Annotated in this window: 52 protein-coding genes (2 of these 52 running past the window's edge); 21 read left to right on the top strand and 31 right to left on the bottom strand. The window is 74.6% G+C overall.

Going from position 1 to position 55,113, the window contains the following annotated elements:
* The 3 genes from ACNJ93_RS01590 to ACNJ93_RS01580 form a co-directional block, all read right to left on the bottom strand.
* A protein-coding gene (locus ACNJ93_RS01590; RefSeq protein ID WP_418955481.1) for an NAD(P)/FAD-dependent oxidoreductase crosses the window boundary here: on the bottom strand, window positions 1-371 show its 5' portion. It extends 838 nt beyond the left edge of the window; 371 of the gene's 1,209 nt are visible here — the first part of the coding sequence; its start codon is at window positions 369-371; its stop codon lies beyond the left edge, outside the window.
* 74 nt (window positions 372-445) lie between these two features.
* The gene (locus tag ACNJ93_RS01585) at window positions 446-1,243 is read right to left on the bottom strand and encodes an ABC transporter permease (protein WP_418955480.1); all 798 of its coding nucleotides are present in this window, start codon (window positions 1,241-1,243) and stop codon (window positions 446-448) included.
* Window positions 1,244-1,391: 148 nt separating this feature from the next.
* Window positions 1,392-1,658 carry a hypothetical protein gene (locus ACNJ93_RS01580; RefSeq protein ID WP_418955479.1) on the bottom strand — a complete coding sequence of 89 codons (267 nt, stop codon included), beginning with the start codon at window positions 1,656-1,658 and terminating at the stop codon, window positions 1,392-1,394.
* 40 nt (window positions 1,659-1,698) lie between these two features.
* Here ACNJ93_RS01580 and ACNJ93_RS01575 point away from each other — a divergent pair, with 40 nt between their 5' ends.
* The gene (locus ACNJ93_RS01575) at window positions 1,699-1,968 is read left to right on the top strand and encodes a hypothetical protein (protein WP_418955478.1); all 270 of its coding nucleotides are present in this window, start codon (window positions 1,699-1,701) and stop codon (window positions 1,966-1,968) included.
* Window positions 1,969-2,019: 51 nt separating this feature from the next.
* Here ACNJ93_RS01575 and ACNJ93_RS01570 read toward each other — a convergent pair whose 3' ends face one another.
* Window positions 2,020-2,574 (bottom strand): hypothetical protein, encoded by a 555-nt coding sequence (locus ACNJ93_RS01570; protein WP_418955477.1) that lies wholly within the window; start codon window positions 2,572-2,574, stop codon window positions 2,020-2,022.
* A gap of 115 nt (window positions 2,575-2,689) precedes the next feature.
* On the opposite strand from ACNJ93_RS01570, the gene ACNJ93_RS01565 reads away from it, so the two are divergent.
* The gene (locus tag ACNJ93_RS01565; protein ID WP_418955476.1) at window positions 2,690-3,424 is read left to right on the top strand and encodes a translation initiation factor IF-2; all 735 of its coding nucleotides are present in this window, start codon (window positions 2,690-2,692) and stop codon (window positions 3,422-3,424) included.
* A 102-nt stretch (window positions 3,425-3,526) separates the two neighbouring features.
* Here the strand turns inward: ACNJ93_RS01565 and ACNJ93_RS01560 are convergent, their stop codons facing one another.
* Both ACNJ93_RS01560 and ACNJ93_RS01555 read right to left on the bottom strand, forming a co-directional pair.
* On the bottom strand, window positions 3,527-3,934 hold the full coding sequence (locus ACNJ93_RS01560; protein WP_418955475.1) for a hypothetical protein: 408 nt from the start codon (window positions 3,932-3,934) through the stop codon (window positions 3,527-3,529).
* Between the two features lie 81 nt (window positions 3,935-4,015).
* Window positions 4,016-5,008 (bottom strand): helix-turn-helix transcriptional regulator, encoded by a 993-nt coding sequence (locus ACNJ93_RS01555; protein WP_418955474.1) that lies wholly within the window; start codon window positions 5,006-5,008, stop codon window positions 4,016-4,018.
* Between the two features lie 63 nt (window positions 5,009-5,071).
* Here ACNJ93_RS01555 and ACNJ93_RS01550 point away from each other — a divergent pair, with 63 nt between their 5' ends.
* Window positions 5,072-5,467, top strand: a complete 396-nt coding sequence (locus ACNJ93_RS01550; RefSeq protein ID WP_418955473.1) for a VOC family protein — start codon at window positions 5,072-5,074, stop codon at window positions 5,465-5,467.
* Between the two features lie 59 nt (window positions 5,468-5,526).
* Here ACNJ93_RS01550 and ACNJ93_RS01545 read toward each other — a convergent pair whose 3' ends face one another.
* On the bottom strand, window positions 5,527-6,957 hold the full coding sequence (locus ACNJ93_RS01545; protein WP_418955472.1) for a flotillin family protein: 1,431 nt from the start codon (window positions 6,955-6,957) through the stop codon (window positions 5,527-5,529).
* Between the two features lie 62 nt (window positions 6,958-7,019).
* Entirely contained in the window at window positions 7,020-7,526 is a 507-nt protein-coding gene (locus ACNJ93_RS01540) for a hypothetical protein (RefSeq protein WP_418955471.1), read from the bottom strand.
* A gap of 252 nt (window positions 7,527-7,778) precedes the next feature.
* On the opposite strand from ACNJ93_RS01540, the gene ACNJ93_RS01535 reads away from it, so the two are divergent.
* The 5 genes from ACNJ93_RS01535 to ACNJ93_RS01515 all read left to right on the top strand — a co-directional run bounded on the left by ACNJ93_RS01535 (window position 7,779) and on the right by ACNJ93_RS01515 (window position 13,534).
* Entirely contained in the window at window positions 7,779-8,834 is a 1,056-nt protein-coding gene (locus ACNJ93_RS01535; RefSeq protein ID WP_418955470.1) for a PucR family transcriptional regulator, read from the top strand.
* A gap of 173 nt (window positions 8,835-9,007) precedes the next feature.
* The gene (locus ACNJ93_RS01530) at window positions 9,008-9,970 is read left to right on the top strand and encodes a DUF2382 domain-containing protein (protein WP_418955469.1); all 963 of its coding nucleotides are present in this window, start codon (window positions 9,008-9,010) and stop codon (window positions 9,968-9,970) included.
* A 217-nt stretch (window positions 9,971-10,187) separates the two neighbouring features.
* Window positions 10,188-10,859, top strand: a complete 672-nt coding sequence (locus ACNJ93_RS01525) for a helix-turn-helix transcriptional regulator (RefSeq protein ID WP_418955468.1) — start codon at window positions 10,188-10,190, stop codon at window positions 10,857-10,859.
* Between the two features lie 98 nt (window positions 10,860-10,957).
* Window positions 10,958-12,436, top strand: coding sequence for a glutamate--cysteine ligase (locus ACNJ93_RS01520; RefSeq protein ID WP_418955467.1), 1,479 nt, complete (start codon window positions 10,958-10,960; stop codon window positions 12,434-12,436).
* A gap of 3 nt (window positions 12,437-12,439) precedes the next feature.
* Window positions 12,440-13,534, top strand: a complete 1,095-nt coding sequence (locus ACNJ93_RS01515; RefSeq protein WP_418955466.1) for a chemotaxis protein — start codon at window positions 12,440-12,442, stop codon at window positions 13,532-13,534.
* Here the strand turns inward: ACNJ93_RS01515 and ACNJ93_RS01510 are convergent.
* The 6 genes from ACNJ93_RS01510 to ACNJ93_RS01485 form a co-directional block, all read right to left on the bottom strand.
* Window positions 13,528-14,067 (bottom strand): NUDIX hydrolase, encoded by a 540-nt coding sequence (locus ACNJ93_RS01510; RefSeq protein ID WP_418955465.1) that lies wholly within the window; start codon window positions 14,065-14,067, stop codon window positions 13,528-13,530. The two genes, ACNJ93_RS01515 and ACNJ93_RS01510, sit on opposite strands and share 7 nt — an antisense overlap.
* Window positions 14,064-14,603 carry an NUDIX hydrolase gene (locus ACNJ93_RS01505; RefSeq protein ID WP_418955464.1) on the bottom strand — a complete coding sequence of 180 codons (540 nt, stop codon included), beginning with the start codon at window positions 14,601-14,603 and terminating at the stop codon, window positions 14,064-14,066. Before ACNJ93_RS01505 ends, ACNJ93_RS01510 begins: the two co-directional genes overlap by 4 nt.
* 110 nt (window positions 14,604-14,713) lie before the next feature.
* Complete coding sequence (locus ACNJ93_RS01500) at window positions 14,714-15,340, bottom strand: dihydrofolate reductase family protein (RefSeq protein ID WP_418955463.1); 627 nt, start codon at window positions 15,338-15,340, stop codon at window positions 14,714-14,716.
* A 91-nt stretch (window positions 15,341-15,431) separates the two neighbouring features.
* Window positions 15,432-16,007: a GNAT family N-acetyltransferase gene (locus ACNJ93_RS01495; RefSeq protein WP_418955462.1), complete on the bottom strand. Its 576-nt coding sequence runs from the start codon at window positions 16,005-16,007 to the stop codon at window positions 15,432-15,434.
* A 63-nt stretch (window positions 16,008-16,070) separates the two neighbouring features.
* Window positions 16,071-16,739: a response regulator gene (locus ACNJ93_RS01490; protein WP_418955461.1), complete on the bottom strand. Its 669-nt coding sequence runs from the start codon at window positions 16,737-16,739 to the stop codon at window positions 16,071-16,073.
* Complete coding sequence (locus tag ACNJ93_RS01485) at window positions 16,736-17,863, bottom strand: sensor histidine kinase (RefSeq protein WP_418955460.1); 1,128 nt, start codon at window positions 17,861-17,863, stop codon at window positions 16,736-16,738. The genes ACNJ93_RS01490 and ACNJ93_RS01485 overlap by 4 nt, the downstream gene beginning before the upstream one ends.
* Before the next feature lie 196 nt (window positions 17,864-18,059).
* On the opposite strand from ACNJ93_RS01485, the gene ACNJ93_RS01480 reads away from it, so the two are divergent.
* Entirely contained in the window at window positions 18,060-18,392 is a 333-nt protein-coding gene (locus ACNJ93_RS01480) for a DUF6223 family protein (protein ID WP_418955459.1), read from the top strand.
* Window positions 18,393-18,398: 6 nt separating this feature from the next.
* Here ACNJ93_RS01480 and ACNJ93_RS01475 read toward each other — a convergent pair whose 3' ends face one another.
* Window positions 18,399-19,415, bottom strand: a complete 1,017-nt coding sequence (locus ACNJ93_RS01475; protein WP_418955458.1) for a helix-turn-helix transcriptional regulator — start codon at window positions 19,413-19,415, stop codon at window positions 18,399-18,401.
* Window positions 19,416-19,561: 146 nt separating this feature from the next.
* Between ACNJ93_RS01475 and ACNJ93_RS01470 the strand changes: the two genes are divergently transcribed.
* Both ACNJ93_RS01470 and ACNJ93_RS01465 read left to right on the top strand, forming a co-directional pair.
* Window positions 19,562-20,974 (top strand): aminopeptidase P family protein, encoded by a 1,413-nt coding sequence (locus ACNJ93_RS01470; RefSeq protein WP_418955457.1) that lies wholly within the window; start codon window positions 19,562-19,564, stop codon window positions 20,972-20,974.
* 302 nt (window positions 20,975-21,276) lie between these two features.
* Window positions 21,277-22,323: a M4 family metallopeptidase gene (locus ACNJ93_RS01465; protein WP_418955456.1), complete on the top strand. Its 1,047-nt coding sequence runs from the start codon at window positions 21,277-21,279 to the stop codon at window positions 22,321-22,323.
* A gap of 124 nt (window positions 22,324-22,447) precedes the next feature.
* On the opposite strand, the gene ACNJ93_RS01460 is transcribed toward ACNJ93_RS01465, so the two are convergent.
* The 6 genes from ACNJ93_RS01460 to ACNJ93_RS01435 form a co-directional block, all read right to left on the bottom strand.
* Complete coding sequence (locus ACNJ93_RS01460; RefSeq protein ID WP_418955455.1) at window positions 22,448-22,936, bottom strand: nucleotide triphosphate diphosphatase NUDT15; 489 nt, start codon at window positions 22,934-22,936, stop codon at window positions 22,448-22,450.
* A gap of 162 nt (window positions 22,937-23,098) precedes the next feature.
* Window positions 23,099-24,037 (bottom strand): universal stress protein, encoded by a 939-nt coding sequence (locus ACNJ93_RS01455; RefSeq protein ID WP_418955454.1) that lies wholly within the window; start codon window positions 24,035-24,037, stop codon window positions 23,099-23,101.
* 58 nt (window positions 24,038-24,095) lie between these two features.
* Window positions 24,096-25,298: a PucR family transcriptional regulator gene (locus ACNJ93_RS01450; RefSeq protein WP_418955453.1), complete on the bottom strand. Its 1,203-nt coding sequence runs from the start codon at window positions 25,296-25,298 to the stop codon at window positions 24,096-24,098.
* Between the two features lie 153 nt (window positions 25,299-25,451).
* On the bottom strand, window positions 25,452-26,030 hold the full coding sequence (locus ACNJ93_RS01445) for an exonuclease domain-containing protein (protein ID WP_418955452.1): 579 nt from the start codon (window positions 26,028-26,030) through the stop codon (window positions 25,452-25,454).
* 67 nt (window positions 26,031-26,097) lie between these two features.
* Entirely contained in the window at window positions 26,098-26,763 is a 666-nt protein-coding gene (locus ACNJ93_RS01440; RefSeq protein ID WP_418955451.1) for a GntR family transcriptional regulator, read from the bottom strand.
* Window positions 26,764-26,804: 41 nt separating this feature from the next.
* Entirely contained in the window at window positions 26,805-28,028 is a 1,224-nt protein-coding gene (locus ACNJ93_RS01435; protein WP_418955450.1) for a CaiB/BaiF CoA transferase family protein, read from the bottom strand.
* 160 nt (window positions 28,029-28,188) lie between these two features.
* Here ACNJ93_RS01435 and ACNJ93_RS01430 point away from each other — a divergent pair, with 160 nt between their 5' ends.
* Window positions 28,189-29,364 carry an acyl-CoA dehydrogenase family protein gene (locus ACNJ93_RS01430; protein WP_418955449.1) on the top strand — a complete coding sequence of 392 codons (1,176 nt, stop codon included), beginning with the start codon at window positions 28,189-28,191 and terminating at the stop codon, window positions 29,362-29,364.
* Window positions 29,365-29,383: 19 nt separating this feature from the next.
* On the opposite strand, the gene ACNJ93_RS01425 is transcribed toward ACNJ93_RS01430, so the two are convergent.
* Both ACNJ93_RS01425 and ACNJ93_RS01420 read right to left on the bottom strand, forming a co-directional pair.
* Window positions 29,384-29,890 (bottom strand): FBP domain-containing protein, encoded by a 507-nt coding sequence (locus tag ACNJ93_RS01425; protein ID WP_418955448.1) that lies wholly within the window; start codon window positions 29,888-29,890, stop codon window positions 29,384-29,386.
* Between the two features lie 117 nt (window positions 29,891-30,007).
* Window positions 30,008-31,387 carry a DUF6777 domain-containing protein gene (locus ACNJ93_RS01420; protein WP_418955447.1) on the bottom strand — a complete coding sequence of 460 codons (1,380 nt, stop codon included), beginning with the start codon at window positions 31,385-31,387 and terminating at the stop codon, window positions 30,008-30,010.
* Window positions 31,388-31,541: 154 nt separating this feature from the next.
* Between ACNJ93_RS01420 and ACNJ93_RS01415 the strand changes: the two genes are divergently transcribed.
* Window positions 31,542-32,897 carry a streptophobe family protein gene (locus ACNJ93_RS01415; protein WP_418955446.1) on the top strand — a complete coding sequence of 452 codons (1,356 nt, stop codon included), beginning with the start codon at window positions 31,542-31,544 and terminating at the stop codon, window positions 32,895-32,897.
* Between the two features lie 41 nt (window positions 32,898-32,938).
* Here ACNJ93_RS01415 and ACNJ93_RS01410 read toward each other — a convergent pair whose 3' ends face one another.
* From ACNJ93_RS01410 to ACNJ93_RS01400, 3 genes are read right to left on the bottom strand one after another with little or no spacing between them, the layout of a single operon-like run.
* Window positions 32,939-33,961, bottom strand: coding sequence for a serine/threonine-protein kinase (locus ACNJ93_RS01410; RefSeq protein ID WP_418955445.1), 1,023 nt, complete (start codon window positions 33,959-33,961; stop codon window positions 32,939-32,941).
* The gene (locus tag ACNJ93_RS01405; RefSeq protein WP_418955444.1) at window positions 33,961-35,214 is read right to left on the bottom strand and encodes a hypothetical protein; all 1,254 of its coding nucleotides are present in this window, start codon (window positions 35,212-35,214) and stop codon (window positions 33,961-33,963) included. The genes ACNJ93_RS01410 and ACNJ93_RS01405 overlap by 1 nt, the downstream gene beginning before the upstream one ends.
* Before the next feature lie 7 nt (window positions 35,215-35,221).
* Window positions 35,222-37,747 (bottom strand): FHA domain-containing protein, encoded by a 2,526-nt coding sequence (locus tag ACNJ93_RS01400; protein WP_418955443.1) that lies wholly within the window; start codon window positions 37,745-37,747, stop codon window positions 35,222-35,224.
* A gap of 123 nt (window positions 37,748-37,870) precedes the next feature.
* On the opposite strand from ACNJ93_RS01400, the gene ACNJ93_RS01395 reads away from it, so the two are divergent.
* On the top strand, window positions 37,871-38,506 hold the full coding sequence (locus ACNJ93_RS01395; RefSeq protein WP_418955442.1) for a TetR/AcrR family transcriptional regulator: 636 nt from the start codon (window positions 37,871-37,873) through the stop codon (window positions 38,504-38,506).
* On the opposite strand, the gene ACNJ93_RS01390 is transcribed toward ACNJ93_RS01395, so the two are convergent.
* Complete coding sequence (locus tag ACNJ93_RS01390; RefSeq protein WP_418955441.1) at window positions 38,507-39,430, bottom strand: DUF3626 domain-containing protein; 924 nt, start codon at window positions 39,428-39,430, stop codon at window positions 38,507-38,509. It lies immediately after the preceding gene.
* 93 nt (window positions 39,431-39,523) lie between these two features.
* On the opposite strand from ACNJ93_RS01390, the gene ACNJ93_RS01385 reads away from it, so the two are divergent.
* Window positions 39,524-40,234 carry a ThuA domain-containing protein gene (locus ACNJ93_RS01385; RefSeq protein ID WP_418955440.1) on the top strand — a complete coding sequence of 237 codons (711 nt, stop codon included), beginning with the start codon at window positions 39,524-39,526 and terminating at the stop codon, window positions 40,232-40,234.
* Here the strand turns inward: ACNJ93_RS01385 and ACNJ93_RS01380 are convergent, their stop codons facing one another.
* A complete protein-coding gene (locus tag ACNJ93_RS01380) occupies window positions 40,235-42,964 on the bottom strand; it encodes an NACHT domain-containing protein (RefSeq protein ID WP_418955439.1) in 2,730 nt (909 codons plus the stop codon).
* Between the two features lie 96 nt (window positions 42,965-43,060).
* Entirely contained in the window at window positions 43,061-44,002 is a 942-nt protein-coding gene (locus tag ACNJ93_RS01375) for a LysR family transcriptional regulator (protein ID WP_418955438.1), read from the bottom strand.
* 71 nt (window positions 44,003-44,073) lie between these two features.
* Here ACNJ93_RS01375 and ACNJ93_RS01370 point away from each other — a divergent pair, with 71 nt between their 5' ends.
* Both ACNJ93_RS01370 and ACNJ93_RS01365 read left to right on the top strand, forming a co-directional pair.
* The gene (locus ACNJ93_RS01370; RefSeq protein WP_418955437.1) at window positions 44,074-44,757 is read left to right on the top strand and encodes a maleylpyruvate isomerase family mycothiol-dependent enzyme; all 684 of its coding nucleotides are present in this window, start codon (window positions 44,074-44,076) and stop codon (window positions 44,755-44,757) included.
* A gap of 86 nt (window positions 44,758-44,843) precedes the next feature.
* Entirely contained in the window at window positions 44,844-46,244 is a 1,401-nt protein-coding gene (locus ACNJ93_RS01365; protein ID WP_418955436.1) for an NADP-dependent succinic semialdehyde dehydrogenase, read from the top strand.
* Between the two features lie 213 nt (window positions 46,245-46,457).
* Here the strand turns inward: ACNJ93_RS01365 and ACNJ93_RS01360 are convergent, their stop codons facing one another.
* Together ACNJ93_RS01360 and ACNJ93_RS01355 are read right to left on the bottom strand one after the other, a co-directional pair.
* Window positions 46,458-47,498: a PHP domain-containing protein gene (locus ACNJ93_RS01360; protein ID WP_418955435.1), complete on the bottom strand. Its 1,041-nt coding sequence runs from the start codon at window positions 47,496-47,498 to the stop codon at window positions 46,458-46,460.
* 48 nt (window positions 47,499-47,546) lie between these two features.
* Window positions 47,547-49,685, bottom strand: coding sequence for a SpoIIE family protein phosphatase (locus tag ACNJ93_RS01355; protein ID WP_418955434.1), 2,139 nt, complete (start codon window positions 49,683-49,685; stop codon window positions 47,547-47,549).
* Between the two features lie 244 nt (window positions 49,686-49,929).
* Here ACNJ93_RS01355 and ACNJ93_RS01350 point away from each other — a divergent pair, with 244 nt between their 5' ends.
* The 4 genes from ACNJ93_RS01350 to ACNJ93_RS01335 all read left to right on the top strand — a co-directional run.
* The gene (locus ACNJ93_RS01350; protein WP_418955433.1) at window positions 49,930-53,292 is read left to right on the top strand and encodes an ATP-binding protein; all 3,363 of its coding nucleotides are present in this window, start codon (window positions 49,930-49,932) and stop codon (window positions 53,290-53,292) included.
* Window positions 53,293-53,347: 55 nt separating this feature from the next.
* Complete coding sequence (locus ACNJ93_RS01345) at window positions 53,348-53,824, top strand: hypothetical protein (protein ID WP_418955432.1); 477 nt, start codon at window positions 53,348-53,350, stop codon at window positions 53,822-53,824.
* Window positions 53,825-54,103: 279 nt separating this feature from the next.
* On the top strand, window positions 54,104-54,304 hold the full coding sequence (locus ACNJ93_RS01340; RefSeq protein WP_418955431.1) for a hypothetical protein: 201 nt from the start codon (window positions 54,104-54,106) through the stop codon (window positions 54,302-54,304).
* Between the two features lie 220 nt (window positions 54,305-54,524).
* On the top strand, window positions 54,525-55,113 hold the 5' end (the start) of the coding sequence (locus ACNJ93_RS01335; protein WP_418955430.1) for an acyl-CoA dehydrogenase family protein. 590 nt of this gene lie beyond the right edge of the window; only the first 589 of its 1,179 coding nucleotides appear in the window; its start codon is at window positions 54,525-54,527; the stop codon falls past the right edge of the window.

Here is a 55,113-nt window from a genome sequence, read left to right as displayed (position 1 = left end):
AGGGTGGCGAGCGGGTGGGCGAACTCGGCCGCCCCGGCGACGTCCGGTTCGGCGCTGCCGCTGCCGACCGCGTAGATCAGGTAGTCGTACGCGAGGGTGCCGCCGGCCGCCAGGGTCACACTGCGCGCGGCCGCGTCGATCCGGGTCACGCTGTCGACCGTCAGCCGGATGCCGGGCGCGAGCACGTCCTCGTACGCGACGATCGCGTCGTCGGAGCCGCCGACCAGCTGGTGCAGGCGGACCCGGTGGACGAGCTCCGGGCGCGGGTTGACCAGCGTCACGGACACGTCGTCGCGCCGCGTCAGCCGGTTCGCGGCCATCACGCCCGCGTAGCCGCCACCGATCACGACGACCTGCGTGTTTCCCGACATGGTGCCTCCTCCGTTGGCAGGGTTCGGCCATAAGTCACCGCCGGCTGCGCGGTTGTGACAGGTTGTGAGCCAGATCACGTGACGCCCTGTCGCGTGTGGTCCTCGCGCCGGTGGAGCCTGCCGCGGGCGGCGAGTTCCAGGGTCAGGGCGATGGCGAGGGCCTCGACGGCGAGCAGCGCGACGAGCACGAACAGTTGCACCGCGCCCGCCATGAGGGGGGAAGCGCCGCCGAGGAGCATGCCGACGAAGGCCCCCGGCAGCGTGACCAGGCCGACGGTACGGGTCTGGTCCAGGGCCGGCAGCAGCGCGTCCGACGTGGCGGCGCGGGCCACTTCGAGCCGTGCGTCGCGCTCGGTGAGCCCGAGGGCGAGGCCGGCCTCGACCTCGCCGTTCCGCTGGGCGAGTTCGTCCAGTGCCCGGCGTCCGGCGAGGACCGTCGCGGTCAGGGCGCCGCCGATGAGGATCCCGCTCACCGGGACGATGGCGATGCCGGGCACGGCCAGCAGCCCCGCCCCGACGAGGCCGGCCACCGTCGGCACCACCGGGACCGCGAGGGGCAGGGCCGCCCACCACCAGGTCCGGTTCTTGGTGATGCGGCGGCCGGCGGTCCGGGCCGCGACGGCGAGCATCAGGAGGAGGAAGCCGACGAGGGCCGCGGTGTGGTGCACGGCCCAGCCGATCACCACCGACACCGCGGCGAGTTGCACGGTCGCCCGCAGTCCGGCCGTCAGGATCTCGCGGGCCCGCCCGGCGGACCCGTCCGGACCCAGCCGGAAGACCGTGGCCACCGCGGCGGCCACGAGGAGCAGGACGACGAGCGCCACGGCGAGCGAGGCGTCGACGGGCAACAGGGTTTCGGCGGCGAGACGCATGTGGCATCGCTACCCCGCGCGACGACCGGTCCGCACCCCCGTACGACGGCCGGTACGCACCTCGGCACGACGGCCCGTTCGCACCCGCGCGCGACGGCCGGTCCGATCCGCTCCGCGTGCGACGGCCGGCGGCTCGAGTGTCGTACCGTCAGCCCGCCTCGGCGTCCGCGCGCCGGTTCCGGTGGAGCTGCCAGGTGACGTACGCCAGGAGCGGTACGAGCGTGGGCGGCACGGTCCACCACGGGAGCTCCCACCACAGGGCGAGGGATCCGCCGAGGGCCGAGGCGATCACGGTGGCGGCGAACAGCGGCTTGCCCAGACGCCGGGTGAAGCGCTCGTGGTCGTCCGGGCGCGCGCACCGCACCGCCCCGAACGCGAGCGCCAGGGCCGCCAGCACCCCTGCGGCGGTGCCCACGGCGGGGCACGGCCTCGCGCCCTCCCGGTACGGTCGGGGCATGGACGACCGCATCAAGCCCACGCTCGACGAGATCGAGGAGCGATTCGTCGCGCTCGTCGCGGGCCGACTGTCCCGGGACGAGGCCGATCGCTGGGCGGCGCGATGGGTGGAGGACGGGCTCGTCCGGGACGACCTCTCCTGGTGGGCGCTGAACCTGCTCCACGGAATCGATCTCCCCGCGGACGCGAGCGGCGGCCACCTGCACGACGACGAACAGGTGCGCGCCTGGCTCGCCGAGTTGAGGCGCAGGCGCCGCCCGACCGCCTAGCGGGTTCCGCAGGCCCCGCGTCGCCGTCCGGTCGCGACGCCGGCGGGGGAGTCAGGCGTCGAGGTCGTGCAGTCGGTCGTCGCACAGGCCGGTTCGGCAGCACACGGGCAGCCAGTCGGCCGCGAGTTCCCGGACGCGCTGCAGGCGGGCCCGGTCGGGTTCGATCACCGTGAGGATCTCGAACGCGGAGCCGACGGCGGCGAGGGAACGATTCGCCGTCACCTCCTCGTAGAGGAGCCACAGTCCCTCCAGGGCCCGGGCCCGGCACAGCTCCGGAAGGTCGAGGCCGTGACGGGCGGATTCCCCGTCCGTACCCTCGCCGGCCACCGTGGAGTGCAGAAGGTCCAGGAACCACTCCCTGGCCGCGAGGGGGACCTCGCCGTCCGCGAGGGCCGCCAGCGCGACGGAGGTCACCGCCGGCGCCGGCTCCCACAGGACCACCGGGGACCAGACGTGCTCCTCGAGGCTGACGAGACGCGGTTCCCGCGCGGACCCGCTGCCCGCGAGCGCGAGCAGATCCCGGGCCACGTGGTCCGCCGGACCGCCGCACCCGCACAGCATGCCCGGCCAGTCGTGACCGGCGATCTCCCGCTCCACACGTCGCATAGTCCCCTCACCTTAGGCGGTGCCCCGCCGGCGCTCCCCACTGAGTACGATCGCCTACGTAGGTCTGAGTACGTGAACGGTCGTCCGCCTCGTCCGGCGCCGGAAGGGTGGGCGCATGCGCCGACTGCTGCTGCTCGCCCCGCTGTTGTTGTTCACCGCCGGCTGCGGCGTCCTGCAGTCCTCCGCGGGCGAGGCGACGGACGTCGCACGGGAGGCGGCCAGGAAGGCGGGCGAGCGGCTCCACAGCCAGCGCCCGCGTACGGCGGAGGAGGTCGGCCGCTCCGCCTCCGGCATCGACGGCGTGGAGGTGCTCCGGATCACGGGCACCGCGACCCACGACGGGGACGGCGTCGACGTCGTCCTCCGCACGTCCGGCTCGGCGTACAACGGGCTGTTCGACATCGAGGAGGTCGTCGTACGGCGCTGCTTCTCGCTGCGGGTGTCGCCCAAGGCGGAGTGGGGCCAGGACCCGCGTGACGTGGACTGCCCGGACAACCCTCCGCTGACGTTCCCGCCGCCGCCCGCGCCGCCCCGGCTGCCGTACGAGGAGCTCCGCGCGAAACTGCCCCGGGTGCCGAAGGGCGGCCGGGTGGACGAGGCCGAGGTGCGCCGGACGCTCGCCGCCCTGGACATGGACCCGGCGATCCGGACCGAGGTGAAGGCGGACGGCGACCGGGTCGGCGTCCTCCTGTCGGTCGAGGGCAACGGCTTCGACCCGCAGGACTGCCTGCTCGCCCGCGTGCGCCCCGGCGCCACCGAGGTGTGGTCGCCGTCCCGGATCCAGCGGATGCCGGGGGAGGGCGGCTGCAGCGTCGGCAACGCCCTGGACCCGCTCCCGCCGCCGCACTGAGCGCCTGCCCCGGAGCAGGTGAACCCCACGGCTGACGGGAGCCCGTGAACCCCGGCCGCACCCGCCCGGACGGCACCTGCCGGAACCGGTGCCGGGCGACGCCTAGTAGACGTAGCAGAGGCTGCTGTAGCCCCAGACGCCCGTGCGGCGGTTGGTCAGCAGGTACCACTCGCTCGTGCCGCCGCCCTGGGGGCACGAGACGTAACTGCCGTTCACGACCTGGTGGATCGTCGCGCCGTCCCCGGGGTAGCCCAAGCCCTTGACGCCCGCGGTGAGATACGGGCCGGTCCGGATGCGTACGCCCGGCTCCTTGAAGTCGCTCACCCAGTCGGCGGGCGCCGTCGCCGCGGCCGGGACGCCGTTCGCGGCCGGGGCGGTGGTGCCGGCGCCGGCCGCCGCCGGCTGCGCCGTGAGGGTCGCCGTGGCGACGAGGGCGGCGGCGAGGACGCCCACGGTGAGGCTCGACCGCCGCAGGCGGCGGGTTCCCTGCGCTGTCGTGATTCGTTTCATCGGTTCGCGCGTCTCCCGTTCTCGGGTTCGTGACCGGGTGCATTGCCGCACGCCGTCGTGAACGTCGGATAAACGAGCCGGTCAGCCGTGTGCGGGGGAAAGGGATGGAGGGTCGGACCGGTCGTCCCCGTTGAGCTCGAAGAGCTCCCGGGTGCGGCGCAGCAGGGCCTCCCGCACGGTGTCCGGCTCCAGGACCCGCAGGGGAGTGGCCAGGCTCAGGAGGTACTTGGCCAGGCCCTCCGCGTCCGGTCCGCCGATCTCGACGATCGTGGCGCCGGGGCCGGCGGGACGGTGGACGCCGACCGTCGCCGGAATCAGGCGCAGTGCCTCGTCCATCGACAGGGGGAGACGGATCGTCGTGGTGAGGGGGTAGGCGCCGGCCGCCATGGAGCGCGAGACGAGCAGCGCCGGGTCGGGCGGGTCGACGAGTTCCACCGGCTGCCCGGTCGGCCGCAGCCGCTCGACCCGGTCGGCCCGGAAGGTACGCCACTCGTCCCGCGCCACGTCCCTGGCCGCGAAGTACCAGCGACGGCCGGTGTGGACGAGACGGTACGGGTCGATGTCCCGGACCGTGACCCGCCCTTCGCGGTCGCGGTACGACAGCCGGGCCCGCTCCTCCCGGCGGCACGCGACGGCCAGTTCCAGCAGCATGCCGGGCTTGATCTGCGGCTCGTCGCGCCTCGGCGTGTGGACGAACGCGTCGTCCATCTCGGCGAGGCGGCGCGCGACGCGCTGCGGCAGCACCTGACGCAGCTTCAGCAGCGCGGAGAGCGCGGCCTGGTCGCTGCCGAGCGCGCCGCTGAGCGCGGCCTCGCGCAGCCCCACGGCCACGGCGAGCGCCTCCTCGTCGTCGAAGGTCAGCGGCGGCACGCGCGTTCCGGCGCGGAGGCGGTACCCGCCCCACGGCCCCGGATCGGACTCGACCGCGTAGCCGATCTCCCGCAGCCGGGCTATGTCCCGGCGCACCGTGCGGTCGGTGACCGCCATCCGCTCGGCCAGCTCGCCGCAGGTCCACGACGGCCTCGCGGCCAGCAGGGAGACCAGTCTCAGCAGGCGGGCGGACGCGGCGATCACGTTCTGGAGTGTTCCACACGACCAGGACCGAACCTGTCCTGGTCCCGGCCTAGGGTCCTCGCCATGACCACGGAAACCACGGAGAACACCTCCGCACCCGCGTTCCGCTACTCGGCCGTCACCTTCGACTGCCCGGACCCGGCCGAGCTGGGCCGCTTCTACGGCGAGGCCCTGGGCCTGCCCGTCGCGTACGCCACCGACGACTTCGTCTTCCTCGGCCAGGAGGGCGCGACCGGCCTGGGGTTCAGCCGGCTGGCCGACTACCGCCGGCCCACCTGGCCGGACCCCGCCCAGGAGAAGCGCGCCCACCTCGACCTGGGTGTCGACGACCTGGACGCGGCCCAGGACCGGCTGCTGGCCCTCGGGGCCACCCTGCCCGACTTCCAGCCTTCGCCGGACCGCTGGCGGGTCCTGCTGGACCCCGCGGGCCACCCGTTCTGCATCTCCACCCTGGCCTGAGGTCAGGCGGTCCGGAGCCCGGAGGGCACCGGAGGGCACCGCGGGGCGGCCCGTACGCGTCAGTCCGTGAGTTCGACCGGCGTGCTCCGCTGCTCCCGGGCCGGGGCGGGCTCCGGAGCCGGCTGCTTGCCGGTGATGTCCTTGAGGAGTGCGGCGAGGTCGACGCCCGTGGCGGCGGTGAGGAGTTCCATGCCCTGGCTGACGTTGTCGGTCACGGTCCGGGTCAGCCGGCTCGCCCCGTCCGTCGAGATCACGGTCATCTTGTCCACGGCGGCCAGCGGCTCCGACGCCTTGGCGACGACCTGGGGCAGGACCTCGACCAGCATCTGCAGCACGGCCGCGTCGCCGTACTGCGCGAACGCGTCGGCCTTCCGACGCATCGCCTCGGCCTCGGCCGTGCCCTTCGCCCCGATGGCGGCGGCCTGCGCCTCGCCCTCGATGCGGACGGCCTCGGCCAGGGCGGCGCGCCGGGCCTTCTCGCCCTCACCGGTGAGCCTGGCCCGTTCCGCGTCGGCCTCGGCCTCCTTGACGAGGGCGATCCGACGGGCCTCCGCCTCCTGCTCCGCCCGGTAGCGGGCCGCGTCGGCGGGCTTGCGGACCTGCGTGTCGAGCTGACGGTCGGTCAGGGCGGCCTGGCGGGCGGCGACCTTCTCCTGCTCCGTCAGGATGTCCTGCCGGCGTGCGGCCTCGGCCATCGGACCGGCCGCGTTGGCCTGCGCGGCGGCCTCGTCCGTCTGCGCCTTGATCTCGGCCTGCTTCAGGTACAGGGTCCGCTGCGCGACGGCGATCTCCTCCTCCGCCTTGAGCCGGGCCTGTTCGGCGGCGCGCCGCGCGACGGCCTCGGCGATGTCGGCCTCCTGCTTGGCGCGGGCGGCCTCCGGCCGGCCCAGGTCCTCCAGGTAGGAGCCCTCGGTGGTGATGTCCTGGATCTGGAAGGCGTCGAGCACCAGGCCCTGCCCGGAGAGGCTGGCCTCGGCCTCCTCCGCGACCTGTCCGGCGAACGCGGCCCGGTCCCGGATGATGTCCTCCACCGACATCCGGCCCACGATGGACCGCAGTGCTCCGGACAGCACCTCCTGGGTGAAGCCGACGATGCCGTCCTGCTGCATCAGGAACCGCTGGGCCGCGGCCCGGATCGAGTCCTCGGTACCGCCGACCTTGACGATCGCGACACCGTCGAGGTTGGCCTTGACGCCGCGCAGCGTGACCGCGCCCCGTACTGCGACGGGGATGTGACGGCTCGACAGGTCGAGACTGAACTTCTGCTGCACGAACGGCACGACGAAGACACCGCCGCCGACCACGACCTTCTGGCCGCTGTTGTCGGTGAACACCCGCCCGGTGGCGGGATCGGTGGACTTCTTGCCGCGCCGGCCCGTGACGATGAACGCCTCGCTGGGCCCCGCGACCTTGTAGCGCGAGACGACGACCAGGCCCAGCAGGACGAGCAGGGCGACGAGGCCGAGGACGGACAGGAGCACAGGGCTCATGACAGAACCCCTTTCGATCGGAACCGGACCATGAGGAGGGCGGGTCGGGGACGTGGCGGCGGTCAGCGTTCGACGGGGCGGACGGCCACGGACGTCGGCGACAGCACCGCCTCGACCCAGACCTCCGTGCCGCGCGCCAGGGGCACGTCGGACCGCGCCGCGAACTTGACCGGCTGGCCCGCGAGTCGCAGCAGGACTTCGCCGTAGCCGCCCGCCGGTACGGCGGTCACCACCGAGCCCGAGGTTCCCGTCAGGTCCTCGCCCCGCGGTGCGGACGCGCCCCCGTCGCGCGTCAGCGCCCGGCCGAACGTCCACGTCAGCCGGGCAACGCCCGCCCCCGCGACCGCGCCCGCACCGGCGGCGACCCCCGCCCCCGTACCGGTGGCCCCGAGCACGATCGCCCCCGTGAACCCGAGGGCCGACACGAACCCGGCGATCGCCGGCAGCGACAGAAACCCGTCCGGCGCCCCGCCGAAGCCGTCGAGGACCCCCTCCACCACCCCGTCGAGGACGAGGGCCAGGACGAGGAGCACGAGGCCGGCACTGCCGAGACCGAGAAACCATCCCATGTGCGCCACCCGCTTCCTGCGTCCGTTTCGCCGCCGTTTCCGCCGCCGACGGGATGGTGGCACGGACGGGGGCGGGCGTTCACTGCCGGAATCCGGCAATCTTTATGCGTTCTTGATGCCGTGCTCGTGCGGTCTGCGGGAGCCCGTCGCCGCGAGCGGCCGCCCGAGGGCTCCGACGATCTATCGTGCGGGGTGGGGAAGCGGCCGCACCGGCGGCGGCGAGGCCGGCAACGGCTCGACGGGGGTGGAGAGATGACGAAGGACGGGGACGTGGCGGAGTACGAGCGGCTGCTCGTGGACGTCGCGGCGAGCGGGCGGCGGCTCAACCGGGACGAGGTGGAACGGCGCCGGGAGGCGGGGGAGCGGGCCGCGCGCGAGGGGCTGGCCCTGCGGGTGCTCATCGGCCGGCATCTGGCGGCGGTCCGCGAGGCGTGGCCGGAGCGGCCCTTGTCGAGGCGGGCGACGCTGGACCTCCTGGCCGTCGTGGAGCAGTCCGTGGACGCCTTCGCCGGCGGGTTCGAGCGGGCGCAGCGACTGGCGGTACGTCAGGAGGAGGCGGAGCGGCGGGAGTTCATCGACGACCTGCTGTACGGGCGCAGCGACCTGGGGCGGATCGCGGAGCGGGCCGAGCGTTTCGGGCTGCGGCTCTCGCAGGCGCACGCGGTCGCCGTGGCGCGCGGTCCGCAGGCGTACAGCGAGGCCGACCCGGTCGCCCAGCGGGTGGAGCGGGCCATGATCGGCAGGTTCGGCGACCGGCACGTCCTGCTGACGACCAAGGGCGGGCGGATCGTGTGCGTCGCCCCCGGCGACCAGGAGGACGTCCTCACGTACTTCGCCCGGCAGGCGTTCGCCGCCACCGGCGGCGGTCAGGCGGCGATCGGCCGCCCCCAGCCAGGCCCGCGCGGTGTCGTCCACTCCTACGAGGAAGCCCTCGGGGCGCTCGAACTCGCCGACCGCCTCGACCTCGACGCGCCCGTCCTGCGCGCCGCGGACCTGCTCGTCTACCCGGTCCTCAGCCGGGACCGGCAGGCCATGGAGGACCTCGTCGGCAGCGTCCTCGGGCCTCTGAGGGCGGCCCGGGGCGGTGCGGAACCCCTTCTGGAGACGCTCACGGCGTACTTCGACTCCGGTTGCGTGACCGCCCGGGCGGCCCGCCGGCTGGGTCTGTCCGTACGGGCCGTCACGTACCGGCTCGACCGCATCCACCGGCTCACCGGCGCCGATCCCGCCGACCCCGCGAGCCGCTACACCCTGCAGACCGCCGTCATCGGCGCCCGCCTCCTCGGCTGGTCCGCGAGCGAACGGTGAGGGGCCTGCCACGGGTCACGTCGGGTGCCCGGGTCGCCTCCCGCCCGCCCGGACGGTTCCCCGCACTTGAAGGCTTGACTGAACTGTCAAACAAATTCGGGAGTTTCTCCGCGTTTTCATGCACCTCAGGCGGTTAGTGGCGGTGTGACCGCATCAGCGTCAGGAGGGTCACCATGATCGCCCGGGAACAGATCGCCACCGTGCTGGACCATCCCGTCTACGACACCGAAGGAAAGAAGATCGGTGACGCCAAGCACGTCTTCGTCGACGACGTCACCGGCCGGCCCGAATGGGTCACCGTCAAGACTGGCATGTTCGGCAGCAGTGAATCGTTCGTGCCGATCAAGGACGCTTCCGTGATCGGGGACCACCTGGAGGTCCCCTACCCCAAGGACCGGATCAAGGGCGCGCCGCACGTCGACGTCGACGGCGGGGGCCACCTCGACGCGAGCGAGGAGCAGCGCCTCTACGAGTACTACGGCATCGCCTGGGACGACGCCTGGCAGCGGGCCAACGAGCCCGGCGAGGGCGGCTGGGCGCACGGTCAGGCCGACACCGCCGACGACACGACCGGCACCGACATGTCCGGCATGACGGGTACCACCGGTGCGGCGGGCGCCGCGGGCATGGCGGGCACGGCCGGCATGGCGGGAACCGCCGGCATGACCGGCCGGTCCGAGCGCGACCTCACCGCCGAGGAGGCCGGCATGGGGCGTTCGGCTCCGGCGGCGGGGGACGACGCGATGACCCGGTCCGAGGAGCAGATGCACGTCGGCACCGAGCGGGTCGAGACCGGACGCGTACGGCTGCGCAAGTACGTCGTCACCGAGGACGTCCAGCAGACCGTGCCGGTCCGCCACGAGGAGGTCCGCGTCGAACGCGAGCCGATCACCGACGCCAACGTGGACCAGGCTCTGTCCGGCCCCGAGATCTCCGAGGCGGAACACGAGGTCACCCTGCACGCCGAGCAGCCCGTCGTCGAGACGCGGGCCGTCCCGGTGGAGCGGGTCAGGCTGGAGACCGACGAGGTCACCGAGCAGGAGACCGTGACCGGTCAGGTCCGCAAGGAGCGCATCGAGGTCGAGGCCGAGGACGTCGACGTCGACCAGGACCGCGGAGAAGGACGCCGCGCCTGACAGTCGACAGGTCCCTCGTACCAGCGGCGGAACCCAGGGAAGGAGTCTCCCTCCGGCCCGTCCGGCACGGGCGCCGCGTGGGAACGGCCGAGGCCGTTCCCACCGGTCTGCGCACGCCGCGCGTCAGTTCGGCTGCCGCGCGGCGCTCCCGTGGTCCCGCTGGGCGAGCCGGGCCAGGGCCACCGCGCCGAGCAGGAGGCCGAAGTCGCGCAGTGCGATGTCGTCATGCCCCGGCGTCTCGGCCGTGGCCGCTCTCGACGAGCCGACCCGGCGCAGGCTCTACGAGCACGTCGTGCGCCAGACGGCGCCGGTCAGCCGCGACGAGGCGGCCGCCGCGCTCGGTCTGGCGCGGAAGACCGCGGCCTTCCATCTCGACCGCCTGGCCGAGGAGTCGCTGCTCGACGTCGTCTACGAGCGGCGCAGCGGACGTACCGGCCCGGGCGCGGGCCGGCCCGCCAAGCTGTACCGGCGTTCCGGCCGGGAGGTGAGCGTCAGCCTGCCGGAGCGGAACTACGAGCTGCCCGGACGCCTCCTGGCCCAGGCGCTGGAGGAGTCCGAGGCGACGGGCGAGCCGGTGCGGGACGTGCTGCACCGCCGAGCCCACGCCTGGGGCGCCGGGCTGGCCGACGGCCCCGGCACCGGCGTGTTCGCCCTGCTCGAGAAGTGCGGGTTCGAGCCGCGCCACGACGGTGAGGCCGTCGTCCTGGGCAACTGCCCCTTCCACGCGCTGGCCCGGGAGCACACGCAGACGGTGTGCGGCATGAACCTCCACCTGCTGCGCGGCGTACTGGAAGGGCTGGACGACGACGGCTACGAAGCCCGTCTCGCGCCGAGCCCCGGTCACTGCTGCGTCCGGCTGGAGCCCAAGGCTCCGTCGTCGGACGGCTGAGCCCGCAGCCGGGCGAGGCCCCCGCAGGCGAGGGCGGGTCCGGAGTGGCAGGCTGAAGGTGAGCTTCGTGCCGAGGGGACCGAGACTCGGGAGGCCGCATGGGACGCGATGTGCCGGCTCTGGTGTTCACCCGTGACGACCGTCGCCAGTTCCGGAGCAAGATGCACGCGTGCCTCGACGCGCTCGCCCGGATGCTGCGCGACGCCCGCTTCGACTTCGAGCGGCCCCAGGTCGGCCTGGAGATCGAACTCAACCTCGTGGACGGCGCCGCCGAACCGGCCATGCGCAGCACGGACGTGCTGCAGGCGATCGCGGACCCGGCCTGGGCGAGCGAGCTGGGCCGGTTCAACCTGGAGATCAACATCGAGCCGCGCCGGCTCACCGCGGGCGGCCCGGACTCCTGGGAGCGGGAGATCCGCGACGCGCTCAACCACGCCGAGGCGAAGGCCGCGGAGGTCGGCGCGCACCTCGTCATGATCGGCATCCTGCCCACCCTCGACCTCGCCGACGTCGGGCCCGAGTCGCTCTCCGAGAACCCCCGCTACGTCCTGCTGAACGAGCAGATCTTCGCCGCCCGCGGCGAGGACCTGCTGATCTCGGTCGACGGCGTGGAGCGGCTGCGCACCTACGCGGAGACGATCACCCCCGAGGCGGCCTGCACGAGCACCCAGTTCCATCTGCAGGTGTCACCCGACGAGTTCGCCGACTACTGGAACGCGGCCCAGGCGATCGCCGGCGTCCAGGTGGCGCTGGCCGCGAACTCCCCGTTCCTGTTCGCCAAGGAGCTGTGGCGCGAGACGCGCATCCCGCTCTTCGAGCAGGCCACCGACACCCGCCCGGACGAGATGAAGGTGCAGGGGGTGCGTCCCCGGGTGTGGTTCGGCGAGCGGTGGATCACCAGCGTCTTCGACCTCTTCGAGGAGAACGCCCGCTACTTCCCGGCCCTGTTGCCGCTCTGCGACCCCGAGGACCCGAAGGAGACGCTCGACAACGGCGGGATCCCGGGACTGGCCGAACTCACCCTGCACAACGGCACGGTCTACCGCTGGAACCGCCCCGTCTACGCCGTCGTCGACGGCGTCCCGCACCTGCGGGTGGAGAACCGGGTGCTGCCGGCCGGCCCCACGGTGGCCGACGTGCTGTCGAACGGCGCCCTGTACTACGGCCTGGTCCGCGCCCTGGTCGACGAGGACCGGCCCGTGTGGACCCGCATGTCCTTCTCGGCCGCCGAGGACAACCTGCACGCCGCCGCCCGGCACGGCATCGACGCCCATCTGTACTGGCCCGGCACCGGCGAAGTCCCGGTGACGGAACTGGTGCTGCGCCGGCTGCTGCCGCTGGCCGAACGCGGGCTTGAGCGCCTGGGCATGGACGCGGCCTGGCGCGAGCCGCTGCTCGGGATCATCGAGCAGCGCTGCGTGACCGGACGCAACGGGGCGTCGTGGCAGTCGGAGATGTTCCACCACTTCCACGACATCCACCACCTGAACCGGCACGAGGCGCTGCGCCGGATGACGCAGCAGTACATCGACTTCATGCATCTGAACGCGCCGGTGCACACCTGGCCGGTTGAGTGAGCCATGCACCCCGTGCTCAGCGATGACACGCTCGCCGAGCTGCGGCAGCCACGCCCCTATCCGGCGGTCTCCCTCGTGATGCCCACGCACCGCCGCGCACCGGAGAACTCCCAGGACGCGGTCCGGCTGCGCAACCTCGCCGCCGCGGCGGTGAAGGCCGTCGAGGACGACCCGGACGTGCCGGGGGAACGACGGCGCGACGTGCTCGACCAGCTGCGCCGGGCCGTGGCGGAGGTCGATCTCGTCCACGCCGAGGACGGGCTGGTCGTGTACGCGGCGGCGGGCGAGCACCACGTGTGGTCGGTCGCGCGGCCGGTGCCGGAGCGCGTGGTCCTCTCGGACACCTTCCTCACCCGGAACCTCGTCGCGGCCCGGGCCGCCGAGCAGGCGTACTGGGTCCTGGCCGTGGCGGCCGACCGGGTCTCGCTGTGGAGCGGCGACCCCGACCGCGTCACCGAGGCCGCACGGGACGGCTTCCCGCTCACCCGGAGCCCGGAGGACCCGGACGTGGAGCGCCGGGAGCGCATCGGCGACGTGCCGGGCGCCTTCCAGGACGAGGCCACGCGGCGCTTCCTGCGCGAGGCGCACGCGCGGCTCCGGGCGGTCCTCGCGGCCGATCCGCGACAGCTCTATGTCCTCGGCGCCTCCGTCGCGCTGTCCTGCCTGGAGGAGGTCGCCCCTCTCGGGCCGGACGCCCTGGCCGTCCCCCGGGGCGGCCTCGCCGACGGTCCGGCCGCCGCCGTGCGGGAGGCCGTGGAGCCGCAGCGGCGGGCGTGGCTGGCCGCGGCGACGACGACCGTGGTCTCCGAGCTGAACGCGGCACGGGGACGCCACGACTACGCCGGCGGCATCGACGAGGTCCGGCGGTCCGTGAACGAGTCCCGCGTCCGGCTGCTCGCCGTGGAGGAGAACTTCCGGACCGTCGTGCGCGAGCGGGGCGGTCACCTGGAGCCCGCGGACACCGGCGAGGCCGGCGCCCGGGACGACATGGTCGACGAGCTCGTCGAACACGCCCTGGAGGCCGGTGCGGAGGTCGCCTTCGTCCCCGACGGCACCCTGGCCGACCGGGGCCGCATCGCCGCCGCCCTGCGCTACTGAGCCGCGCCGGCGACGGGCGGCGCGGGGACCAGACGGAGCCGGTCGGCGGTCGGGCTGTGGGCGACGGGGTCGCCCGGCTCCTGGAAGTGGAGGGCGAGGCGGGCTCCGGCGCGGTGGGCGTCGAGGCCGGCCCGGCCGTAGGCGACCATGGGCGCCGGCAGGCGGTCGAGCGGGAACCAGTCCATGGCGTCGCAGACGGCCGGCTCCATGACGCGCGGGCTGCCCGTCCACCGGCGCACCTCGAAGAAGAAGCCGACCCGCGCGGCTCCGGACGGGGCGCGGTGGTGCACGGTCACGGCCGCGCGCACGGCGGCCGGGTCCACCACGAGCCCCGTTTCCTCGTGGGTCTCGCGCACGAGAGCCGTGACCACGTCCTCGTGCGGGCCGTCGAGGTGCCCGGACGGCAGGTGCCACAGGCCCGACGCGTAGACGGGGCCGGCCCGGCGGGACAGGAGGACCTCGGGACGGCCCGCTTCCCCGGTGCGGAGTGCGATGAGGTGCACGTCCAGGGGCTCCGTGTGGCGGCCGGTCACGGGGACCAGCCCATTTCGGAGTAGGCGCGGCCCGCGCGGATGCCCTCCAGGGCCGTGCGCGCGTACGGGACGAGGTCGGCCGGCAGGGCGTCCGGGTCCCACCACTGCCACGCGGCGCACCGGTCCGGTTCGCGCAGTTCCGGGGTGCCCTCCCAGCGGCGGGCGCGGAAGACGAGCTGCAGCCGCGGCCGGCTCCCGGCGGCGTCGGTCACGTGGACGGTGTGGACGAGTTCCGCGTCGGCCGGCTCGATGACGAGCCCGGCCTCCTCGTACGCCTCCCTCACCAGGCACGCCGTCGCGGACTCCGCCTCGCAGTGACCGGCCAGGAAATGCCACTGACCGCCCGCGAACACGGAGTCGGGGTGCCGCAGCCCCAGCAGCACCTTCCCGTCGCGCTCCAGGTACAGATGCACCCCCACGACATGCGGGACGCCGCGCGACGGCGCCGGCTCCGCGGAGGCGTGGACCGGCGGGTCCGCGTCGTCCGGCTGCGCGCGGGCGAGGTCGTCGAGGTCGTCGGGGGAGTCGTGGAGCACGGGGGCCTCGTTTCGCTCGGCGGGCGGGGGCCGGGGCGGTCCCTGCGAGGGTTCAACGAGGGAACGGGGGCTCTCGAACGCATGTGTTTCGGACTTCTCCGCGGCGGCCGCTACGGCGCCTGGTCCTCGTCCTTCGGCAGGTGGCGCTTCGCGTCCTCGTACGTCGCGTCGTCCGGCGCCGACGCGGGCGCGTACACGAGATCGAGGACGCCCGTCCCGAAGGCCCGGGAGGACAGGAGCCGCAGAGGGACCGGCGTCTCCGACTCCTCGAAGAGGCGCAGGCCCTTGCCGACGACCACGGGGTGGACCAGCAGGTTCAGCTCGTCCAGCACCCCCGCGGCCAGCAGTTGGCGCACGACGGACACCGAGCCGCTGATCGCGATGCGGGTCTCTCCCGGCTCCGCCTTCAGCGCCCGTGCCGCCGCCACGAGCTCGCCCCGCAGCAGCTCGGAGTTGCGCCAGGTGAAGGCGAGCCGCTGCCGCGAGACGACGATCTTGCGCGCGTCGCCCAGGAGCTTCGCGAACGGGGCGTCCTCCCCGCCCGCGGCCTCCCGCTCCGGCCACGCCCCCGCGAAGCTGTCGTACGTCCTGCGGCCGAGGATCAGCGTGTCCGCCCGGCCCAGGACGGCGTCGACCGCGGCGCCCATCTCGTCGCTGAAGTACGGGAAGTGCCACAGGTGCGGGTCCTCGACGACGCCGTCGACCGAGAGGAACAGCTGGGCGACGATCTTTCTCATGGTCACGCTCCGAAACCTGTCGTTTCGTTCTGGCCGGAAAACCCCCTGTGGATCTCCGCCGACGGACCCCCGCCCCCCGTCGAGCGCCGGTCTAGGTGCGCAGGTCGAGGCGCATCAGGATCCGGGGATGGCCGGCCAGTACCGAGGTGGTGTCGGCCACGTGCCGGAAGCCGGCGCGCTCGAAGTTCTTCCGCAGGCCCGCGTACGCCATCGTCAGGTCGACCTTCGCGTCCCCGTTGTCCAGGGGGTAGGCCTCCACCACCGGCGCCCCGTGGCTGCGGGCGAACTCGACCGCCCCCGCGATCAGGGCGTGCGAGACGCCCTGCTTGCGGTGCCCCGGCCGGACCCGGACGCACCACAGCGACCAGACCGGCAGGTCGTCCACGTGCGGGATCTTCCGGTTCCGGGCGAAGCCGGTCTCCGCGCGCGGCGCCACCGCCGCCCAGCCGACGGGCTCCTCGCCGTCGTAGGCGATCACCCCGGGTGGGATCTCCGCGCGGCACAGGCCGGCCACATACTCGCCCCGGGCCGGGCCGCGCAGCTCGTTGTTGAGCTTGGACGGGATCCGGTAGCTCAGGCACCAGCAGACGTTCGCCCCCGGCGACTTCGGCCCCAGGACGGCGCGCACGTCCTCGAACTCCGACGCCGGTCGCACTTCGATGGTCACCCCTCCACGATCTCACGACGCCCCGGCCCGGGCCCCGGGAAGGTCTCCCGTGTCGCGCCGGGCTCAGCGCGCCCCCGGCGTCACCAGGCCCGATTCGTAGGCGTGGATGACCAGTTGGGCGCGGTCCCGGGCGTCGAGCTTGGTCATGGCGCGGTTGACATGCGTCTTCGCGGTCAGCGGACTGATCACCATCCGCTTGGCGATCTCCTCGTTGGACAGGCCCTGCGCCACCAGCACCACCGCCTCCCGCTCGCGGGCCGTCAGCTCCGGCAGCGTGCGCGCGTCGTCCACGGGCCGGGACGGCGGCTCCGCCATGTACCGCTGGATCAGCCGGCGGGTGACCGAGGGCGCGAGCAGTGCGTCGCCGCGCGCCGCGACCCGAACCGCGTGCAGGAAGTCCTCCGGGACCACGTCCTTCACCAGGAACCCCGCCGCGCCCGCGCGCAGGGCGTCGAACACGTACTCGTCGAAGCCGTAATTGGTGAGGATCACGACGTGCGTCCCGGCGAGGTCCGGGTCCGCCGCGATGCGCCGGGTCGCCTCGATGCCGTCCATCACCGGCATCCGTATGTCGATCAGGGCCACGTCCGGCCGGTGCTCCCGGGCCAGCGCCACGCCCTCGGCCCCGTCCGACGCCTCCGCGACCACCTCGATGTCGTCCTCCAGGTCGAGGAGCGCGCGGAACCCGCTGCGCAGCAGCCGCTGGTCGTCCACCAGCAGGACCCGGATCACGACGCCTGCTCCACGGGCAGCTCCGCCTGGACGGTGAAACCGCCCTCGCCGCGCGGCTCCGCCCGCAGCCGGCCGCCGAGCGCGGTGACGCGCTCGCGCATCCCGAGCAGCCCCACGCCCGGCACCGGCGGGGCGTCCGCCCTCGCCCGGCCGTCGTCGTCCACCCGCACCGCGAGCGCGTCCGGCCGGCAGTCGATCCGCACCGACGCCGTGCCGGCCCCGGCGTGCCGGGCGACGTTCGTCAGCGACTCCTGGACGATCCGGTAGACGGTACGGTCCACCGCCGCCGGCACGTCCTGCGGCCGGCCCTCGATCGTCAGCGTCGCGTCGAGGCCGAACGTACGGGCGCGCTCCACCAGTTGGGGCACGTCCTGCAGGCCGCGCGGCGGGGCGGTGTCGTCGTCCCGCAGCGCCTCCAGGGTCGCCCGCAGCTCGCGCGCGGCCTCCCGTGCCGCCTCCTGGATCGCGAGCAGCGCCTCGGGCACCTCCTCGCCGCGCTTGCGGGCCACGTGGACGGCCACCTCGGCCTGCACCTTGACGATGGAGATCTGGTGGGTGAGGGCGTCGTGCAACTCCCGCGCGATGTGCAGACGTTCCTCGTCGGCGCGGCGCCGCGCGGTCTCCTCGCGGGTGCGCTCCGCCTCGTCCGCCCGCTGCTCGGCCTGCCGCAGTGCCTCGCCCGCCGCCGCGGCCGCGACCAGCCAGGCGATCTGCAGCGCCCCGCGGGCCTGCGCGAACGCCTCGCCCGTGTCGTGGAGTCCGGACGCCAGCGCGGCGAGGGGCAGCGAGGCCAGGACGGCGACGCTCGCGACCAGGGTGGCCACGCGGTGTCCGGCGCGTACGGCCGCGTACACCGCGAACAGGAACGCGACGGCGGCCACGTCGAAGCCGACCGCCTGGTAGCCCGCCGCGCTCACCCCCGTCACGGCCAGGACGGGCACCGGCGCCCGGCGGCGGGCCGCGAGCGCGAGCCCGCCCGCCGCCAGCAGCGCGTACCCGGTAAGGGCGCGGACCGGCTCCGCGGGCGGACCGGACAGCCCGGTGATCAGCAGCGCCGCCGCCACGCCGAGGGCGATCGCCCAGTCGACGGCGACGGCGGGTGTCCGGGGCTTCCATGCGCTCATGTGCGCACCCTAGCCGCGGCCGCCCGCCCGGCGGGTCCGTCCCGGGAACGAGCGGCCGGCTACCACGCGCGCAGTACCCGCCCGCCCGCTGCGGTGCCCGCGGTAGCGGCAAGTGTCTGCGGCTGCCGGACGACGGAGCAGGGCGGCGGAGGACACGATCGGAGCGTTCTCGCAGCACTCGTCGAAGGAGCACCCCATGTCCGTCAGCACGCTTCAGCTCGCCGCCGACGCCTACTCCATGGGCGCCGGCCGCCTCGCGTCCGCCCTGGCCGCGGTGATCGGGCTGGCCGGCGCCGTCCTCGGCGGGCTCGCCGGCCGGGGCCGCTCCTGGGCCGGCCGCAACGGCTCCCTGGTCGCGCTGGTCGCCGGTCCGCTCGCCGTGGTCGTCGGCGCTCTCGTCGTCGTCACCGCGGAGGGCGGCCTCGGCACCGGCAACGGTCTCGGCGGGGGAGTCGTGGCCATGATCTTCGGTCTGCTCAGCACCGGCCTCGGATGGCGTGCGCGGCGCGTCGCCTCCCGCGCGGTCTGAGCCGGTTCACAGCCAGCCCTTCCGCTGCGCCTGCAGCGCCAGCTGGAAGCGGTTCGCCGCACCCACCCGGGCCATCAGGATCTGGAGCCGCCGGAAGAACGTCCGGCGGCTCACGCCCAGTTCACGGGCGATGGCCTCGTCGCTCGCCCCGCCGGCGAGCAGCCGCAGCAGCCGGCGGTCGGCGGGCGGGAGTCCGGCCGGGGCGGCGGAGGGACCGGGCGCACCGCCGTGGAACGGGAGCGCGTTCTGCCAGGTCTGTTCGAACAGGGCGACCAGCGCGGAGAGCAGCCCGCACGGCTGCACGACCAGCATCGTGTTGAGCACGTCCGCCTCCCGGATCGACAGGGACACCAGCGCGAACGCCTCGTCGATGATCAGGAGCTTCACCGGCACCGACGGCAGCACCCGCGCCTGCTCCCCGGCCTCGATGCACGGCTCGATGATCTCCGCCAGCCGGCCCGGCTGCTCCAGCGAGGCCCGCGAGTAGACGACCCGCTGCGTGACCCCGCGCGCCAGCGTGGCCAGCGCGTCGTCGGTCGCGCCGGGCTGCGGGAAGTACGGGGGCGACTCCAGCTGCCGGATCTGCTCCCGGGCGCTCGCCCAGGCGTGCCGCATCCGCGGACCGATCGCCTCGCCGGTCACCACCTCGACCAGATCGTCGTTGTACGCGGCGAGCCGCTGCCGCCGGAACGACTCGAACGCGCCGCCCACCGTGATGCGCGACTCCTCCAGCTCCGCCGCCCGATGGCGGGCCAGGATCTCCAGTCCGGCGGCCGGCGGCACCGGGGCCACCACGTCGCCGCCCTCCCCGCCCGCGCTGGCCAGCCCCGCGTCGACCAGCTCCCCGTACGCCGCCGTCAGCCCGGGGCCCTCCAGACCGGCCGCCGCGCCGACCTCGCCGAGCGGCGCGGGCGCCCGCTCCAGGAGCGCCCGGTAGACCCGGACCGCGTCGGGGCCCACGCCCAGCAGGCGCAGGGCCTCGCCCAGCCTCTCGTGCGCCGCACGCCGTATCGCCCTCGTCATGTCCGTCATTATCGGCGTCCCGGACCGACGTCATGGCCGATCAGTGCCACTGGCACCGCGCGGCCCCGCGGCGGGCCGCGCCGCAGTAGCGTCCCGACGACCCCCCGCAGGGGGCCACACGGACCTAGCGGAAGAAGGTGCACGACGTGGCGAAGCGTCGGAAGAACGGCCTCTACTCGGAGATCTCCGACGAACTGTCCGCCCTCATGCGGACCGGCTGGGCGGACACCGAACGGCACGACCTCCAGCCGGACGAGCAGGCGCCGTACGCGGCCCGCCGCCGGGCCGCGCTCTCCGCGCGCTTCCCCGGCGAGCGGCTGGTGATCCCCTCGGGCAACCTCAAGGCCCGCTCCAACGACGACACCTACCCGTTCCGCCCGCACACGGCCTATGTGCACATGACCGGCGACCAGGCCCGCGACGGCGCCCTGGTCCTGGAGCCGCGCGCGGACGGCGGCCACGACGCGTACTGCTTCCAGCTGCCGCGCGACGAGCGGAACAGCAACGAGTTCTGGATCGGCTACACCGCCGAGCTGTGGATGGGCCGTCGCCGCACGCTCGCCGAGGCGGAGCGCGTGCTCGGGCTGCCCTGTCGCGACGTCCGCACCGCGGCCTCGGACCTGGCCGCCGGCGGCTCGGTGCCGACCCGCATCGTGCGCGGTGTGGACCCGGCCCTGGAGGCCGCGGTGACCACGGACGAGGAGCGGGACTTCGAGCTGGAGGAGGCGCTGAGCGAGCTCCGCCTGATCAAGGACGACTGGGAGATCGGGGAGCTGCGCAAAGCCGTCGACTCCACGGTGCGCGGCTTCACCGACTGCGTCGCCGAGCTGTCCCGGGCGGTCGCCACCTCCGAGCGCTGGATCGAGGGCACCTTCTTCCGCCGGGCGCGGGTGGAGGGCAACTCGGTGGGCTACGGCTCGATCTGCGCCGCCGGCGAGCACGCGACGATCATGCACTGGGTCCAGAACGACGGCCCGGTCCGTCCCGGCGAGCTGCTGCTGCTCGACGCGGGCGTGGAGACCCGCAGCCTCTACACCGCGGACGTCACCCGGACCCTGCCCGTCAGCGGCACGTTCACCGAGGTGCAGCGCCGCGTGTACGACGCGGTGTACGAGGCCCAGGAGGCCGGTATGGCCGCGGTCAAGCCGGGGGCCGCGTACCGCGACTTCCACGAGGCGGCCCAGCGGTACCTGGCGGAGCGGCTCGTCGAGTGGGGCTTCATCGAGGGGCCGGCGGACCGGGCGTACGAGCTGGGTCTGCAGCGCCGCTTCACGATGGCGGGCACCGGCCACATGCTCGGCCTGGACGTGCACGACTGCGCGGAGGCGCGGACGGAGGAGTACGTGGACGGGGTCCTCGCCCCGGGCATGGTGCTCACGGTCGAGCCGGGCCTGTACTTCCAGCCCGACGACCTGACCGTGCCGGAGGAGTGGCGCGGCATCGGCGTGCGCATCGAGGACGACCTGCTGGTGACCGAGGACGGCCACGAGAACCTGTCGGCCGGTCTGCCGCGCACGGCGGACGAGGTCGAGGCGTGGATGGCGCGGCACGCGGGCTGACGCCCGGATCCGCAGGCCCTGAGCCTGAGGGGCGCGGAGCATGAAAGAAGTCCCGGTGCCGGACACGGGGGATACCCGGCACCGGGACTTCCGTTGAAGATTCTACAAGGGTGGGAGCGTCCTTCGCGACACCCACTCGGGTGGAACGCGTCTCATTCGCTTGACCCTCCCGCGCGGCGGTGCAGGAGGGTCGGGCCTGCCATGTACCTGGTCAAAACCGGGGTGGGTGCGCGAAGATCACGCCCGCACCACGTCACCACCCCCCGCACCACTTCCACGCCATCCCCAACGGGAGGATGTACATGGCTCGCCGCACACCCCGCGGTCTGCTCGCCGCGGCCACCGCCACCGTGGCCCTGATCGTCACGGCCGGTTCGGCCTCCGCCACGGGGACCGCCCCCGCCGCGCCGGGCCCCCAGGCCCGGATCTTCATGGTGAACCCGGTCCAGTCCACGGGCGACCAGACCCTCACCGACGGCAAGGACGGGGCCGACAGCGTCCCGGCCACCGCCTACACCCTCGCCCAGCTGCGCAACCTCGACGGCAGCGGAGGGCTCTCCGGCCGCTGGGTGTCCGTCCGCTCCGAGACGGGCGCCGCCGCGCGGCTCGCCGACGCCGCCTCGTACGACCGGCACGACGACCAGTTCGAGCAGGTCATGGCGTACTTCTGGGTCAACGAGGCGCAGGAGTACCTGCAGGGCCTCGGCTTCGGCAGCGAGCTGCCCGGCGCCAACGACCGCGTCCAGCCGGTCCGGATCAACCAGTGGGGCGCGGACAACTCGTACTTCACCGACAAGAAGGCCGAGATCCGGATGGGCAAGGGCGGCGTCGACGACGCCGAGGACGCCGAGGTCGTCGTCCACGAGTACGGCCACGCCGTGCACCACGCGCAGGTCCCGGGCTTCGGCACCTCCGTGGAGGCCGGCGCCATCGGCGAGGCGTTCGGCGACTACCTGGCCGTCGCGGTCGGCGAGCACGCCGCCGCCCGGTACGGCTGGCCGGTCAAGGCCGACGTCGCCTGCGTCGCCGACTGGGACGCCGTCCCCTACAGCGACGCCCCGCACTGCCTGCGCCGGATCGACTCCGACAAGACGTACGCGGACCGGGTCGGCCAGGTCCACGCGGACGGCCAGATCTGGTCCCGTGCGCTGCTCGACATCCGCACCGCCCTCGGCGCGCGCACCGCCGACCGCGTCATCGTCAACGCCCAGTTCGGCTTCGCGCCCGACACCAGCTTCACGGCCGCGGCGAACACGACCGTCGCCACGGCGCAGCGCATGTACGGCGCGCAGGCCGCGGACGCGGTCCGCGCGGCGTTCGAGTCCCGGGGCATCCCCGGCCTCGCGTGACCCCCTGACCCGGAGGGGGCGGCCGTCGGCCCCGTCGGCGCCGGCCGCTTCCTCAGGCACCGCCCCCGGCCGCGCGGCACGCCGGGCACGCCGTAGCGCGGAACGGACCCGGCGGGTGCGGCCGTCAGGTGTCGCGCCGGACCGCGTAGCGGCGGAACGGGCCGGTGGTCAGGGCTAGTTCGGGGCGCCAGCTCGTGAGGGCCTGGGCCGAGGGGACGAACAGCGGAGCCGGCAGGGCGTCCGGGGCGAACCACTCCCAGCGGTCGATCTTGTCCGGCTCCGCCACGGCCGGGCTGCCCCGGTGGGCGCGGACGACGGCCACCGCCGTCAGCCGGGTCAGCGAGGCGTCGTGCGGCGCGTCGAGGAGGATCGCCACCACGTCGACGTCCTCGGGGTCCGCCTCCAGCGTGGTCTCCTCGGCCAGTTCGCGGGCCGCCGCCGTCTCGATCGACTCGCCCGGGTCCACCTTGCCGCCGGGCAGCTCCCACACGCCCGTCGGATGCAGCCCGAGCAGCACCCGCCCCTCGGCGTCCGTGACGATCACGCCCGCGCCGAGCGAGGCCTGCGCGGCGGGCGCCTGGAGATTGCGGTGGGGCTGTTCGGCCGGAGACATGGGGCTCCTCGCGGGACGGTGCGGGCGTACGGCGGACAGCCTTCCACGGACGGTCGTCCCGTCCGCCGCCGCCCCTCCCGGCCACGCTGCCGCACGCTGCCGGCCACGCCTCCGTCCCCGCCCGACCACGCCGCCGCCCCTTCTCGCCTGCGCCCGTCCCGGCTACGCCTCCGTGCTCCCCGGCACCACCGCCACCGGGCACTGCGCGTGATGCAGCACCCCGTGCGCCACCGAGCCCATCAGCAGTGCGCCGGGCCGCAGCCGTCGGTGGTGCCGGCCCACCACCAGGAGGCCGGCGCCGGCCGACTCCTCCACGAGCCGGCCCGCCGCGTCGCCGGGCACCACCTGCCCCGACGCCCGCACGTCCCGGTACTGCTCGGTGAACGGCCCGAGCCGGGCCGCCTGGTGCTCCCTGGTCTCGTCGGCGACCTCCGTCTGCTCCGGGTCCGGCAGCTCCGTCAGCGGCATCACCGGCGCCGGCGGACCCGCCAGCAGGATCGGGGAGACGGGCACCGGATACGCCGTCACCGCGCGCAGCTCCACCCCGCGCCGCCCCGCCTCCCGGAACGCGAAGTCCAGGACCTCGTCGGCGGTCTCCTCCGGATGCAGCCCGAGCACCACCCGCCCCGCCTCCGGCCGGTCCGTCAGCGCCGCGGCCCGCGCCTCGTGCGGCACCACGACGACTGGGCACGGCGCGACGGACGTCAGCGAACGGCTGGTCGAGCCGAGCAGCAGGCTGGCGAAGCCGCCCCGCCCGCGCGAGCCGAGGACCAGCATCCGCGCCCCGCGGGCCTCCGCGAGCAGCGCGTCGCTCACCGTGCCCTCCAGGGTCTCGTAGGTGGCGCGCACCGTGCCCCCCGCGTACCCCTCCACGCGCCGGCGGGCCCCGTCGAGCACGGCGTCCCCGATGTCCAGGTCCTCGCCGATCGAGTGGAGCCGGGCCATGCCCAGCTGGAGCGCCTCGGGGCTCACATGGACGACCCGCAGCTCCGCGCCGAGCCGGTGCGCCGCGCCGAGCGCCCACTCCAGGGCCCGGTCGCTGTGCTCGGAACCGTCGACGGCGGCCACCACGGGGCCGTGCGACTCATCTGCGGCAGACATTTCGCTCATGGGGACACGACTACCCCGTGCGCGGCGGGTATGCGAGGCGGAGCCGGCCTCACAGCCCCAGCCGGCAGCGCGCGGTGAGCGCGAGGGACAGTTCGACGATGTCCGCCGGGCGCGTCAGCGAGCGTCCGGTGAGCTGCTCCAGGCGGCGCAGCCGGTTCAGGACCGTGTTCCGGTGGCAGTACAGCCGGTGCGCGGCGCGCTGCGCGCTGCCGTCGCACTCCAGCCAGGCGCTCAGCGTCCCGATCAGCAGGTCCCGGTCGGCCGGGTCCAGCCGCAGCACCGGCCCGAGCACCCGCTCCGCGAGGGTGGCGCCGAGCGCCGGCGAGGACGCGAGCAGCGCCGCCGGCAGGTGCTCGTCCAGCAGGACGGTGCCGCCGCCCGGCGGACAGGCGCGCAGCGCCACCTCCGCCAGCCGGCGGGCGTCCCCGGCGGCGGCCAGCGTCTCCACGGGCGAACCGATCCCGACGGCCGCGCCCGGCGGGGCCTTGAGCGTGCGTGCGAGCGCGCGCAGGGTGCCGTCCACGACGGGCACGAGCCCGTACACGGTGCCCCCGTCCGCGTGCCAGACGATCCGCGGCCCGTCCGGCGGGACGGTGCCGGCCACCGCCCGTACGTCGGCGCCCCCGCCCACCGCCACCACCGCGTACGCGCCCTCCACGGGGAGGCCGAGCGCGTCCGCGACCTCGGGCAGGTCGGCGATCCGCGTGGTGCCGTCGAGCAGCGCCGCCGTCATCCGGCGCAGCCGCTCCTCCCGCTGCCCGTCGGTGCGCTGCTCGGCGCGGCGATGGGCCTCGGCGACGAGGGTGCAGTGCTCGTCCACGAAGGTCCACACGTCGGCGGCGACATGGACGAGCAGGCGTACGTCGTCCGGATCGCGGCGGGCGGTCTCGTCCACCAGTTCCTGCCAGACCAGCCCGCCGCCCAGCCGGAACGCCTGCAGCACCGTCTCCAGCGGCAGCCCCCGCGCCGCCCAGGAGGCGCCCACCCGTTCCGCGCAGCGCCGCGCCTCCGGGCCGGACCGCCGGGCGCCGAGGAGCGAGCCGACGTGGTGCCGCAGCGAGGCCCGCACCTCCTCGCGCACGCCCGCCGGATCGGCGGCGAGCGCCGCCGCGAAGGCCGGGTGCCGCGCCGCGAGGGCGGCCACCAGCCGTTCGGCGAGCGCGTGCAGCCCGCCCGACAGGACGAGGGCGGCCCGGCGCAGCACGGCCTCCGCCTCCGTGTCGACGGCACGGTCCCGTACGGCATGCAGCATCGCGTTCCTCCACCGGTGTCGGTCGGCTCGCTCCCGTACGACGGCGCGCGCCCGCCCCCCGGCCCGACCGTCGTCGAACGGAAGAATGACATACCGTCCGGTCGGTCCCTAGGGGTCGGACGTGTTCGTTGCCCGATCGCAGTACGGGCCCGCTCAGCCGGACGTGGCCGGCCAGCCGCCGCGCCGGGCCACGTCCAGCACCAGCGCCGCGATGTTCCAGGCGTCGTCCTCGCCCCGGTGGTGCCGGCCCTCCAGCGGCAGGCCCGCGAGGCTCAGCGCCCGCGCCATGCCCGGGCGCTTGCGCAGCCCGTACGCCTCGGTGAACACGGCCTTGGCGTTGGTGTGCACCCGGCCGAAGGGGTACCGGACACCCGTCGCCCCGCACTGGCGGGTGAACTGGTGGCGGTCGTAGTCGCCCCAGCTCGCCCACGGACGCAGCCCCGCCCCGTGCTCCCGCGCCAGCAGCCGGCATGCCTCGGCGAAGCCGACGCCCCCCTCGACCTCCTCCTGCGTCAGGCCGGTCAGCTCCGTGCAGAACGCGCTCACGCGGGAGCGCTCCGGCCGGACCAGGACGCGGTGCCGCTCCAGGCGCCGGCCCGCCGCCAGGTCCACGACCGTGAGGCCGATCTCGATGATCTCGCTCACCGCCCCCGGCGGCGGCTGCCCGTCCCAGCAGGTCGCCTCCACGTCGACGACGTTGAGCAGGTCGGTGCGGTGCCCGTCGGTGTCCATACGGGCGAGCCTAGGGAGCGGGCAGCCTCGCGCACATCCGGTTTTCCGCCGGGCCCCTGATCGGGCGTCAGCCCAGGTCCAGCACCTCGCGCAGGGCCGCGACGGCGTGCTCGCGGTGCAGGTCCAGCAGGCGCACCGCCTCCTCCGCGTCGCCCGCGCGCAGGGCGGCCAGCACCGCGCGGTGCTCGTCCTGAACCCGCTCCCGGTTGGGCCGCGCCGCGTAGTACAGCGACCGGTACGCGTCCGTGGCGTCCCACAGCGTGCCGATCAGCCGCACCAGGCGCGGCAGCCCCGACGCCTCGACGAGCAGGAAATGGAACCGCCGGTTCGCCGCGGCCATCTCCGCGACGTCCCCGGCCTCGCCGGCCCGCTCCACCGCCGCCTGCGCCTCCTCCAGGACCTCCACGAGTCCGGGGCCCGAGCGCGCGACGGCCTCCCGGACCGCCTCGCCCTCCAGTAGCGCCCGGATGCGGTAGACCTCCTCCAGGTCCGCCAGGGACAGTTCGGCCACGAAGTAGCCGCGGTGCGCGTGGTGGACGACGAGGCCCTCGCCCTCCAGGATCTTCAGCGCCTCGCGCAGCGGCACCCGGCTCACGTCGAGCCGCGCGGCCAGCGCGTCCTGCCGGATCGGCTCGCCCGGGCGCAGCTCCCCGCCCGTGATGGCGCGCCGCAGCTCCTCCAGGACGAACTGCTGGGCGGTCGGCGGCCGCCGCCTCTGCACCGCGCTGCTCATCGCCTCTGCCCTCTCCTCGCCGTCGTGACCGGCCCATCTTCCTACGGCGCGGCCTCCCCGCCCGTGCCCAGGTCGATCCCCAGCTCCGCGAGCAGCGCCTCGGTGTGCTCGCCCAGCCGCGGGGGAGCGGTGCGGTACGCGGCGGGCGTGCCGCGCAGCCCGATCGGACTGGCCACCGTCCGCGCCGCCGCGCCCTGCGCCACCGGCACCCGCGGGCCGAGCCCGAGGCGTTCGGCCAGCTCGAAGGCGGCGGCCAGATCGTTGATGGGGCCGCACGGCACGCCGGTGGCGGTCAGCTCCTCGAACCAGGCGTCCGCGTCCCGCCGCGCCAGCGGCCCGGACAGCGCCGCGACCAGCTCCTCCCGATGGGCGACCCGGGCCGTGTTCGTCGCGAACCGCGGGTCGCCGGCCAGCCCGGGCAGGCCGAGGCGGTCGCACAGCGCCCGGAACTGGCGGTCGTTGCCGACGGCCAGCACCAGCGGCCGGTCGCGCGCGTCGAAGACCTCGTACGGGGCGATGCTCGGATGCCGGTTGCCCAGGGCCCGCGGCACCACCCCGGCGCCCACGTACGCCGACGCCTGGTTCGTCAGCGCGGACAGCAGCGAGCCGAGCAGCGAGACCTCCACCTTCTGGCCCCGGCCGGTGCGGTCGCGGTGACGCAGCGCGGCGAGCACGCCCATCCCCGCGTGCAGACCGGTGATCACGTCCACCAGGGCCACCCCGGCCTTCGTGCCCCGGCCGCCCGGCTCGCCGGTCACGCTCATCAGCCCGCCCATGGCCTGCACCAGCAGGTCGTAGCCGGGCAGCCGCGCGCCGCCGTCCGTGCCGAAACCGGTCACCGAGCAGTACACGAGACCCGGATGGCGCGCGCTCAGCTCCTCGTAGCCCAGGCCCAGCTTCTCCATCGTGCCCGGGCGGAAGTTCTCCACCAGCACGTCGGCGCGCGCCACGATCGCCCGCGCCGCCTCCAGGCCGCGCGGGTCGGTCAGGTCCAGGGCCACCGAGCGCTTGTTGCGGTTCACGCCGAGGAAGTACGTGGCCTCGCCGTCCGCGAACGGCGGCCCCCAGGCGCGGGTGTCGTCGCCCGTCCCCGGCCGCTCGATCTTGATCACGTCCGCCCCGAGATCGGCCAGCAGCATCGTCATGTACGGGGCGGCAAGGACCCGGCCGAAATCGGCCACGACGATCCCGGACAGCGCGCCCGGGCCGCCGCCGTCCGCGCTGCCGCCCACGCCGCTGCCCGCGACCTGCTGCTCCGCCGTCATACCGCCACGCTCCTCAGCTCGGTCGTCCGCGACGCGGCGACCGTACGCAGCCCGGCAGGGGAAATTCAATACTGGATCCAAAATCCGATCTGCCGCTAGTCTGCCCTCGGCCGGGCGCCGTGCGGGCCCGGCGTGCGCCCACACCCCTGGAGGCCGGTACATGAACGCGTCGCCCGTCCACCCCTTCGACCTGCTCGCCCTCGACGGCCTGCTCAGCGACGAGGAGCGCGAGATACGCCGCACCGTGCGCGCCCTCGCCGACCGCGAACTGCGCCCGCACGTCGCCGGCTGGTTCGAGCGCGGCGAGATCCCGGCCCGTGAACTGGCCCGCACCCTCGGCGGGCTCGGCGTCCTCGGCATGCACCTGGAGGGCTACGGCTGCGCCGGCACCAGCGCCGTCTCCTACGGACTGGCCTGCCTGGAACTGGAAGCCGTCGACTCCGGACTGCGCAGCCTCGTCTCCGTACAGGGCTCGCTCGCCATGTACGCGATCTGGACGTACGGCTCGGAGGAGCAGAAGCAGCGGTGGCTGCCGGGCATGGCGGCGGGCGAGACGATCGGCTGCTTCGGCCTGACCGAGCCCGACGCGGGTTCCGACCCCGGCGCGATGCGCACCCGCGCCAAGCGGGACGGCGCGGACTGGATCCTCGAAGGCGCGAAGATGTGGATCACCAACGGCTCGGTCGCCGACGTGGCCGTGGTGTGGGCCCGCACCGAGGAGGGCGTGCGCGGCTTCCTGGTGCCCGCCGGGACGCCCGGCTTCAGCGCCCCCGAGATCAAGCAGAAGCTGTCGCTGCGGGCCAGCGTCACCAGCGAGCTCGTCCTCGACGGCGTACGGCTGCCGGCCGACGCGATGCTGCCCGGGGCGCGCGGCCTGTCCGGACCGCTCGGCTGCCTCGACGAGGCCCGCTTCGGGATCGTCTTCGGCGCGCTGGGCGCGGCCCGGGACTGCCTGGAGACGGCCCTCGCGTACGCCGCCGACCGCGTCGTCTTCGCCCGCTCCCTCGCCTCGTACCAGCTCACCCAGCAGAAGCTGGCCGACATGGCCCTCGAACTCGGCAAGGGCATGCTGCTCGCCCTGCACCTCGGCCGGCTCAAGGACGCCGGGCGGCTCACCCCCGAGCAGGTCAGCGTCGGCAAGCTCAACAACGTCCGGGAGGCCATCGAGATCGCCCGGCAGTGCCGCACCGTCCTCGGCGCCAACGGCATCACCCTGGAGTACCCGGTGATGCGGCACGCCAACAACCTCGAGTCGGTGCTCACCTACGAGGGCACCAGCGAGGTCCACGCGCTGGTCGTCGGCAAGGCGCTCACCGGCGAGGCGGCCTTCCGCTGAGCGGACGGCCGCCCCGGCGTCAGGCGGAGGCGGTGACCTTCCCGACGAACGCGGTCAGGTTCTCCACGGTGCGGGCGATCTTCTCGTCGAGCGTCAGCGTCTCCTCGTACCGGCCGCGCAGCTTCGGCTCCCGCCGGCCGCGCACGTACAGCGAGCAGGCGAGGTCCGCGCAGACGTAGAGGCCCACCGTGTTGCCCTCGCGGCCCTTCGGGCCCGCCAGCGGGGCCGCGAACAGGGTGACGCCCGAGGAGGCGTGGCCCGTCATGCAGATGCGGCACACGCTCGACTTGACCGCGCTCGTGCGCTGCACCGCCGGCACCCGCAGCGTCACCCCGAGCGGGCGGCCGTCCTCGCCGGGGACGACCATGTGCGCGCGCAGCGGCGCGCCGGGGTCGACCCAGCCGAGGAAGTCGAGGTCCTCCCAGGGGAGTTCGGCGAAGTCCAGCGGGAGGCGGAGCCGGGCGGCCTCGCCCTTGGTGCAGTTCACGAAGGACGTGCGGATCTGTTTCTCGGTGAGTGGTTCCACTCGTACGACCGTACACACGCGCCCGGGAACGGTCATCCGAGTTTCGGACGGCCGTCCCCGGGCGACGGGTGAGCGGGGCTGGAGGCCGGGCGGCTCGGAGCGCCGGGACGGTTCCGGTCAGAACGTCGGGACGGTGAACGGCGCGTCCGGGCCCTGAGCGGGGGACTGGCCCTCCGGGGCACCGGAGCCGTCCGGGGACGAGGCCCCCGGGTCGTCGGTCTGCGGGGACTCCACGCCCGCCGACTGGTCGGTCGTCGTGCCGCCGTCGGGCGAGACCGGCGCCGGTTCGCTCGGCGGGCTCGTCGTGTCCGTGTCGGGGGAGACCGTGTCCGGCGAGACCGAGCTCGGCGGCGGCGTGAGCGTCGACGGGCAGGGCGCCACGCCCGGCGGCAGCGACTGCACCCCGTCGGTGAGAGTGACGCACGGCAGGGGCGTGGACGGCCGGGGCGAGGTGACCGTCGGCGAGCCGGTGTCCGAGGCGGACGGCGACGGCGGCGCGGTCGGCGGCGACGTCGGCCGGTCGGTGCGGCCGTGGTGGCCCGGCTTGCGCGTGAACCACGCGTCGTCCTCCGGGTCGTAGACCACGAAGATGTTCACCACCGTCACCGACGGCGCCACGACCACCACGTTCGACGGCCGGTAGCCCGGCCAGGCCGTGCCCGTCGTCGTCGGCGTCGTCCTCTGCGGCACCGGGGGCGTCAGGGGATTGCCGCAGGCGCAGCGCACCCGGGGCACCCCGCGGTCGTCGACCAGCACGGCCGTGCCGGCCTGCAGCACGGCCTGGTACGCGGTCGGGCCGCCGTCCTTGTAGCCGTGGTTCGTCACCCGCGTGTCCACGCGCAGCTGGAGCGGCGTCAGGCCGCGCAGGTACCCGGCCACGGCGGACTCGGAGATGCCGAGGACCGAGGCGAACGCCCGGTTCTTGTCCGGCTCCGCGCCGAGGAACCGCACCTGCTGTTCCACGTCGCAGCTGGCCACGTTCTTCGTGCCGCCGTACAGGCCCTCCGCCGAACCGGCCACCGTGCGCGTGACGTTCGCGCCGGTCTGCCCCGTCGGACTGGGAAGCGGCGCGGGCGACTGCGCCGCGCCCGTACGGGCCGTGGACCGGGTGAACGGGTCCGGCCCGGCGGCCGAGGCGGACTGCAGGAAGACCTCGCCGCTGCCGCCGCCGGCCTGGTCGCCGCCGCCGTCGGACCGGGTCAGCACCACGGCCACGACCACCGCGGCGACGATCGCCGCCGTGATCGCGGCGATCTTCGGGACGGAGCGCCACCAGGGGCCCTCGCCGCCGCCCCCGCCCAGGCCGCCTCCGCCTCCGCCGCCGCGCCCGCCCCCGCCGCCTCCGCTGCGGAAGATGCGCGAGCCGCCCCCCTTGCCCGCGCCGTGGGACGGCCCGGAGGGTGGCGGCGGCCCGGCCGACCCGGGGCGCGAGGAGGGGCCCGACAGGGGGCCCGACGGGGGGCCCGTGGGGCGGCCGGAGGGCGGTTGGGAAGTCACGTTTTTCCCTTTCTTCCGATCCGCGCTCACTGTGCGCCTCCGCCCGGGGCCCCGCAAGCGCTGTCCGCCCGGCCGGGGACGCCCCTGACCCGTACGGGCCCGTGCCGGGCCCCACGGCGGGCGGCCCGGCCGCGACCCGCCTAGCGTGGGCAGGGTGAGCAGTGAGCTCCCCGCCCGGCGGGACACCGGCACCCTCGTCCGCGGCTGGCTCGACGCCCTCCTCGCCGTCGTCGCGGGCTTCCTCGCCATGGCCGTCGTCGCCGCCCTCGGCCTGTGGGCCGCCGGCGCCGACGCACTGCCGGACGGCGGCTTCCCCAGCGTCGTCGCGGCCGTCGTCGTCATGGCCGCGGGCGGCCGGATCGACCTGGCCGGCCAGGCCGGCGCCCTCGCCGGCACCGACGCCGAACTCACCGCCATGCCGCTCAGCGTCACCCTCGCCGGCGCGCTGGTCACCGGCGCCCTGTTCCTCAGACCGCTGCGCCACCACGCGGTCGCGGGCGGCGGCGAACTGCTCGGCCGGGTCGCCCGCACCACCGTGCTCTGGCTCGCCGCGCTCCTCGGCGTCTCCGCCCTCGCGCGCCACGACTTCCCCGTCACGGCCCCGGCCGGCGACGACCCCCTCACCGACATCTTCGGCGAGCTGCTGGAGTCCACGAACCCCACCGTCGGCTTCCGCACGGAGTACGGACCCACCCTCGGCCAGGGGCTGCTCTGGATCCTCGGCGTGCTGCTCGTCGCCCTGCTGGTCGCGCGCGCCGCACCGCTGCCCGCGCGGGCCGTGCGCTACCACGCGGCCATCCGCCCCGCCGCCTCCGCGATGCTGCTCCTGATCCTCGCGTACGTCGTCATCGGCCTGGTCGTCGGGCTCGTGGTGGCCGCGACCCGCGGGCACGCCGCCGAGACGTTCGCGGTGATCCTGCTCGGCCTGCCCAACGTCAGCTGGCTGGCCCTCGGCACCGGCATCGGCGGCGCCTGGACCGGCAAGGTCGACGGCCCCTTCGGCCTGCCCATGCCCCAGATCCTCGACCAGGTCCTGCGCGGCAGGCAGACCACCACCCTCGACGTCGCCACCCTCGCCGAGCAGGACCCCCGCGCCTGGTGGCTGATCCCGGTCGCCGCCGTCCTGCTGCTCGGCGCCGCGTTCGTCATGGCGACGCGCTCGCCCGCCGGCGTCCCGCTGTGGCGGCACGCCGTGCACGGCGGCGTCGCGTTCGCGCTGACGATGCTGGCCGTCGCCCCGCTCACCGACGTCGCCGCCCGCTTCGGCCTGTCCGTGCTCGGCATCGGCGACATCGACGCCTTCGGCGGCGAGGTCCTGCTCGACCCGCACGTCTGGGCCATGGCCGGGCTCGGCCTCGGCTGGGGCCTGATCGCCGGCTTCCTCGGCGGTCTGCTCGCGATGCGGGTGAAACGCCATGGGGAGGTGTCGGAGCCGAAGGGGCCGGAGGGGCGGGAGCCGGAGGGGTCGGTGCCGAAAAGGCCGGGGCCGGAGGGCCCCGCGCGGCCGTAGGAGGCTGCTGCTTCGCCCGGGCGGCTAATCCGTCGTTGCCGCTACTCCGTCGTTCCGGCCCCCGGCCATTCGACCGCGCCGCGGAACACCGGCCGCGCCCAGCGCGGCGGTTCCGGCGGCGGCTGCGGACGTTGCGGCGCGCTGCCCGGCGCCGCCCGCCGCGGACCGGCGGACTTACCGCCCTGCACCGCCGTACGCAGCGCGAACACGAACTCCAGACACGTCCCGTACCGGTCCTCCGGGGACTTCGCGAGCGCCTTCGCCATGACCGCGTCCGCCGACGCGGGCAGGTCCGGCCGCTCGCCCGACAGCGGGGGCGGTGGATCGTACTGGTGCGCCCAGAGCAGCGCCATGTCGTCGTCGCGGCGGAACGGCGGCGCGCCGGTCAGGGTCTCGAACACCACGCAGCCCAGGCTGTACACGTCGCACCGGCCGTCCACCGGCCGGCCCGCGATCTGCTCCGGCGCCACGTAGTCGAGCGTGCCCACGAACTGTCCGACGGTCGTGATCCCGGTCAGCGAGAGGGACTTCTTCGTCAGCCCGAAGTCCGCGAGGTACACGTGCTCCGGGTGCTCGCTGTCCGTTCCCTCCGCCACCAGGATGTTGCCCGGCTTCACGTCCCGGTGGACCAGGTCGTGCGCGTGTGCCGCGTCCAGCGCGGACGCCACCTGCACCGCGATCCGCGCCGCCTTGTCCGGCGGCAGCGGGCCCTCCCGGTCCAGGACGGCCCGCAGGTCCTGACCCGGCACGTAGCGCATCGCGATGTACAGCACGCCCTCCGTCTCGCCCGCCTCGAAGACCGGCACGATGTGCGGATGGTCGATCGCGGCCGCGACCCGCGACTCGTGCGCGAAGCGCTTGCGGAACGTGTCGTTCCGGGCCAGCTCCGGGGCGAGCAGCTTGAGCGCGACGGTGCGGTCGAGACGCAGGTCGCGGGCCCGGTACACGACCGCCATCCCGCCGCGTCCGATCTCGCCCTGCACGAGGTAGCCCGCGATCTGCTTGCCGAGGAGCCCGGTGTCCCGCCCGACGGGCAGATCCGTGTCCCGCGTCGCCCCCGGCATCAGTCCTCACCACCCCGACGCCCGTCCGCGAGCCCGCCGCCCTCCGCGTCCACGACACGCGTCGGCTCGGGCCCCGCGTCGTCGGGCGTCACGACCCGGGTCGGCTGCCGGCCGGTACCGGGCGGGGCGTCCGGCGTGACGACCTGGGTCGGTTCGGGGGCGGGGGCGTCCGGTGCGACGACCTGGGTGGGCTCCGGACCGGGCGTCGCGTCCGGGGTGACGACCTGGGTGGGTTCGGGGCTGGGAGGCGCGTGGGGGGTGACGACCTGGGTGGGTTCGGGGCTGGGAGGCGCGTGGGGGGTGACGACCTGGGTGGGTTCGGGGCTGGGAGGCGCGTGGGGGGTGACGACCTGGGTCGGTTCGGGGGCCGGGGCGCTTGGGGTGGCGACTTCGGTCGGCTCTCGGGCCGGGGCGTTCGGCGTGACCGCCTGCGTGGGTTCGGGGGCCGGGGTGCTCGGGGTGACCACCTGTGTCGGCTCTGGAGCCGGGGTGCTCGGGGTGACCGCCTGCGTCGGCTCGGGAGTCGGCGTGCTCGGGAGGGCGACCTGTGTCGGCTCCGGGGATGCGGCCCGCACCGGTTCCGGGGGCGCCGTCGGGACGAGGCGGGTCGGCTCGTGGTCTCGGGGCGTCTCCGCTTCACGTACCGGTGCGGCGGGCTCGGGCGCGGCCGGTGGCTGGGCCGACTCGACGACGCGTGTCGCGCCGGGGCCCGCGGCCGACGCCGCGGCGGGCTCGGCCGGTTCGGCGACGTCCGGGCGGCCCGAGGTCGCGTACGTGGCGAGCGCCGCGCCGTCGCAGTACACCCAGCGCTCGTGCTCCGCGTCGAACAGCCACAGCGACTCGCCGTCCACCACCATCCCCACCCGCAGCCCGCGCGTCCGCCGCCGGAACGTCTCCCCGTCCGAACGGCCCGCCGCCAGCTCCTCCGCCGCCCGCCGGAACCGGCCGAGCGAGTCCTCCGCCCGGGCGATCAGCGGCCGCGGGTCCGCCGTCCTGGCCGGCGGCTGACCGGCCGCCGGCGGGTCCTGCGGCACGGCGACGAGCAGCCGCCCGTCCACCCAGGCCGACCAGCCGTTGGAGCAGACGATCTGCCCCCAGTCGCCGACCCGGTCCACCAGCTGCACCGGCAGGAACGGGTCCAGCGGATCGCTCGGCAGTGACGGATCGGGGGCCTCCCAGGCGGGCAGCCCGTCGCGCGGCACCACATGGGTCGGCCGGAAGTCCGGCAGGACGGGGAGGTCGGGGTAACCCATGGGCGGCCTACTTTCGCATGATCACAGGTTCGTGCCGCCGCAGCAGCCGCGCCACCACGAACCCGAGGACGAGGCACAGGGCCACCAGCATCCCCATGTCGAACAGCCACGCCGCGGCGGTGTGGTCCATCAGCGGATCCGTGGTCTTCTCGTTCGGCGCGACCTTCCCGATGTCGATGGTCGCCCCCATCGCCGCGAACGCCCACCGCGACGGCACCAGCCACGCCAGCTGCTCCACCACCGCCGTGCCGTGCACGGTCAGCAGCCCGCCGCAGAACACCACCTGCACGATGGCGATCAGGACGAGCAGCGGCATCGTCACCTCCTCCTTGCGGACCAGGGCGGAGACGAACAGGCCCAGCATCATCGCCGTGAACGACAGCAGGGCCACCGCCAGCGTCAGCTCGACCAGGGGCGGCATCAGCACGCCCTTGCCGTCCGGCACGTTCAGCGGCACGCCGACCAGGGCGACCAGCGTCAGGACCACCGCCTGCACCACCGTCACCAGGCCGAGGACGACCACCTTCGACATCAGGTACGCGGAGCGCGAGAGGCCGACGGCTCTCTCCCGGCGGTAGATGGTCCGCTCCTTCACCAGCTCCCGCACCGCGTTCGCCGCACCCGTGAGCACCCCGCCCACGCACAGGATCAGCAGCACGTTCATCGTCGACTCGGGCCCGAGGCTGCCCTCCGACAGCGCCCGCGCCATCGCACCCATCACGAACGGCAGCGCGACCATGACGACCAGGAACGTCCGGTCGGCGCTGAGCGCCGCCGCGTACCGGCGGACCAGGGTCCGCAGCTGCCCGCCCCAGCTCTGCGCCTTCGGCGGCGGCCCCGGCGGCTCGGCGGCCCCGGGCGTCCCCTCGGGCAGCCGCGGCCGCTCCATCGCGTCCGCGACGTACTGCCGCTGGAACCGCGACGCCCGGTACTGACCGGCCCAGTCCCGGTCCCGCTCCGCCTCGAACGCCTCGAACGCCTCCGGCCACTGGTCGTAACCGAAGAAGCCGAGCGCGTCGCCGGGCGGCCCGTAGTACGCGATCCGGCCGCCGGGGGCCAGCACGAGCAGCCGGTCGCACACGTCGAGGCTGAGCACGCTGTGCGTGACGACGATGACCGTCCGCCCGTCGTCGGCCAGCCCGCGCAGCATGTGCATCACGGACCGGTCCATGCCCGGGTCGAGCCCGGACGTCGGCTCGTCGAGGAACAGCAGCGACGGCTTCGTCAGCAGTTCGAGCGCCACGCTCACCCGCTTGCGCTGCCCGCCGGACAGACTGTGGATCGGCTGGTCCGCGCGCTGCTCCAGGCCCAGTTCGGTGATGACCTCGTCGACCCGGGCCCGTCGCTCGTCGCGCCCGGTGTCCTCGGGGAAGCGCAGTTCGGCGGCGTAGGTGAGCGCCCGGCGCACGGTGAGCTGCAGGTGCAGGATGTCGTCCTGCGGGACGAGGCCGATGCGCTGGCGCAGCTCGGCGTAGTCGCGGTAGAGGTCCCGGCCGTCGTACAGGACCGTGCCGCGGTCGGCGGGCCGCTGACCGGTCAGCGCGCCGAGCAGCGTCGACTTGCCGGCGCCGCTGGGGCCGACGACCGCGAGCAGGGTCTTCTGGCCGACCGGGAAGGTCACGTCGTCGAGGAGCGTCTTGCGGCCCCGGTCGACGGTGACCGCGAGTTCCTGCACGTCGAGGGAGATCTCCCCGGTGTCGGTGAACTCGACGAGCTTGTCCCCGATCAGGCAGAACGCGGAGTGGCCGACGCCGACGATGTCGGCGGGGGTGACGCGGGCGCGGGTGACCGGACGGCCGTTGAGGTACGTGCCGTTGTGGCTGCCGACGTCGTAGATCCAGTACGTGCCGTCCGGGTGGGCGCGCAGTTCCGCGTGCCGCCGCGAGACGACGAGATCGTCGATCACCAGGTCGTTGTCGGCCCCGCGCCCGATCCGGACGGTACGGGTCGGCAGCGGCCGGATCGACGTCGGCTGCCGGAAGGTCCCCGTGGCGGCGGGGTGCGAGACGGAGGAGGGGCGGGGCGGGGTAAGGGCGGTGGGCTCGGCGGCGTACGGCTCGGCGGGCTCGGAGGGCTCGGTGGCGTACGGCTCCGAGGGCTCGGCGGGCGGTGGTGCGTACGGCGGGGGCGCGGGTTGCGCTGGTTGCGCTGGTTCGGCCGGCTCCGCCGGTGCCGGTGGCGCGGGCGTCTGGGGCGGCGGGGGCGCCGTCCGGTGGCCGGAGAGGACCGCGCGGGGCCCGTCGTCCGGGTGCCCGAAGCGGATCACCGTGCCCGGCCCGACGTCGCTGGCCGTCAGGACCCGGCGCCCGGCGGCGTACGTGCCGTTCGTACTGCCCTCGTCGCGCAGGGTCCAGTGGTCGCCCTCGGCCCGCAGCAGCGCGTGGTGCCAGGACGCGCGGGCGTCGGCCAGCACGATGTCGCTGGTGGGGTCGCGCCCGATGCGGTACACCCGGCTCGGACTCATCAGGGTCGTGTCCCCGTCGAGCTCCAGGACCAGCTCGGGCGCGGCGGGCACGACGGGCCGCTCTCCCATGCGTGAATTTTATCTTCCGGGTCCGCCGCCCGCCTGGGAGAGCCCGCCCCGCCGCCCGGTATGGTGGTCCGCCGCACCGGCGCGGACGGGCGGCGGACGGCTCGCGGCGACGAGGAGGACACGGTGCCGAAGGGGACCACCGGGCGACGGCCCCGTACCCGCGCCGCACTGCTGAAGGCGGCGCTCGAGAGCTTCGCCGAGCAGGGCTACCACGCCTCCTCCATCGAGCAGATCTGCGAGCGCGCCGGTTTCACCCGCGGCGCCTTCTACTCGAACTTCAGCAGCAAGGACGAGCTGTTCCTCGCGCTGTTCGACGAGCACAGCGAGCGGACCGTCACCAGGCTCGCGCAGGCGGTCGACGCGCTGGAGCCGGAGGACCTCACCCTGGAGGGCCTCGCCGCGCTCGCCGCGCGGATCGAGCCGGAGGAGCGCGACTGGTACCTGGTCACCACGGAGTTCACGCTGTACGCGATCCGGGACCGGCAGGCCGCGTGGGTCCTGGCCCGGCACGACGCCCGGCTGCGGGCCGAACTCGCCCGGGGCCTGACGGCCGCGCTGCGCCGGGCCGGCCGCGAACTGACCGTGGACCCCGACCGGTTCGCCCGGCTCCTGGTCGCGCTGCGCGAGGGCGGCCTGGCGCAGAGCTACGTCGAGCCGGACGAACTCCCGCCGGGCGCACTGGAGAAGGACTTCCTTCCGTACCTCCTCGCCGCCGTCACCGCACCGGCGGAACCGACCGGAGCCGGTCCCATCGGCTGATCAGCGCACGCCACCGTCGACGAGCCGCCGATGGTCCGACTCGGACTCAGACGGCGACTCCCCCTCCGCATCGCCCGCCCCGGAGGCACTCCCCTCCGGCGCGCCGAAGCGGGCCAGCAGGTGCCAGACCTTCTTGACGTCCTGCCGGTCGTGGCGCCCCGACTCGGCCGCCTCCTGCACGATCCTGGCGTCCAGGACCCCGTCGACGGCCAGCGCGGCGCCCAGCTCCACGTACTGCGGGCCCCGGTAGTCCGGGTGCCGGCGCAGCTCCTCGACGGTGAGCCGGAAGCCGCCGTGCCACTCGACGGGGCACGGCAGCCGGCGGGCGGCGGCCTCGACGTCGGTGCCGCGGTGGCTCGGGTCCAGGACCAGGGCCTCCACATGCCGGGCGAGGTCGACCGGGCCGTGGATCTGCGCCTCGATGTAGTCGTCGAGGGGATCGGCGTCGTCCGCGTCCGCGAGGGCTATCAGCGCCATGCGGTCGACCACGCCGAAGTCGGTCGGCTCCAGGAAACTGTCCGGGTAGCAGAAGGTCCCGCGGGCGAGGGTGTCCGCGGTCAGCCGCAGATGCGCCGAGCCGAAGCGCGGGGCGGCCCCGTAGGGGCGGCGGCGATGGTCGAGCGCGCCGTACACGGGGCGCTCGTGCGGCGCGGCGTCGTCGTACGCGCCCCCGAAGATCCGGCTCTCCCAGCGCCAGCGGTCGCCGCCGGGTCGCGCGGTGAGCCCGCCGTTGCTGGTGCCGGTGACGAACTGGGAGCGGTAGACGCCGTCCTCGGCGAGGCGGTCGAGGAAGTGCGGGTGGAAGTTGAGCGTGACGCGGAGCGAAGGGTCGAGCGGCGCGCCGGCCGAGCGGGCGGCGACGTGCGCGAGGGCGCGGGCCTGGGGCGCGCCGCTCGCCGGCGCTGCGGGTGGCAAGGTGTCCATCGACGCAGTCTGCGGCACGGAACGGGCTTGCGGCACGTGAGTATCGCTGACTACGGTCGGACGGAAAGCGCTTGCTGAAAGGGAGTTCGCCGCGTGCCGACCTCGGACGTCCTCGTCTACACCCGCACCGCCGGCTACCGCCACGACTCCATCCCGGCGGGCGCCCGCGCCCTGACGGAACTGGCGGCAGAACTGGGCCTGGCGGCCGAGACGACGGACGATCCGGGCGCGTTCACCGCGGAGCGGCTGGAGCGCTGCGCGGCGGTGGTCCTCCTCTCCACCACGGGCCGCGTCCTCACCGACCCGGCGCGGGAGGCCCTGGAGGCGTACGTCCGGGCCGGCGGCGGTCTGCTCGCCGTCCACGCCGCGGCCAACGCCGAACCCGACTGGCCCTTCTACGGCGCACTGCTCGGCACCCGCTTCGCCGGACACCCGCCGCTCCAGCCCGGCCTGGTCCACGTCGAGGACCCCGCCCACCCGGCGACCGCCGGACTGCCGGAGCCGTGGCACTGGACCGACGAGTGGTACGACTTCACCGCCCACCCCCGCCGCCCCGGCGTCCACGTCCTGCTGCGCGCCGACGAGTCCACCTACGAGGGCGGCACCCACGGCGCCGACCACCCGCTGGCCTGGTGCCACGAGAACCTCGGCGGCCGCTTCCTCTTCACGGCCCTGGGCCACACCCCGGAGTCGTACGCCACCCCCGCCTTCCGCACCCACCTGACCGGCTGCCTCCACTGGACGACGCGCGGGCGGCGCGAAGAGCGGCACGCGCCGCCGGCCCGCGACGGGCAACAGCGGTGATCACCGAGGTGCGCCCCACTGCTCGTCCGCCTTCTCGGTCGTCCGCAGTCGCCACTTGGAGGGCCCCGCGGCGTTCACCGGCTCCTCGACCAGCTTTCCTTCCTTGATCATCTTCTTCACGTAGGCGCGCCACCGCTCGATGCCGTACTCGCGCGTCCACCGCATGCGAACGTCCTCATCCGGCGGGTAGTAGCGCTCGTTCACGATGATCGGCACGCGCGCGTTCATGATCTTGTCCTTGAAGAACGCCTCCATCGCGTTGTCGTCGACCGGCTCCGCGGGAAGGCCGAGCAGTTCCCTCATGCGGCGCGGACTGCCCGTCAGCTCGTTCTGGGTGAGCAACTCGGACACCTGCTTGTACGAGTCGCCGACCAACGCGTCCCCCGACGCCTGCGAGAGGTCCAGCCGGTCCACCTGACACGAGGTCAGCTGAACGGTGACCCCCGGGCCGACGACCAGGTGCCGGATCTCCGACTGGTCGAGAGTCACCCGCCCCGAACCGCCGAGTTCGAGGCGGCCGACGATGATCCGCCGCGCAGATCGCGGGACGTCAGCCGTTCCGTTCACCCGCGCCCACAACTCTCCGAGGCTGGCCATGGCCGGGCGGCAATCGTCGGGATCCTCCGCGGCGTTCACGCGCGCCTGGAGCTCGGCGATCACGCGCTCGATCTTCTCGTCCCGGGCCTGCGGCCACATCGTGTGGATCAGCTGCGCGCACAGTGCCGAGATCGCGACATGGGAGAGCAGGGACAACGCCTGCTGCAGAGGAACCCGCGTGACCTGGCGGGCCAGGAAGTGCTCGGCGATCGCAAGGTGGGTGAAACTGAAGGAGAGTTCCTCGTCCGACCACTCGGCGCTCATGCCGCACAGCGCGATCAGCCGACGCTTGCGATCGAGGGAGAGGCCGTGCTCCAGGGCCTGCTCCGCGGCCAGCGCCAGTTCCTCCTCGGAGACCTCGGGCGTCACCTTGCGCGCACTCATCTCGGCGACTTCACAGAAGATCTCGGCGAGTTCCTCCTGACGGAACAGCAACGTCCCCTGCTGTCCGACGAGCTTGCTCAATTCTCGCTGGAGGTAGGTGTCGACCACGAACCGCAGGAAGTCCGCCGACGGGTCGGTCTGCTTCCAGGCGGCGTAGGCGAGACAGAAGAACGGTGTGGTCAGAAGCTGCCGGACCTCGGGAGCGTCCTCCGCGGCCGTCATGTCGATCGACAGGTGTCCGGTGAGTTCGAGCAACTGCGCGCGCTGCCAGGGCTGGAGCTTCATCGTCGTCAGCCGGTGGCGCGAGTTCTTGGAGGGATGTTCCGTGAGGCTGTTCCACAAGCGCGCCTCGGAGTAGCTCGAGCGCGCCGAGAGGATGACGGCTCCTCTGTTGCTCAGGTCGTCCAGGATCGGCTGCAGGCCCGACAGCGGATTGTCGTACGTGCGGAAGCCCAGCATCTCGTCGAATCCGTCGATCACCAGGATCGCCAGACCGGCGCGACACAGGGCGAGCACCGATTCCCGGTCCAGGATTCTCGTCCCTGCGACCCGGTCGTTGATCAGCTGCCTCAGGCTGCTGGCACTGGACCTGCTGGACGAGATGTAGATGACCACGGGTTCGAGGTCGTCGCTCGTGGTGGTCAGCGACTCCCGCGCGAACTGAAGCAGGCTGTGGGTCTTTCCGGAGCCGGCCTCACCGGTCAGGGTGATGAGGTTGGTGCTGCCGCGGTAGGAGTTGACCCCCTGGGTGACCTCGGCACAGGCCTGAGTGATGGTCAGGTTGCGCTGGACTCCCCGGTACTCGTCCTCGTACTCGACCAGCGTCGGAACATGGGGGACGCGCTGCGGCAGGTGAGGGAACAGTTCCTGGCTGATCCGCTTCTCGGTCGCGAGATGCTCCTCGAGTTCCTCGAGTAACCGCTTCTTCAACAGCGACCAGTTGCACACGTCCGCGAGGAACGCCTTGTACGGCTTCGGGCCTTCTGGGGAGAGCCACACCCTTGCGTGGTCGGCGGTGACCTCGAACCGGTCGACGCGGGGGACTGCCCCGTCCGAGCTGCGACGGTCCCAGCGCACCACGATCGGATCGGGCGGCGACACCAAGGTGTAGACGGAGTCCCGTTCGGCGAAGCCCCTGAGGTCGCGTGCGATGTCCTGGGCGAATTCGTCGAGAAGGCGGTCGCCGCGCTGGACATCCAGGCTCTTCAGTGCGTCGACGACGTCGCGATCGGTGACATCGATCGCCTCGCCCCGGCGGGGCCAGTAGGTGGCGGCTGTTCCCGAGAAGGAGTGCAGCGCGGCGAGCCGGCCGTTGGTCGCGCGGAAGAAGGGAGCCAACTCGTCGACGTGGCCGTGGTCGTGCAGGCGCACGATCCGCTCCGCGTTCTCCGACACCACCTTGTGCAAGGCCGCCAGGTCGATGTCCTGCGGCATCGGGCCGCCGTGACACACCTGATTGCGTACCTTCCTGATCGACATCCCGGGCTCGGCCACCACGGGGACGTTGATGCTGAGGGCGACGGCCGATGCCTCAGCATGGCACTCGGCACAGCCCAGCCTCTCGCTCTGCAGCCTGCTGTAATCGGCCCACTTCTCCAGCGAGCCCGGTGTGCTGAACTTGGCGGGCTTCGGGTCCGCTGCCGCGCAGAGCAGGCCGAGCACGCGGAGTTGGTATTCGACGTGGACCAACGTCCTGAACGGTTCCTGCTCCGGGTCCGGTGCCGCGACGAGGTCCGCGATGGTCAACATTCACTCCAGACCACTCATGAGTTGGAGGGCCCCGCGGATCTCATGGTGTCGTGGAAGGCCGATCGGATCCTGGCACCCTGTCGAGTGATCCGGAGCCTACCGGCTGCCGCGCGCGACGTCAGCGTCACGGCGACCCGATGCCGGACCCCCGTCCGGCAGGGTCGTGTGCAGGTGGGTGAGGAAGGCGCGGGCGGCGGGGCTCGGGGGGCCGGCGGCGCGGTGGGCCAGGGCGACGCGGCCGCGGAGGGTGGGGCGTACGAGGCGCAGGACGCGCAGGCCGTCCGGGACCGGCTCGTCGCCCCACGGCAGGACCGCCGGCCCCAGCCCCCGTGCGGCGAGCTGCCGCACCAGCTGCGGGGACGCCGCCTCGAACGCCACGCGCGGGGCGAACCCGGCCCGCGCGCAGGCCCGTTCGAGCACCGCCCGGACGCCCGTCCCGCGCGGCAGGCAGATCAGCTGACGCTCCGCCAGCTCCGCGAGGGCCACCTCCTCGCGGCCCGCCAGCGGATCGGTGTCCGCGACCGCCACGGCCAGCGGCTCGTCGACCACCACCCGGTACGCGAGCCCCGGCGGCGGTTCCGCGTCCGCCGTGCCCAGCAGCGCGAGGTCCAGCTCGCCGGAGAGCAGCGCCGCACGCATCCGCTCCGACGAGTCCTCCGTCAGCGAGACCTCCACCCCCGGGTGCGCGTCCCGGAACTCCGCGAGCAGTGCGGGCAGTTCGAAGGCCTCGCCTGCGACGCCCGACACGGTCCCGAGCGTGACCCGGCCGCGCAGCAGCCCCGTGTACGCGTCCACCGCCTGCCGCGCCCCCGCCACCGCCGCCAGCGCGGCCCGCGCGTACGGCAGCACCGCCCGCCCCACCTCCGTCGGCGTCACCGTCCGGCCCGACCGGTCGAGCAGCGGCTGGCCGAGCTCCCGCTCCAGCTGCCGGATCTGCGCGCTCAGCCCCGGCTGGGACAGGTGCAGCCGGGCCGCGGCCCGTGTGAAGCCGCCCTCCTCGACCACCGTGACGAAGTACCGGAGACGACGCAGTTCCATAATCGGTGATTCTAGGAGGGAGAAGGAGCAGGTCTTGGACTTGTGCCCCTGCTCGTCCGCACCCTTGTTCCATGAGCGACGCCCCCACCACGACCGGCCGCAACGTTCCCGGCACCGCCGCCCTCCGTGCCATGATCGCGGCCGAGCGCCGCGAGCTGGCGGACCTCCTCGACGGCCTGGACGACGCACAATGGCGGGCCCCGAGCCTCTGCGCCGGCTGGCGGGTCCGCGAGGTGGCCGCCCACATGTCCATGGGTTTCCGGCTGTCCCTGCCCGCGACGCTCGTCGAGCTGGCCCGGGCGCGCGGCAGCCTCCACCGCATGACCGACCGCGTCGCCCGCCGCGACGCCGCCGCCCACTCCACCGCCGCACTCGCCGCCTTCCTCCGGGACCACGCCCACCACCCCTGGAAGCCGCCCGTCGGCGGCCTCGCCGGCGCGCTCGGCCACGACGTCGTCCACGGCCTCGACATCACCGTCGCCCTCGGTCACGGACGCCGCGTCCCCGCCGACCGGGTGCGCGTGCTCCTCGACGCGGTCCGCCCCGGCGGCCTGCGGTTCTTCGGCGCCGACCTCGACGGCGTACGCCTCGTGGCGGACGACCTCGACTGGTCGTACGGCAGCGGCAGCCCCGTCCACGGCGCGGCCCAGGACCTGCTGCTGCTCACCTTCGGCCGCCGCGTCCCCGCCGGACGGCTGCGCGGCGCGGCGAGCGGCCGGTTCGTCCGCGAGGCCCCGGGTGACACCGCCGGGTGACGCCCGGGTTCCATCGGCCCTCTCCCGATTGCGTCCGCCGCGCGGCCGGGGGAGGGTCGGAGCGTCGAGTCGGCAGAGGAGACGCCATGCCCATCGCCACCGTGAACCCCGCCACCGGCGAGACCGTCCGGACGTACGAGCCGCACACGCCCGACGAGGTCGAACGGCGGATCGCGGCCGCCCACGAGACCTTCCTGACGTACCGCACCACCTCCTTCGACGAGCGCGCCCGGCTCATGCGCCGCGCCGCCGACCTGCTCGACGAGGACCGCGACGACATCGCCCGCACCATGACCGTCGAGATGGGCAAGACGTTCACCGCCGCCCGCGCCGAGGCCGCCAAGTGCGCCAAGGCGATGCGCTGGTACGCGGACCGCGCCGAGGCCCTGCTCGCCGACGAGCGGCCCGCCGACGCCGACGTACGGGACTCCGGCGCCGAGTCCGCCCGCGTCGTGTACCGGCCCCTCGGACCCGTCCTCGCCGTCATGCCCTGGAACTTCCCGCTCTGGCAGGTCGTGCGGTTCGCCGCGCCCGCCCTGATGGCCGGGAACACCGGCCTGCTCAAGCACGCCTCGAACGTCCCGCAGACCGCCCTCTACCTCGGCGGACTGTTCCACCGCGCGGGCTTCCCCGAGGGCTGCTTCCAGACCCTGCTGATCGGTTCCGGCGAGGTGGAGGCGGTACTCCGCGATCCTCGCGTGGCCGCCGCGACCCTCACCGGCAGCGAGCCCGCCGGCCGGTCCGTGGCCTCCGTCGCGGGCGACGAGGTCAAGAAGACGGTCCTGGAACTCGGCGGCTCCGACCCGTACATCGTCATGGCCACCGCCGACGTCCGGCAGGCCGCCGAGACGGCGGTCACCGCCCGCGTCCAGAACAACGGCCAGTCGTGCATCGCCGCCAAGCGGTTCATCGTGCACGGGGACGTCTACGACTCCTTCGCCGAGGACTTCGCCGCGCGCATGAACGCGCTCACCGTCGGCGACCCGCTCGCCGACGGCACCGACGTCGGCCCGCTCGCCACCGAACAGGGCCGTCGCGACCTGGAGGAGCTCGTCGACGACGCCGTGTCCAAGGGCGCGGAGGTGCTCTGCGGCGGCTGCCGGCCGGACGGCCTGCCGGCGGGCTGGTACTACCGGCCCACGGTGCTCGCCGGCATCACGCCGGAGATGCGCATCCACCGCGAGGAGGCGTTCGGGCCGGTGGCGACGCTGTACCGGGTCGCGGACATCGACGAGGCCGTTCACGTCGCCAACGACACGCCCTTCGGCCTGAGTTCGAACGTCTGGACGCTCGACGACGCCGAGGTGGACCGCTTCGTCCGGGACCTCCAGGCCGGCGGCGTCTTCGTCAACGGCATGACCGCCTCGCACCCCGCGTTCCCGTTCGGCGGCGTCAAGCGCTCCGGGTACGGGCGGGAGCTCTCCGGGCACGGGATCAAGGAGTTCTGCAACATGACGACGGTCTGGCAGCGGCAGACCCGCGAGTGACCCGGGGGCGAGCCGGGAGCGACCTGCGGGCCCCGCCGGTCAGCGGCCCCGCGGAGTCCGGCCGTCAGCGGTCCCACGGAGCCCAGCCGCGAGCGCCCTCGCGGAGCCTCGCCCGTCGGCGCCCCCGGGGAGCCCCGCCGTCAGCGCCCCCGCGGGCTCCACGGTCACCGACCCCAGAGGCCAGCCGTCACCGCCCCCGCCCAAGCCCAGCCGTCAGTGACTCTTCGGTGCCTCGCACGTACGGGTCCACTGCAGGAGGTCGTCCGCCGCCCAGGTGTTGATCACCCGCTCCGTCGGCACGCCGCACTCCTCCGCCCGCGCGCAGCCCAGGATCTGCCACTCCAGCTGACCCGGCGCGTGGGCGTCGGTGTCCACCGAGAAGAACACGCCCGCCGCGACGGCCTGCCGCAGCAGACGGCGCGGCGGATCCAGGCGCTCCGGGCGGCTGTTGATCTCCACCGCCGCCCCGGACTCCGCACAGGCCGCGAAGACCTCCTCCGCGTCGAACTCCGACTCCGGCCGCCCCCGCCCCGTCACCAGCCGTCCCGTGCAGTGCCCCAGCACGTCGAGCAGCGGGTTCCGCACCGCTCGCACCATCCGCCGGGTCATCGCCGGCGCCTCCATCCGCAGCTTCGAGTGCACGGAACCCACCACCAGGTCGAGCCGTTCGAGGAGTTCCGGCTCCTGGTCCAGCTCGCCGTCCGGCAGGATGTCGCACTCGATCCCGGTCAGCAGCCGGAACGGCGCCCAGCGCTCGTTGAGTTCCGCCACCACGTCCAGCTGTTCGCGCAGCCGCTCCGGCGACAGCCCGCGCGCCACCGTCAGCCGCGGCGAATGGTCGGTCAGCACCGCCCACTCGTGCCCGAGGCCCGCGGCCGCGCGCCCCATCGCCTCGATCGACGCCCCGCCGTCGGACCAGTCCGAGTGCAGATGGCAGTCGCCGCGCAGCGCCGACCGCAGCGCCTCGCCGCCGGTCGCCGAGCCCACGTCGAAGGAGTCCGCCAACTCCTGTTCCAGCCGGGCGAGATACGCCGGCACCTGGCCGGCCAGCGCCTCCCGGACCACCGCCGCCGTCTTCGGTCCGAGCCCCTTCACCTTCTCCAGCGTCCCGGCCTCCGCCCGGCGTTGCGCCTCGCCCGGCTCCATGGCCTCCACGGCGGCCTGGGCGTTGCGGAACGCGCGGACGCGGTACGTGGGTTCGTGCGCGCGCTCCAGCAGGTACGCGATCCGGTTCAGCGCGGCCACCGGGTCCATGGGGTTCCTTTCGTCCGAGCGGGCAGCGGCCGGGGCCGCCCGCGAGCCTCACGTCGCTCCCGCCTCCGTACCGACCGCGGCCCCCGCCCCCGAGCCGGCCGGCGGGCCGATCTCGCACCACACCGCCTTGCCCTCGCCACGCGGTTCCACCCCCCACCGGTCCGACAGGGCGTCGAGCAGCAGCAGCCCCCGTCCCGAGGTCGCCGCCTCGCCCGGAGTGCGTCGCCGGGGCCAGGCGCTGGAACGGTCCTGCACCGACAACCGGACGCGCCGGACCGGCTCCGGCAGCACCTCCAGGGTCAGCACCGCACCGCCCTCCGTGTGCAGCAGCACGTTCACCAGCAGCTCGCCGGTGAGCAGCTCCGCGTCGTCGGCCAGCTCCGGCATGTTCCAGTCGCGCAGCGCCTGCCCGACCGCCGCCCGCGCGTCCGACAGGCCCTGCGGGTCGGCCTGGTGGATGTACTGGTGGATGCGCGGTGCCCGCGGCGTACCGGGGTCCGGGCTGCGGCGCAGGACGAGCAGGGCCACGTCGTCGCCCGGCCCCCACCGCTCCCACAACTGCTCCGACAGGTGATCGGCCAGCGCCTCCGCCTGTGGCGGCCCGCTGCTCACGGCCGCCGCCAGCGCCTCCATCCCCGACTCGATGTCCGAGCCGGGCTGCTCGACCAGCCCGTCCGTGTACAGCACCAGCGTCTCGCCCGGCACCAGGTCGAGCCGGGTCTCCGGGTACTCCTCCTCGCCGAACACCGACGCGAGGCCGAGCGGCAGCCCGCCCCGCAGCTTCGGCCGGCCGACCCGGCCGTCGGTGTGCCGGATCAGCGGGCCGAGGTGCCCGGCCCGTACCGCCCGCACCGTCCCGGTGCTCAGGTCCACCTGCGCGTACGTGCAGGTCGCGAAGCGGTTCGTGTCCAGCTCGGCCAGAAACCGGGAGGCGCGGGCGAGCACCGTGGCCGGGGCGTGGCCCTCGCCCGCGTACGCGCGCAGCGCGATCCGCAGCTGGCCCATGATGGCGGCGGCGTGGGTGTCGTGCCCCTGCACGTCGCCGACGACCACGCCGACCCGCCCGCGGGGCAGCGGGACCACGTCGTACCAGTCCCCGCCGACCTGCCGTCCGCTCCACGCCGCGTGGTACCGGACCGCGATCTCCCCGCCCGAGATCTCCGGGATGCGGCGCGGCAGCATGGTCTCCTGCAGGCCGGTGGCCAGCTCCCGCTCCTCGTCGAAGAGCAGCGCCCGCTGCAGCGACTGCGCGACGATCGCCGCCAGACCCAGGCTGAGGTTGCGCTCGTCGGCGTTGAAGGCCGTGCGCCCCCGGTAGAACAGCGCCATCCCGCCGATCGAGCGGGCCTGCGCGACCAGCGGCAGATAGGCGGCGGCACGGAACCGCAGCCGCTCCAGGTACGGGGCCAGGGCCGGGAAGTCCCGGCCCAGGGTGGGCAGCGAGGTGACGAACCGGGGCCGCCCGCTCAGCACGGTCTCGGCGAGCGGCAGCCCGCGGTCCAGGCGGCGGCTGCGGAAGTCGTTCAGGACCTCCAGCGACTCGCCGCTCAGCGCGATGATGTTGAGCGCGCCGTTCTCGACCAGGCCGAGCGCCAGGCCGTCCGCGCCGAGCCGGGCCAGCCCGCCGGGGCCGGTCAGCGCGGCGGTCACGTCGTCGACGGTCACGGCGCGGGACAGGGCGTGCGTGGTGCGCTCCACGATGTTGGTCTGCACCTCGCGGCGCTTCTCCAGCTCCAGCACGAAGGCCGAGTGGGTCACCTCGGCGGTCGCGTCCCGGACGATGCCCACGATCCGGTGCGCCATGCCCTCCGCGTCGCGCAGGATGCGCGCCTGCACGTGCGTCCACTGGACGGCGCCGTCGCCGCGCTCGGTCCGGAAGTACGCGCTGTACGAGGTGTTGCCGCTGATGATCGCCTCGCGGATCACCCCTTCGAGCCGGGCCCGCTCGTCGGCGTCGAGCATGGTCACGACGGACGCGGGCCGGGAGTCGAAGGTCGCCGGGTCGAGGCCGAAGACCAGCAGACCGGCGTCGTCGACGTCGATGGTGCCGGCCGTCAGATCCCAGTCGAAACTGCCCGTGCGGTTCATCGCGAGCCGCTCGGTGGGGCCGATCTCGCCGTTGCGCGGCTCGTCCGGCGCCTGGCGCGGGGGCGAGCCGGCAGACGGGCGCCGGTCGTGTTCGGTCATCCTCCTCATTGTCGAACCGGCGACCCGGGAACGCCATGGCGCTGCACGTCCCGTCCGCCCGCACCTGTACCGGATTGCTCCGAACGGACGCAGTGCGGGTGCGCGGCGGGGCACGGGGGTGTGGGGCGGGGGCGGCAGGGGCGCGGATGGCGGTGGCGGGGCGCCGGGGCGGGGCGTCGGGGAGCGCCGTGGCTGGGCGTCGGGGCGTGCGCAGTGCCGGGGACGGGACGGGGACAATGGGCCGGTGAACCCCTCCTACCGCATCCTCGGCCCCACCCGCGCGCCCGGCCCGGACGGGGCCGAGGTCGTGCTCGGGGGCGGACGGCTGCGCGCGCTGGTCGCCGCGCTGGCGGCGGCGGGCGGACGCGCCGTGGACGTCACCGGCCTGGTCGCCCAGGTGTGGGGCGAGGACGACACGCCCGCGGCCGAGCGGACGCCGGCGCTTCAGGCACTGGTCGGACGGGCGCGCCGGACCCTGGGCCGGGACGCGCTGCTGTCCGGCCCGGGCGGGTACCGGCTCGCGGTGGACCGCGACGACGTGGACCTGCACCGCTTCGAGCGGCTCGCCGATGAGGGCGCGGCCGCCCTGCGGGCCGGTGACGCGGGCCGGGCGGCGACCCTCCTCGACGAGGCCCTGGGGCTGTGGCGCGGTCCGGCCCTCGTGGATCTCCCCGGCCGGGACGCCGACCCGCGCGTCGTACGCGCCGAACGGCGGCGCGTCGAGGCGCGCCGGGACCGGCTGGCCGCCGAGGCGGCGCTCGGTCGCGCGGCCGGCGCGCTCGCCCCGCTGGCGGCCCTGGCCGCGGAGCACCCGCTGGACGAGTCCGTGCACGCCCTGCGGCTGCGCGCGCTGCGCGCGGCGGGGCGGCCGGCGGAGGCGCTGGAGGCGTACGAGGAGGTCCGCGCGCTGCTCGCGGAACGGCTGGGCACGGACCCGGGTCCGGAACTGCGCGCGCTGCACGAGGAGTTGCTGCGCCCGGCGACGCCCAGCGAGCGGCACCGAGCGACCCCGGCGCTTCCGGTGCTTCCGGCGCGACTGACGTCCTTCGTCGGCCGGGACGCGGAACTCGACCTGGTCGCGGGGGAGTTGTCCGTCCGTCGCCTCGTGACGCTGACCGGCGTCGGGGGAGTGGGCAAGACCCGGCTGGCCGCGGAGGCGGCGGACCGGGCGGGCGCGGCCTGGCCGGACGGCGTGCGGCTCGTCGAATTCGCGGCGGTACGGGACGGGGCCGCGGTCCCGGCCGCCGTGCTGACCGCGCTCGGCGCCCGCGAGACCCAGCTCTGGGCGGGCCCCGGCGCGCCGGAGCAGCAGGGCCGCGACGCGCTGACGCGCCTGGTCGAGCACTGCGGACGGCAGCGGATGCTCGTGCTCCTGGACAACTGCGAGCATGTGGTGGGCGCGGCGGCGGCGTTGGCGGAGTCGGTGCTGGCGCAGTGCCCGGGGGTGACGATCCTGGCGACGAGCCGTGAGCCGCTGGGGGTGCCGGGGGAGGTGGTGCGGCCGGTGGAGCCGTTGCCGCAGGCGACGGCGCTGCGGCTGTTCGCGGAGCGCGGGGCGGCGGCGCGGCCCGGGTTCGCGGTGGAGGACGATTTGGAGGCGGCGCAGGAGATCTGCCGGCGTCTGGACGGTCTGCCGCTGGCCATCGAGCTGGCGGCGGCGCGGCTGCGGGTGCTGACCGCGCGGCAGATCGCCGACCGCCTCGACGACCGCTTCCGGCTCCTGACGACCGGCGCGCGCACGGTCCTGCCGCGCCAGCAGACGCTGCGCGCGGTCGTCGACTGGTCCTGGGACCTGCTCACCGAGCCCGAACGCACGGTCCTGCGCCGCCTGTCGGTCTTCTCCGGCGGCTGCGACCTGGCAGCCGCCGAAGCCGTCTGCACCCCAGCGACCCCAGCGACCCCGGCGACCCCGGCGACCCCGGCGGCCGACACCCCCGACACCCCCGACACCCTCGACCTCCTCGCCGCACTTGTCGACAAGTCGCTCGTCGTCGCCGCGCCCGACCCAGGAACCGGGCAGATGCGCTACCGGCTCCTGGAGACCGTGGCCGAGTACGGGGCCCAGCGGCTCGACGAGGCCGGGGAGCGGGCGGAGGTGGAGTGGCGGCATCTCGTGCACTACCGGGAGCTGGCCAGGACCACCGATCCCGAGCTGCGCGGGCCCCGGCAGGGGGTCGGGCTGATGCGGCTGGAGGCCGAGCACGAGAACGTGCGTGCCGCGCTGCGCACGGCCGTCGCGCGCGGCGCGGAGGAGGAGGGCCTGTGCCTGGTCCTCTCGATGGGCTGGTTCTGGCAGCTCCGCGAGCACCAGGACGACGTGCGCACCTGGTGCGCCGCCGTCGCCGGCCTCGGCCCCGACCCCTTCGCCCCGCCGCTCCGCCCCGCACCGCCGCTCGCCGTCCGCCCGAACGACACCGCGCCGCCGTGGCCGGCGGAGCAGCTGTGGGAGGCCCGGCGCGCCGTGCGGATCCTGCTCGTCGGCGCGCAGGGAGGCGACGGCGCGGACGCCTTCGAGGACCCGCAGGCCCGCGCCCGCCTGGCCGCGCTGGTCGACGCGTACCGCCCCGGCCTGCCGCAGAACCGCCGGCAGCCCGGCCTCATGTGGTACTTCGCGCGTCTGATGCTCGGCGAGTACGCCTCGCTCGCCGAGGCTCTGGACGCCCTCGTCGGGGCCTGCGAACAGGGCGGCGGCGGCCCGGGCGCGGATGCCTGGGACCTGGGCTTCGCGCTGCTGATGCGCGCCAGACTGCTCGGCGGCAGGGACGCGGACGCGGACCGCGCCCTCGCCGTCTTCGAGGCCGCCGGCGACTCGTGGGGCGTCGCCGAGTCCCTGTCGGCGCGCGGAGAGGCGTACGAACGCGCCGGCCGCCTGCACGACGCCGCCGCGGACTTCGAACGGGCCATGGGCGCCGCCGTGGACCTGCGGGCCTGGTCCCAGGTGCCGGTCTTCAAGGCCCGCCTCGCCGGCGTACGGCTGCGCACCGCGGCCGGCGACCCGGCCGCCCTGGAGGCCGCCGAACGGGCGCTGGCCGAGGCCGTCGACGAGGCGGAGCGGCTGCGCGGCGAGGCGCTGAGCACCGCGGGCCTGTTGCTGGTCCAGCACTACGGCGAGAGCGGCCGCACGGCGCTGGCGCGGGAGCAGCTCGCCCGGCTGGAAGCGCGGTTCACCGGCGACACGCCCGACCTGTTCACCGGCATCGTGAGCGGACTGCACGGCTGGCTCGACATCCTGGACGGCCGTACGGCCTCGGCGTCCGCGTGGCTCGCCCGGGCGACGGAGCGGCTGGAGACGCTGGCGTACCTCGTCGCACCGCACCTGATCACCGGTCAGTTCCCGGCGGCAGCATGGGCGTTCGCGCGGGAGGGGCGGGCCGAGGACGCCGCCCGCCTGCTCGGCGCGTACGACGCGCTCGGCGGCGACCCCGGCGCGGTCGCGTTCCGCACGGTCACCGCGGCGACGGAGCGTGCGATCCGGGACCGCGCCGAGCGGACGGCGCGCGCCGCCCTCGCCGGCGCCCGGTACGCCGCGCTCCACGCGGAGGGCGCCGCTCTCACCGCCCGGGAGGCGGCCGCACTCGTGAAAACCGTTCCCCGCCCGGCCCCCTGAGGGCGTACGGTCCGCTGAGCGGACCACCGAGGCCGCAGGCGAGGAAGGCACGACCGTGGAGACCGACGAGGCACCCCCCGAGCACGCCCGCTTCGCCGCCTACCTGGCGGAGCTGGAACGGGTGGCGGACGCCGACGAGTTCGCTCTCGTCACGGAGGTCCTCCGGGACCCGGACCACGCGATGGCCCAGTCCGCCGTCGTCCGCCACGTGGACCGCCGGGCCGCCGCCCTCCACCTGCGGCCGGACTACCTGCGGTGGGCCGAGGGGATGGCCGGGGCGACCGGCGCGCAGCATCCCTTCCTCGCCCGTCGCCTCCAGGAATGGTCGCTGTTCCGGGCCATCGCGCTCGGCCGGGCCTGGCGGCCGGACGCCCTCCTCGGCGCCTCCGACTGGCTCCAGCGCAAGACCGCGGAGTCGTCGTCCAACGCCACCGCCCTGGAACTCCTCACCGTCCACGGCCGGACCCGGCGCGTCCGCGCCACGGCCCACAACCGGCACCACTCACTGTCACAGCCCCCGCGCGGGGAGTGATCCGGGGGTGGGGAGAGCGGGGCGGGCGCCGACCGGCCGCCCCGGACGGGCGGGAACGGGCCTGCGGGTGTAGTCCTGAGGGTGTGAGGCCGTGTCTGCGCCCACCCCCGCCCCGGCCGTCGACGTGGCGTCGACAGCGGACCGACACGCCGTCGCCGTCGCGTCGGCCGGGGCCCGGGCCGCGGCCCCGCCATTTTTCCCTGCCGCCGTCGCCGCACCGGATGCGCGACTCGGACGCCGCCCTGAGAATGGCTGCAAGCGGACGAACGAGGAGGCGGCATGAACGCTGAGTCCGAAAAGAAGACGCTCGGACCGGGTCCGACGCCCGACAACCTGCTGCACGCCGGCTCGGAGGGCGAATTCAGCGCCGAGGACGTCGTCCTCGCCTCCGGCCGGGACATCACGCCGAAGAATCTCGCCTGGGCCGAGCGCCGCATGGCGGAGAAGGGCCGGGCCTGCCTCGACGAGCTCCTGCCCTGATCTCCGCGGGGCGTCGGGGCCGGCCAGGCCACCCAACGACCGCGACGCCCCGCTCTTCGCCCCCGTGCCGCAGTTCCCGCACGGGGCCTTCCCATGTCACGGGGCTTCCCCTCTCGCGGGGCCTTCCCGTTTCACGGGGCTTCCGCATTTGTGGAACACGTTCTACCGTGGCCGCCGTCCCGCCGGACGCCGGATGCCGGACGCCGCCACGGAGGCCCGCATGCACCTCGAGTACACGCCCGCCCAGAACCGGTTGCGCGCCGAGCTGCGCGCGTACTTCGCCGCCCTCGTCCCCGACGACGTCCACGCCCGGTACGCGGACCCCGCCGCCCAGAAGCGGTTCTACCGGGAGACGATCCGCCGGCTCGGCGCCGACGGCTGGCTCGGGGTCGGCTGGCCCGAGGAGTACGGTGGCCGGGGCCTGACGCCGATGGAGCAGTTCATCTTCTTCGACGAGGCCGCCCAGGCCGGCGTCCCGCTGCCGCTGATGGCGCTCAACACCGTCGGGCCGACGATCATGCAGTTCGGCACGGACGAGCAGAAGGCGTACTTCCTGCCCCGGATCCTCTCCGGCGAGATCGACTTCGCCATCGGCTACAGCGAACCCGACGCCGGCACGGATCTCGCGGCCCTCAAGACGCGGGCGGTGCGCGACGGGGAGGAGTACGTCGTCGACGGCCAGAAGATCTGGACGACGAACGGCGACACCGCGGACTGGGTGTGGCTGGCCGTGCGCACGGACCCGGACGCGCCCCCGCACAAGGGCATCACCATGCTCCTCGTCCCGACGTCCGACCCCGGCTACTCCT

This window comes from Streptomyces tritici, assembly GCF_048500665.1.
Classification (GTDB): domain Bacteria; phylum Actinomycetota; class Actinomycetes; order Streptomycetales; family Streptomycetaceae; genus Streptomyces; species Streptomyces tritici.
Note: the sequence above shows the minus strand (reverse complement) of the source record. Positions and strands in the feature narration are given on the sequence as shown.

What these genes read in the sequence shown, in the direction of transcription:
- ACNJ93_RS01585 (WP_418955480.1), bottom strand. Translation starts at nt 1,243, where the DNA reads ATGCGTCTCGCCGCCGAAACCCTGTTGCCCGTCGACGCCTCGCTCGCC.
- ACNJ93_RS01575 (WP_418955478.1), top strand. Translation starts at nt 1,699, where the DNA reads ATGGACGACCGCATCAAGCCCACGCTCGACGAGATCGAGGAGCGATTC.
- ACNJ93_RS01570 (WP_418955477.1), bottom strand. Translation starts at nt 2,574, where the DNA reads ATGCGACGTGTGGAGCGGGAGATCGCCGGTCACGACTGGCCGGGCATG.
- ACNJ93_RS01565 (WP_418955476.1), top strand. Translation starts at nt 2,690, where the DNA reads ATGCGCCGACTGCTGCTGCTCGCCCCGCTGTTGTTGTTCACCGCCGGC.
- ACNJ93_RS01560 (WP_418955475.1), bottom strand. Translation starts at nt 3,934, where the DNA reads ATGAAACGAATCACGACAGCGCAGGGAACCCGCCGCCTGCGGCGGTCG.
- ACNJ93_RS01550 (WP_418955473.1), top strand. Translation starts at nt 5,072, where the DNA reads ATGACCACGGAAACCACGGAGAACACCTCCGCACCCGCGTTCCGCTAC.
- ACNJ93_RS01545 (WP_418955472.1), bottom strand. Translation starts at nt 6,957, where the DNA reads ATGAGCCCTGTGCTCCTGTCCGTCCTCGGCCTCGTCGCCCTGCTCGTC.
- ACNJ93_RS01540 (WP_418955471.1), bottom strand. Translation starts at nt 7,526, where the DNA reads ATGGGATGGTTTCTCGGTCTCGGCAGTGCCGGCCTCGTGCTCCTCGTC.
- ACNJ93_RS01535 (WP_418955470.1), top strand. Translation starts at nt 7,779, where the DNA reads ATGACGAAGGACGGGGACGTGGCGGAGTACGAGCGGCTGCTCGTGGAC.
- ACNJ93_RS01530 (WP_418955469.1), top strand. Translation starts at nt 9,008, where the DNA reads ATGATCGCCCGGGAACAGATCGCCACCGTGCTGGACCATCCCGTCTAC.
- ACNJ93_RS01525 (WP_418955468.1), top strand. Translation starts at nt 10,188, where the DNA reads ATGTCGTCATGCCCCGGCGTCTCGGCCGTGGCCGCTCTCGACGAGCCG.
- ACNJ93_RS01520 (WP_418955467.1), top strand. Translation starts at nt 10,958, where the DNA reads ATGGGACGCGATGTGCCGGCTCTGGTGTTCACCCGTGACGACCGTCGC.
- ACNJ93_RS01515 (WP_418955466.1), top strand. Translation starts at nt 12,440, where the DNA reads ATGCACCCCGTGCTCAGCGATGACACGCTCGCCGAGCTGCGGCAGCCA.
- ACNJ93_RS01500 (WP_418955463.1), bottom strand. Translation starts at nt 15,340, where the DNA reads ATGAGAAAGATCGTCGCCCAGCTGTTCCTCTCGGTCGACGGCGTCGTC.
- ACNJ93_RS01485 (WP_418955460.1), bottom strand. Translation starts at nt 17,863, where the DNA reads ATGAGCGCATGGAAGCCCCGGACACCCGCCGTCGCCGTCGACTGGGCG.
- ACNJ93_RS01480 (WP_418955459.1), top strand. Translation starts at nt 18,060, where the DNA reads ATGTCCGTCAGCACGCTTCAGCTCGCCGCCGACGCCTACTCCATGGGC.
- ACNJ93_RS01475 (WP_418955458.1), bottom strand. Translation starts at nt 19,415, where the DNA reads ATGACGAGGGCGATACGGCGTGCGGCGCACGAGAGGCTGGGCGAGGCC.
- ACNJ93_RS01465 (WP_418955456.1), top strand. Translation starts at nt 21,277, where the DNA reads ATGGCTCGCCGCACACCCCGCGGTCTGCTCGCCGCGGCCACCGCCACC.
- ACNJ93_RS01460 (WP_418955455.1), bottom strand. Translation starts at nt 22,936, where the DNA reads ATGTCTCCGGCCGAACAGCCCCACCGCAATCTCCAGGCGCCCGCCGCG.
- ACNJ93_RS01455 (WP_418955454.1), bottom strand. Translation starts at nt 24,037, where the DNA reads ATGTCTGCCGCAGATGAGTCGCACGGCCCCGTGGTGGCCGCCGTCGAC.
- ACNJ93_RS01450 (WP_418955453.1), bottom strand. Translation starts at nt 25,298, where the DNA reads ATGCTGCATGCCGTACGGGACCGTGCCGTCGACACGGAGGCGGAGGCC.
- ACNJ93_RS01445 (WP_418955452.1), bottom strand. Translation starts at nt 26,030, where the DNA reads ATGGACACCGACGGGCACCGCACCGACCTGCTCAACGTCGTCGACGTG.
- ACNJ93_RS01440 (WP_418955451.1), bottom strand. Translation starts at nt 26,763, where the DNA reads ATGAGCAGCGCGGTGCAGAGGCGGCGGCCGCCGACCGCCCAGCAGTTC.
- ACNJ93_RS01435 (WP_418955450.1), bottom strand. Translation starts at nt 28,028, where the DNA reads ATGACGGCGGAGCAGCAGGTCGCGGGCAGCGGCGTGGGCGGCAGCGCG.
- ACNJ93_RS01430 (WP_418955449.1), top strand. Translation starts at nt 28,189, where the DNA reads ATGAACGCGTCGCCCGTCCACCCCTTCGACCTGCTCGCCCTCGACGGC.
- ACNJ93_RS01410 (WP_418955445.1), bottom strand. Translation starts at nt 33,961, where the DNA reads ATGCCGGGGGCGACGCGGGACACGGATCTGCCCGTCGGGCGGGACACC.
- ACNJ93_RS01405 (WP_418955444.1), bottom strand. Translation starts at nt 35,214, where the DNA reads ATGGGTTACCCCGACCTCCCCGTCCTGCCGGACTTCCGGCCGACCCAT.
- ACNJ93_RS01400 (WP_418955443.1), bottom strand. Translation starts at nt 37,747, where the DNA reads ATGGGAGAGCGGCCCGTCGTGCCCGCCGCGCCCGAGCTGGTCCTGGAG.
- ACNJ93_RS01390 (WP_418955441.1), bottom strand. Translation starts at nt 39,430, where the DNA reads ATGGACACCTTGCCACCCGCAGCGCCGGCGAGCGGCGCGCCCCAGGCC.
- ACNJ93_RS01380 (WP_418955439.1), bottom strand. Translation starts at nt 42,964, where the DNA reads ATGTTGACCATCGCGGACCTCGTCGCGGCACCGGACCCGGAGCAGGAA.
- ACNJ93_RS01375 (WP_418955438.1), bottom strand. Translation starts at nt 44,002, where the DNA reads ATGGAACTGCGTCGTCTCCGGTACTTCGTCACGGTGGTCGAGGAGGGC.
- ACNJ93_RS01370 (WP_418955437.1), top strand. Translation starts at nt 44,074, where the DNA reads ATGAGCGACGCCCCCACCACGACCGGCCGCAACGTTCCCGGCACCGCC.
- ACNJ93_RS01365 (WP_418955436.1), top strand. Translation starts at nt 44,844, where the DNA reads ATGCCCATCGCCACCGTGAACCCCGCCACCGGCGAGACCGTCCGGACG.
- ACNJ93_RS01360 (WP_418955435.1), bottom strand. Translation starts at nt 47,498, where the DNA reads ATGGACCCGGTGGCCGCGCTGAACCGGATCGCGTACCTGCTGGAGCGC.
- ACNJ93_RS01355 (WP_418955434.1), bottom strand. Translation starts at nt 49,685, where the DNA reads ATGACCGAACACGACCGGCGCCCGTCTGCCGGCTCGCCCCCGCGCCAG.
- ACNJ93_RS01340 (WP_418955431.1), top strand. Translation starts at nt 54,104, where the DNA reads ATGAACGCTGAGTCCGAAAAGAAGACGCTCGGACCGGGTCCGACGCCC.